Here is a 55,671-nt window from a genome sequence, read left to right on the forward strand (position 1 = left end):
CGACGTGCGCTCTTCCGATCACCCCTGCGTGATCGGCTACACCTTCGGCGGCGTGCACACCATGATCGGCTGCGTGCTGTTCTCCGGCCTGTTGCGTGCGTATCTGTTGATCCTCGTCAGCCAGCTCACCGGCTCGGTCTGCCACGCCTACGGCTATCGCCGCTTCGAGGTCGAGGACGCCTCGACCAACGAGTTCGTGACCACGATCCTCACCTTCGGCGAGGGTCTGCACAACAACCATCACCGCTTCCCGCGGGACGCCTATATCTCGCACGCCTGGTGGGAGATCGATCTCAACGGCCTGATTATTTTGGGCATGGAGAAGATCGGCCTCGTCCACGACGTCTTCCACGCCTCGCACCGTCAGCTGGAGCTGGCGTCCGAAGCGGAAGCGCAGGCGGCCACGACGGCGCGCTGAACCGGCAGGCGGCGGGCCTCCTCCGGCCGCCTTGCCTCCGCACCGCTGCCCTATCGCGGCCCCATTGCGGGATCAGCTTTTGTAGGTCCGTGCCGCGTGCCGGACCTCATTTGCGGACTTGCGATCGGGGGACCGAATGGCAGTCGACAAGATCACGCTTGATAAGATCACGGTAGACAAGATCACCTGGGACAGGGTCGGCCGGGTCACCGAGCCCGGGCGCTACATGTACACCTTCGGCTGGCTCACCATCACCGCCGGCGATCTTGATATCTGGAAGCAGTATCCGCAGGCGGCGTTCACCTTGCTCGCCGAGCACCCGCCGCGGGATCGAGAAACTGGAGAGGAATACCATCTCGGCGCATTCGACGTTGCGCCCGAGCCGCGCCCCCCGTTCACGACCCACTGAGGGCCGTGCCCCCGATTCGAGCGGCCACTACAGTCACTCCGCGTAAGGAGCGATTGCGCAAATCGCAGGGCCGCCACAGACGCATGGCATGGGCGTTGCTTGATGATCGCCATGACCCAACTCGCCCCCCTGGACCAAGCCCTTTTGCTGCTGCTGATAGCCGCCTGTCTCGGCTCGTGCCTGATCCGCGCCTTCTGGGAGCTGGAGCAGGCCCGCGCCCGGCGTGTCTTGACGCGGCGCAGGCGCACAACGAAGCGTGACTAGGCAGCCACCGGCCGCGGCGCCAAGGTGGCAAATGCCGCCTCTGGACTCGCTGCCGGGACACGTGCATCGTGAATCGAAGAAACCTTCGCATTCCCTTGATCCAGCTAACCAATCGCGGCCTTGTGTTGGCAGCGAGATCGTTGCCATTGACGGCGAGCACATCCCATCATGCAGTTGATTGCACTCATGTTCTCCGCCGCAATCACCGCGCAGATGAACCGAAGCTGTCGCAGCTGTTAAGCGAGGCGACAGCAAGCGCATGACACATGGTCGCATCGGTAAAAGTAGATAAGCCGGGCCAGGGAACCTATTTTCGACGCCGATGTACCTGATCGAAGCGCTACCCACCGTCATCGGAACTGCAGCCATCGCCCCGGCGCTGCTGATGCTGTGGCTCGTCATTGCCGCCGAGGAGCGCCCGGGGCCGCCGGCCCAGGTCTGGACGGCGTTCCTGCTCGGTGCGGCCAGCATCTCGCTGCTGGGCCTCGCCCGCGCGCCCTTCGCCAAGATGGTCGCGGCACCCGACAACCCCTGGGCAGCGCTGGCCATGCATTCGGTCTTCGGCGTCGCCCTGCCCGAGGAGGCCGTGAAGGTGATCGCCATCGTGGCGATCTCCTCGACCAAGCGGCGGACTTTTGCCAATCCGATGGACACCGTGGTCTATGGCGCCGCGGTCGGCCTCGGCTTCGCCGCCTACGAGAACCTCGCTTATCTCGTCCAGCATGCCGAGATGTGGCGTTCGCTGGCGGCGCTGCGCAGCGTGCTGACGGTGCCGTTCCACGGCGCGCTCGGCATCATCGCGGGCGCCTACCTCACGATTGCCCGTGCCGGCACGGCGCTGGGCGCGAACCGCCATCATCGCGACTGGGCCCGCTTGTCGAGCCGCCTGCTGATCTTCGCCGGTCCGCTGGCGCTGCATTCGGCCTTCGACTTCCCGCTGCTGACCTTGCAAAGGATGCCGGACCTGGATCCGACGCTGCGGATGTGGCTGGGCGGCGCGAGCCTGCTGATCGGCTTCAGCTCGATCGCCTTCGCCATCCGCCTCGTCCGCCGCGTCGCGCGCCATCATGCGCCGCGGACCGACGTCGCGCGGGAGCGGCTCAGCCAGCTGCGCCGGATGTGGGCGCTGCTGCTCGCAGGTGGCGGCGTCGGCTTTCTCGGGCTCGCCTTCGTGCTCACCTCGATCCATCACTGGCTGATCAACCCCGCGCGCAACCTGACGCTGGCGCTGATCCCGATCGGCTTCGTCTCGATCCTGCTCGGGCTTGCGCTCCTGATCGTCACGGTCGCGATCTACATTCTCGGCCGCAACCGCGTTCGCACCAGCGGCGAAGGTTTTTCGTCTGCGCACGGCGGCAGCTAGGCCGCGGGATGGAAAGTGTGCTGTGCGCGCACTAGATTAAGCACACGCCATTCGAGCCGGAGCTTAGCGATGACATCGCCCGAGGATCTTTCACGGCTGCAATCCGCCATGAGCCAAACGGTGAAAGCGCATTGGAAGGCCTTTTTGTTCGAAGGCATCCTGCTTGCCGTGCTGGGCATCGCGGCGCTGATCGTGCCGCCGCTCGCCAGTCTTGCGATCGCGATTGTCCTAGGCTGGATGTTTTTGATCAGCGGCGTCGGCGGCCTGATCGTGACCTATTGGGCGCGCAGCACGCCGGGCTTCTGGTGGTCGCTGATCTCGGCGGCGCTCGCCGTGCTCGCCGGCATGCTGCTGCTGGCCCGGCCGATGCAGGCCGTGCTGACGCTCACCATTGTGCTCGGCGCCTACTTTCTTGCCGAGGGCGTCGCCACCATCATGTACGCGCTGGAGCATCGCCGCGAGCTGAGCGGCCGCTGGTCATGGCTGCTGATCTCGGGCCTCGTCGACATCGCGATCTCCTTCATGGTGATCACGGGACTGCCGAGCTCGGCGGATTGGGCGATCGGAATCCTCGTCGGCATCAACCTGTTGTTCGGCGGTGCCACCCTGATCGGCACGGCGCTGGCAGCACGCAATAGCAACAGTTGAGGCGCCTCGTCGCCTCTTACGCCGTTTTGGGGGGTGACAACCCGGCGATGGCACGCTATATGAGCGGCCATGATCACCGTCGCCACCAGCTTTTATTGGTACTTTAGCTACGACAGCTCGCTGGCGGTGGGAGGATCGTGCTCAATCTGACACATTGAAGCAAACGCCCGAACAGCCGCCAGACCTGGCGGCTTTTTTATTGGCCGGCAGGTTCTGAAGCAAACAGGAGCCCGCCGTGCTGAGCACGACCGACGATCTTCGTATCCGCGAACTGAAAGAGCTAAGCACGCCCGATGAGGTAATGCGGGAGGTCCCGCGCACGCTCACCGCAACGCGCGTGGTGATGGCGGCGCGCAACGCTATCCACGCCATTCTCAACGGCCAGGACGACCGCCTGCTGGTCGTGGTCGGCCCCTGCTCGGTCCATGATCCCAAGGCCGCGCTCGACTATGCCGAGCGGCTTGCAGCCTTGCGCGAGGACCTCGCCGACCAGCTCGAGATCGTGATGCGGGTCTATTTCGAGAAGCCGCGCACCACCGTCGGCTGGAAGGGCCTGATCAACGATCCTGACCTGGACGGCAGCTTCGACATCAACAAAGGCCTGCGGCTGGCGCGCAACGTGCTGTCGGCGGTCAACAATCTCGGCCTGCCCGCCGGTGCCGAGTTCCTGGACATGACGACGCCGCAATACATCGCCGACCTCGTGTCCTGGGCCGCGATCGGCGCGCGCACCACCGAGAGCCAGATCCATCGCGAGCTGGCCTCGGGGCTGTCCTGCCCGGTCGGCTTCAAGAACGGCACCGATGGCAATGTTCGCATTGCCGCCGACGCGGTGAAATCAGCCTCGCATCCGCATCACTTCATGGCCGTCACAAAACTCGGCCGATCGGCGATCGCCTCGACCGCGGGCAACGAGGACTGCCACATCATCCTGCGTGGCGGCAGCAAGCCGAACTACGATGCGGCAAGCGTCGCGGCGGCCTGCAACGATCTGGCGAAGGCGAGCGTCGCGCCGCTGGTGATGGTGGATGCGAGCCACGCCAATTCGAGCAAGAAGCCGGAGAACCAGCCGCTGGTCATGGCCGACATCGCCGGGCAGATCTCGGGCGGCGAAAACCGCATCATGGGCGTGATGATCGAGAGCAATCTCGTCGCCGGCCGCCAGGACGTGGTTCCGGGCAAGCCACTCGTCTACGGTCAGAGCATTACTGACGGCTGCATCGACTGGGCGACGACCGAAACCACGCTCAAGCAGCTCGCTGATGCGGTCGAGATCCGGCGCAATATCCAGCGCGCCGGGCTCCACGAGCGTTCCGCGTAAGGCGGGGTAAACGCGGGCGGGGCGATGCTGTTCGCGCCCTGCCCGCTGCTTCCCCGTGGCGGCCTAGCAGCCGCGGCAGATGCTCTTGATCTTCTTGTCGAGCGCCGCGTCTTCCTTGTTCACGGGATTGTTCGGGTCGCTCAGATTCTTCTCGCTCGGCACGTCGCCGGCGCGCGGCTGGCGATGCCCGACGGGGGCCTGCGGCACCGACCCCGACGTTGCGCCGCCCGACGTCGATCCCTTGGTGCCGGTCTGCGCGAGCGCCGCGCCGCCGAGCAAGACCACGAGAGATGCTGCCACCATGATCTTCTTCACGTCCGTGCCTCCATTCTCAAGCCGGCGTTCTCTGACCGCTCAGGTCTCGGGCGGGTAGAGATGAACGTCGCCGCAGTAATCCACGATACGATAGCGCGTTTCCGTCTCCGCTTCACGCGCGTCAGCTGCGGTATTTTGCTCCGCCAACACATAATTCGGTCCCACCGGCGATTTGCCGGCGCCGCCGGGAATGTCGATGACATAGTCAGGCTGGCACAGTCCTGATACCCGTCCGCGCAGCTTCCGCATTAAATCCTGGCCCTTCGCCAGCGTCGTTCGCAAATGCACGGTGCCCGGCGCGAGATCACCGTGATGCAGATAGTAGGGCTTGATCCGGCATTCGACGAAAGCTCGCATCAAATCCGACAGAGCGGTGACGTTGTCATTGACGCCGCGCAAAAGCACGGACTGGCTCACCAGGGGAATCCCGGCATCGACGAGCCGCGCACAGGCGGCGCGGGCGCCTTCCGTGAGCTCGCGCGCATGGTTGGCATGCACGGCGACCCAGGTGGTCGCGTCTGCGACCTTCAACGCTGCGACCATTTCTTCGCTGATGCGCGCGGGGTCAGCGACGGGCACGCGGGTGTGAAGGCGGATGATCTTGACGTGATCAATGCCGGCGAGATCGGCCATGATCTCGCTCATCCGCCGCGGCGACAGCATCAGGGGATCGCCGCCGGTCAGGATCACCTCCCAGATCTCGCTGTGCGCACGGATGTAATCGATCGCCGCGCGATAGGCGGCCTCCGACAGCGCGTTCTCCTTGCCGGGCCCCACCATCTCGCGGCGGAAGCAGAAGCGGCAATAGACCGCGCAGACGTGAACGAGTTTGAACAGCACGCGATCGGGATAGCGATGCACGATGCCTGTGACAGGCGAATGCGGGTGATCGCCGATCGGATCGGCGTTTTCGCCCGGCTGCATCTCCAGCTCTGCCTCCGTCGGAACGAATTGCCGCGCGATGGGATCGTCGGGATCGGACTTGTCGATCAATTCGACCAGCGCCGGTGTGATCGCGACCGCGTAGCGCGCGGCGACGCGCTCCAGAGCGGGCAGAGCCGTGGCAGGCACGAGGTCCGCGGCCACAAGCTCGGCCGGCTCGCGCAAGGTGCGTGCAAGGTTGGTCTTCGTCATGTCTCACTTAACGTTTCATTTGCAGGCGGCGTCCACACCACCTGATCAATTCGTGCTGCGCCGCTGGCCAGCATCACCAGTCGGTCGAAACCGAGCGCGACACCGCTCGCCTCCGGCATTGCGGCCACCGCGGCCAGAAAATCCTCGTCCAGCGGGTAGGCCTCGCCGTAGCGGCGCTGCTTCTCCGCCATCGATTCCGTGAAGCGCTTGCGCTGCTCTTCGGCGTCGGTCAGTTCGCCAAAACCGTTGGCGAGCTCGACGCCGCAGGCATAGACCTCGAACCGTTCCGCGACCCTGGGATCGCCAGCCGTCACCCGCGCCAGCGCCGCCTCCGGAGATGGGTATTCGAACAGAATGGTCAAACGCCCCTGCCCCAGATGCGGCTCGACATGTTCGACCAGGACCTTGCTGAAGATGTCCGACCAGGTGTCGTCCTCGGCCACACGGACCTTGCCGGCGGCCGCCTGGGCCAGCGCGGCACGGTTACCCCTGTTGCCGGAGATTGTCGACAACAGGTCGATGCCGGCGAACCGCTCGAACGCGCCGGCGACGGTCAGGAGCTCCGGCTCGGCAAAGGGGTCGGCGATCCGGCCGCGGAAGGCGAACGTCCCGATCCCGGTCGTCTGCGCCGCGCGGGCAATCACGACAACGGTGTCGGCCATGATGGCGTCGTAGGGCGCGCCGGCCCGGTACCATTCCAGCATGGTGAATTCGGGCAAATGCAGGTCGCCGCGTTCGCGGTCGCGGAACACCCGGGCGAACTCGAAGATTCGGGGCTCCCCGGCCGCCAGCAGCTTCTTGCAGGCGAATTCCGGGGAGGTCCGCAAGTATCGGCGGGCTCGGTTGCCGTCGGGGCGCATGATCTCGGTCCGGGGGGCGTGCAGATGGGTCTCGTTGCCGGGGGAGACCTGGAGGATGGAGGTTTCGACCTCAACGAAGTCCTGTTCGGCGAAAAAGCCCCGTAAAGCTCCGGTCACAGCCCCCCTTGCCTGGAGGAACGGCCGCCGGTCGAGATGCCGCGAGGGCGACCAGAACGGTGAAATCGGCTTGTCCCCAGCCATTAACGGACCGCCCCACAGGCCAGCAAAATGCTGGCATTCAACGACAAAATGCGTATGTTGCGGCCCGAAACGGGCGCCGAGGTCTGATTTGAGGCCCCAAGTCCCCCATCAATTTGACCACGTCCTGGCCGGAGCCGGGCCAAGCAAGCAGGAAATATAGCTTTGAGAGTCATCGCCAGTTCTATTCGCAAGGGCAACGTGATCGAGCAAGACGGCAAGCTTTATGTCGTCGTGAGCGCCGAGAACATCCATCCCGGCAAGGGCACCCCGGTCAGCCAGATCGAAATGCGCCGAATCTCGGACGGGGTAAAGATCTCCGAGCGCTACAAGACCACCGACCAGGTCGAAAAGGCCACGATCGAAGAGCGCAACTTCACCTTCCTGTACGAAGATGGTGACGGCTACCACTTCATGAACCCCGAGACCTACGATCAGGTCCAGGTCTCCAAGGACGTCGTCGGCGACGCCGCCGCCTATCTTCAACCGGAAATGACCGTCAAGCTGTCGACCCACGACGTCAACGTGGTCTCGCTCGCGCTGCCGCAGCGCGTGACGCTGGAAGTGGTCGAGACCGAGCCGGTGACCAAGGGCCAGACCGCCTCGTCGTCGTACAAGCCCGCAGTGCTCTCCAACGGCGTGCGCACCACCGTGCCGCCGCACATCGCGGTCGGCACTCGCATCGTGGTGATGACCGAAGACGGCTCCTACTCCGAGCGTGCCAAGGACTAAGCGAGGGATCGAGGATCGGGACAGGCAGCGCCGGGGGGCGAGACATTGGGTAGGAAGAGTTTCCGCTTCGTCTCGCTTCTGCTGGCGTCGCTGTCGCTCCTTCCTGCCACGCCGCTCGCGGCGGACGAGATCCGCAGCCCATCACTCACGGCCCTGCGCGTCGATTGGCGCGCAGCGCTCGACCAGCTCCGCACCGAGATCAACAGCCGCCCGCAAGTAGCGGGCGACTTCATCTTCGCGCCGCGCCGTTCGGTGCCGCGTTACGATCCGCGCGCGACGCCGGCGCTGGTGCAGCTCAACGCGATCTCGTCGCAATTCTTCACTGGAATCGCCCGCAGCTCCGTGCCCGTGCTGCTGCCGTTCGACGCCGCCGCCTATCTCGAGGCCCAGCGCAGCGGCGCACCGTCGAGCCTGGCGCTGTCGCGCTACCAGGCCGATTTCAATCCCCCCGACATGTTCGACGCCGGTCCTGCCGGCTACAGCGCGGCGTTCTCGTTCGAGCCCGGCGCCGGTGACGGCATGCCGAGCCGCGTCTATGCAAGGCCGGTCGAGGTGCAGATCACGGGCTCTGCGCTGCTCTATGACATCGCCGATCCCGTCGGCGGCAAGGGCGAGCCGGTCAAGCCGCTTGCGACGACCTATCCGGACCTGCGCAGGTTCATCCGGGAAGGCTATGTCCGCTACGCCTTCAACCGCTTCGGCGTTGCCTATGTCGTCTCCATCCAGTGCCTGGACAGTGTCGCAAAACCACGGCGGCTGGCCTGCAAGGAAGCCTATCCGGTTGCCGAACGCTTCCTGAAAGCGCTGCATGTCGCCGGCGGCCAGCGTATGCGGCCGCTCGCGGACATCGCCTCCAACATCATCGATCGTCCTCGCGAGCGTTCGACCGAATTCAGCTATCGGCCGAGCGGCGATATCATCCCGAACACCGGCTATCGCAACAAGAGCGGCCATCCCGACGTGATGGCCTATGCGCAGATCCGCTTTCCGCTGGAGAAGGCGCCCGCTTTCGTGCGCTCGCAATCCTATGGCAAGCGCGACAAGAACGAGAGCCCAACCGCCTATCCCTGGCGCGACAATTTCTGCGAGTCCCGCAGCTTCGAGGTCTGGCAATGCGCCGGCGGCTACGGCCACCAGGGCGAGGATATTCGCGCGGCCGACTGCCCTTCATCAGGCGAGGGCCGCGAACCCTGTGATCCCAAGCAGCGCGCCGTCGTCGCGGTGCGCGACGCCATCGTGATCCGCGGCGCCAAGGACCAGGCCGCGACGCTCGAGATCAACAGCCGCACCGAGCACATCCGCTTCCGCTACATGCACATGAATCCGCAGGTGATGAACGCCGACGGCCTGCTCAACGGCCGCCTCGTCACCGAAGGCGAAAAGATCGGCATGGTCTCGAACTATCTCGACCATCCCGCCGGCACCTCGATGCACCTGCATTTCGACGTCCAGGTGTTCACCCGCGACGGCTGGATCTGGGTCAGCCCCTACGTCACGCTGGTCTCCGCCTATGAGCGCCTGATCCACGCCCGCGGCCGCGAGATCGGCCCGGAGATCGCGGTCACCGCGCAGCCTGTGGCCCACGCGATGCCCGAGGATGTGATCAAGCCTGACCTGCGCGAGGGATCGAGCAGCGAGGAGAATTGAGGCGGTTTACGCCTCGCTCCGCGGCGCACCTCGATGACAATCCGATGACGACCCCTTCTTTGGCGCGCGGGGGCCAACCGGCCAGCTCCAGATCGATCGAATGATCCGGCCTTCTCTGGCCCCAGAATTGCTTTGCCTCCGGCAGGCACACTGGAGGAAGGGAAGTACATGCGTAGTCTCACCACGGCGGCTGTTCTGGCCATCGCGTTCGCCATGCCGGCTCATGCGCAGGAGCTGACCGGCACGTTGAAGAAGATCAAGGAAACCGGCGCGATCACGCTCGGCGTGCGCGACAGTGCGGTGCCGTTCAGCTACATCGACGAGAAGCAGAAGACGGTCGGCTACGCCATCGACATCTGCATGAAGATCGTCGAGGAGATCAAGGCCGAGCTCAAGCTGGACAAGCTCGCGGTCAATGAGAACCTGGTCACCTCGTCCAACCGCATTCCGCTGATGGCGAACGGCACCGTCGATCTCGAATGCGGCTCGACCACCAACAACGCCGATCGCCAGAAGCAGGTGTGGTTCACCAACACCCATTTCCTCACGGCGAGCCGCTTCGTATCCAAGAAGGCCTCGAAGCTCGATCAGGTCGACGATCTCAAGGGCAAGGCCGTCGTTTCGGTCTCGGGCACGACCAACATCACCCAGCTCAACAAGGCCAACGCGGCCCGCTCGCTCGGCATCAACGTCATGAACGCGAAGGACGTCCCCGAAGCATTCTTGATGGTCGAGACCGATCGCGCCGAGGCGTTCGTCATGGACGACATCCAGCTTGCAGCCATGATCGCCTCCTCGAAGGATCCGTCGCTCTACGCGATCAGCACCGGAGCTTTTTCCGATCCCGAGCCCTACGGCATCATGCTGCGCAAGGACGACGCGCCGTTCAAGGCGGTGGTCGATCGGGCGACCGCAAAACTCTACAAGAGCCCGGAGATCGAGAAAATCTACAACAAATGGTTCATGGAGCCGGTGCCGCCGCGCGGCCTGAATTTCCACGTCCCGATGCCGGCGTCGATGAAGAAATCGTTCGAGCACCCCTCGGACAATCCTGATCCGGCGTCATACGGCGGCTGATGGCAATTTGAAGCGTAGTGAGCGAAGCGACGTCCGGGACTTTCACAATGACCGTCCCCGGGTGTCGCTTCGTTCACCCGGGCTCGGCTTACTCCAACAACGTCGTAAGCTGTGCGCCCTCGTCCGCCACGAACACGGCGATCAATTCCGCCGGCTCCGTGGCGCTGGCATTGGCCGAGACCAGATGCGTCGAGCCCGGTGGCTCGAAGAAGGACTGGCCGACGCCGAACGTCTCGACCGGGCCGCCGCCGAGCTGGGAACGGATCTCGCCCTTGGTGATGTAGGCCGTCACCGAGCCTGCGTGGCGATGCGGTCGCGAAAATCCGCCGGGACCGTAGAACACCCGCACGATGGTCACGCGCTTGCCCGGCACGTTCGGCAATGCGTAGGAGCCGATCGGCTCGACCTTGTCGAGCGGCGAACTCTCCGCAGCATTCGCGCAGAGCGGCGCGAGCGCGCCTGATACGGTGTCCATCGTCACCGGCAGTGCGTTGCCGATCGCGAGCGCACAGGCGAGCCCGCCGACAACGGCCAGTGCCATCGCGCGCGACGGCACCAGGTGCTCGGTGGTGCCCAAACTCATTGCTGTCATGACCACCTCCCCTTGTTGCAATCAGGACGTCGCGGCATGCGCGGCAACCGGCCGCTTCGCCGGCGTCCAGCGAAAGGCTGCGCCAAACCGGTTCCAGACGTTGATCGAAGCAATTGCCGATGTCAGGTACATCAGCTCGGTCTCGGAGAATTCGCGCTGCACCTCGGCATAGACCTCGTCGCCGAAGCCGTCGGGTAGCAGGGTCAACGCCTCCGCCCAACCCAGTGCAGCGCGCTCGCGCGCGGAAAAGATCGGCGCCTCACGCCAAACGGCGACCAGATGGAGCTTGTCCACGGGCACGCCAATGCGCTCCGAGAGCAGGATGTGATGCTGCACGCAGAAGGCACAGCCATTGATTTGCGACGCCCGCAGCTTGACCAGCTCCAACAGCTGCTTGTCGAGGCCCGCCTTGGCAGCCACCTGGCCCAGCGCCAGCACCAGATCGTACGCATCGGGCGCGATCCGCTTGAAATCCTCGTATTCGCTGCGGGCGTGTGACATTGCCGTTCACCTCGTGCTATTGTAAGAGTGCTTATACATTATAAGAGCTCTTATATGGCGCGCAAGCCGGCTGATATCACAAGATCGAAAATCTCGCGCAAGCCGCCTGTCGACAACGGCGCCGTTCGCGTGCCCGCCCCCGGCGAAGGCAAGCGCGGCGAAGAAGGCTATCTCGGTTACCTCTTGCGCCAGGCCCATGCCGCAGTCCGCCTGACGATGGAACGGACCCTGGCCGATCTCGGCGTGACGTCGCCGCAATTCGCGGTGCTGACGATGCTCAACGCTTATCCGGGCCTGTCAGGCGCCGACGTCGCCCGGCTCACCTTCCTGACCCCGCAGACGGTGGGCGTCATCATTCGCAATCTCGAGCGCGACGGTGCGATTCTGATGACGCCCCATCCCGTCCATGGCCGCATCCAGCAATGGACGCTGACGCCGCGCGGGGCGACGCTGCTGAAGGCATGCAGGGAGCGCGTCATCGCGCTGGAGAAGCGGCTTGCGGGTGGCCTCGATGCCAAGGCCGAGGCGAGTATTCGCCGGTGGCTCGCTAACGTCGCAACCGAATTGCAGGACGACCAGGCCTAGTCGCCGCCGCCGCCGTCACATCCGCCGGCATCCGAGAAGTCGCCACCAGAGTCGCCATCGCCCTGGATACCCCGGCCGAAGTTCTCGGCAATGATCATCAGGATCACGACGAACAGCCCTGCACCGAAAGGCCAGGGGTTGGCACGGATGATGTCGAACAGCTCCCGCATGCGCGCATTTTGCGCGACAAGAACGAACCGACCGTAAAACGGCAGGCCTAAAATCGGGGATATCCAGTCGAACGTCAGAACGTCCTACCCGCCCTTCAACGCTTTCTTAACCTCGCCGTCGGGCCAGGTTTCGCCCGCCACGATCACCCGCACCCGGCTCTGGTCGGTGCCATTCACCAGCACATGCGAACTCACCCGGTCGCGGCTCGGCTCCAGGTGCAAATCGGTTTCGGGCTTCCAGCTCAGCGTCGTCGCGAGATCGCCAGGAAATATCTGCCATTGCGATCCGTCGTCGAGCTCGACGACATGGCTTTCCGCATGCGCGCGTATCTTCATTCCACCCCGAATGCTCGATGAACAGAAGTGGGCCCCGACGATCGCCGGGGCCCTGCTCCGTCAGTCGTTGTCGTGATGAATCACGGTCTTGCTGCGATTGCCGAATTCATCTTCCTTCTTGATGACCGTGGTGCGGTCGGCAGGCTCGCGCTCCTTGATGATGGTGGTGCGGTCGCGATCGCGGTCCCGCTCGCGATACTCGTGGGACTGCCCGACCGTCACACCGGCACCGACCGGTCCGACGTGAACGCCGACTTCATCAGCGAATGCTGGAGCCGCAATGGCGGTGACCATGGCAGCGGCAAACAGATATTTTTTCATTGTCTCATCCTTCAATGTGTGCGGAGGGAATGCGGGACTGCGACAGTTTGTTCCGGAGAACGCCAAGTTCCCAGCGTTCCCGGAACCTGCTCACAAGCACCGTGTTTCCCGCTAGAATGAGTCCATGAAACAAGCTGATTCCTCGGACCATCACACCCGACGCGCCCTGCTGGAATCCGCGCTCGGCGCGACCGCCTTGCTTGCGTTGCCAGCACGCGTCCTCGCAGCCCCTCCGGGCTTTGACGAATGGCGCGAGGGTTTTCGTGCTCGCGCCATGGCAAAAGGCATTTCGGCCGCGACCTGGCAGCGCGCGATGGCGCGGGTTGAGCCTGACATGAGCGTGTTCAAGCAGATGCGCAACCAGCCCGAATTCCACGAGCAGGTCTGGCAATACATCAACCGCCGCGTCTCCGACTGGCGCATCATCAACGGCAAGATCGCGCTCAAGAACAACGAGGCGCTGCTTGCACGGATCGAGCGCGATTTCGGTGTCGAGCGCGGCACGCTGCTGGCGCTATGGGGCGTCGAGTCCGCCTATGGCGATCCCTTGGTGCAGCAGAACCACATGACGCCGGTGTTTCCCTCGCTGGCCGCGCTCGCCTGGAACGAGCCGCGCCGCAAAGCCTATTGGGAGACCGAGCTGATCAACGCGCTGCGCATCGTCGACAAGGGCTGGAGCACGCCGGAGCAGATGCAAGGATCCTGGGCCGGCGCAATGGGCCATTCGCAATGGATGCCGGAGGTCTGGCTCAATGTCGGCATCGACTATGACGGCGACGGAAAAGTATCGCCATTCGGCAAGCCCGACGATGCGCTGGGATCGACCGCCAAATATCTCGTCAACCGCGGCAAGTGGCACCGCGGCGAACATTGGGGCTACGAGGTGCGCGCATCCGGAGAGGCCAGCGGCACCCGTACCTATGCTGCGTGGACTTCAGCGGGTGTCACCCGCGCCGACGGCCAGCCGTTCCCGCAGCCGAATGCCTCCGCGCAGATGTGGACACCTGTTGCGGGCGGACCGACTTTCCTGCTGGGACCGAATTTCAACGCGGTGAAGAGCTACAATCCCTCGATGAACTATGCGTTGGCGATCTGCCATCTCGGCGATCGCTGCCTGGGCGCGCCGCCCTTCATCCAGCCCTTCCCCGGCTCCGAACGCGCGCTGACGCTCGCCGAGGTGCAGGAGATGCAAACGCGGCTGACCAAGGCCGGTTTCGATACCGGCGGCACCGACGGCCGGGTCGGCAACGACACCATGAAGGCGATCAAGGATTTTCAGCAGCGCGCGGGGATCACGCCGGCGGATGGCTATGGCGGGCTGAAGGTCTTGGCGAAGCTGAGGCAGGGGTCGTAAGTCGCCTCAGTGCCGGTACTGCGGCTCTTCCGCATCGAGCTGACGCCGAACCGCAGCCAGATGCAGCCGTGCGGATTCGGAATCGCCGTCGCGCATCTGCCTGTAGGTCTCGGCCGCAATCGCGGGATCGACCGGCAGTACTTTGCGGCCCGTCGACATCGCGAGCACCTGCACTTCGGCGGCGCGTTCGAGATAATAGAGATCGTCCCAAGCCTCCGCGATGGTCGGCGCCAGCACCATCACGCCGTGATGCTTCATGAAGACGATGTCGGCATTGCCGACGGCGGACGCGATGCGCGCGCCTTCGCGGTTGTCGAGGGCGAGACCGTTGTAGTCGCGGTCGACTGCCGTGCGCCCGTAGAATTTCAGCGCGGTCTGGCCGGCCCAGATCAGCGGATCGCCCTCGGTCATCGACAGCGCAGTCGCATAGGGCATGTGGGTGTGGAAAGCGACCTTGGCGCGCGGCAGGCGCTTGTGCATCTCGGCGTGGATGTAAAAGGCGGTCGCCTCGGGCACGCCCTCGCCGTCGAGCACATTGCCGTGGAAGTCGCAGATCAGCAGCTTCGAGGCCGTCAGTTCGCGAAAGGCATAACCGTAGGGGTTGACCAGGAAGAGGTCATCATGGCCCGGCACCACGGCCGAGAAATGGTTGCAGATGCCCTCTTCAAAGCCGTTGCGCGCGGCCATCCGGAAGCAGGCGGCGAGATCTTCGCGCGCAGTGCGAATGGCGTCGGTGGCGAGATCCGGCCGATTCGACCCCACTGAGGCGGTTGCGGACGCGGATGAAGCGGCGTGGGACAGGCTGTGCGCCATGGCAGAGAAACCTCGTTTGATCGGCTCCCGGCGTTGTACAGGGGCAACGCACAAGCGTCAGCCCCTCGTCGCGCCGCCCTGCCCTGCGTCGGCTACGCCCGCCGTGGCACGCCGCCGGCGTTCATGCCGCCGTCGATGACGAGCTCGCTGCCGGTGACGTAGCGCGAGGCATCTGACGCCAGATACAGCACGCCGGAGGCGATCTCCGCGGCCTGGCCAGAGCGGCCGAGCGGCGTGACGGCGCGCGCACGCTCCTCGGGATCGATCGGCGCGTTCTGGCCGGCGCCGGTCGCACCGGCCGGGATCTTGCCCCAGATCGGCGTGTCGATGATGCCGGGATGCACGGAGTTGACGCGGATGCCGTCGCCCGCCGCCGCACATTCCATCGCGATTGATTTCGCGAACAGCCGCACACCCCCCTTGGTCGCCGAATAGGCCGACAGGCCGGGCGAGCCGCGAAGGCCTGCGAGCGAGGACATCATGACAATCGAGCCGCCGCCGGTCCTGCGCATCAGGGGAAGGCAATGCTTGACCGAGAGAAACACGCCGTCGAGATTGATCGCATTCTGCTTGCGCCAGTCTCCCAGCGTCATGTCGACGATCGAGGGCACGGCAATGCCGATGCCAGCGTTGGAGACCATGATGTCGAGCCGGCCGTAGCGCTTTGCGATCTCGGCGACGATCTCGATCCAGCGCTCTTCGCTCGTGACGTCCTGCTCCAGGAAGATCGCCTTGCCGCCGGCTTTCGTGATGTGCTTGGCGAGCTCGGGGCCGCGCAGCTCGTCGATATCTGTCGCAATGACGGTCGCGCCCTCGCGCGAGAAAAGCTCGACGATGGCCTCGCCAATGCCGGACGCGCCGCCCGTCACCAGCGCGACCTTGCCCTCAACCTGCCCTGCCATGTTCACTCCCTTTTTTGTTGTTTGAGCGAGTTATTTTCTTCGCATGATCTTATCTAATCACGGACGGCCCCTGGTCCGGAAGAGCAACATCGATGACGCGGAATTGCACGCGCTCGGCGCCTTGATAACGGTCGACCGACAGCGATCCCGCGACATGCAGTTGCTGGCCGCGATTGGCCGCAAGCGCATTGCCAAGCTTCTGGCCGACCGAACGGAACGCGATGCCGTTGACAATGGCGCCATCGCCCGACTTGAAGCGCAGCCTCAAGTGAGCCTGTCCGACTTCGTCGGCATAGACGAGCTGGTGCGCCGGCAGCGCCAGCACGGCTTCCGGATTGCCGCTGCCGAACGGACCGGCGCGGTTGAGTGTCGCCGCAAGCTCCGTCGTCACTGCGCGCGCGGAGACCGCGCCGTCGATATAGAGCTCGTTGACGTGGCGCGCCTCGGCGACGTCGCGCGCCAGCGCATTTTCGAGATAAGCGCGGAATTCGGCGAGCTTCTCTTTCCGCAGCGTCACGCCCGCGGCCATCGCGTGGCCCCCGCCCTTGAGCAGAATGCCATCGGTCACCGCCTGCCGAACCGCCTTACCGATGTCGACGCCGGCGATCGAGCGGCCTGATCCAGTGCCGATGCCGCCGGGCTCCAACGCGATCGCAAAGGCCGGCCTCGAAAACTTCTCCTTCAGGCGCGAGGCAACAAGGCCGACCACGCCGGGGTGCCAGCCTTCGGAGGCCGTCACGATCACGCCAATCTTGTCCTCGAGCCCGATCGAGGCGAGCGCTTCGGCTTCGGCTTGCGCTTCGGCGGCCTGCTCGATGACGCGGCGCTCGCTGTTGAGGCGATCGAGCTCAGCGGCGATCCGCGCAGCCTCAACGCTGTCGCCTTCGAGCAGGAGCCGCACGCCGAGATCGGCGCGGCCAATGCGGCCACCGGCATTGACGCGCGGCCCCAGCATGAAGCCGAGATGCCAGGCTTCCGGAGGGCCGTTGAGCCGCGCCACATCCATCAGCGCGGTGTGGCCGACATGGTCGCGCCGCCGCATCGCGATCAGCCCCTTGGCGACGAAAGCGCGGTTGAGACCGATCAGCGGCGCGACATCCGCGACGGTGCCCAGCGCGACGTGATGCAGCATGCCGAGCAGATCCGGCTCGGGCATCTCCGCGTTCCAGAAGCCGCGCTGGCGCAGCTCGCGGTTGACCGCGACCAGCGTGACCAGCACGAGGCCGACAGCGGCGAGGTGGCCAAGGCCGGAGAGATCGTCGAGTCGGTTCGGATTGACCAGCGCATCGACCTCGGGAAGCACGTCACCGGCCTGGTGATGGTCGATCACGACGACCGACATGCCGAGCCGCTTCGCTTCGGCCAGCGGCTCGATACTGGTGGTGCCGCAATCGACGGTGACGAGCAGCGTGGCGCCCTTGGCCGCGAGCCCGCGAACGGCCTCGACGTTGGGGCCGTAGCCCTCAAAAATGCGGTCGGGAATGTGGATCAGCGGATCGAGCCCGCAATGGCGCAAATGCCAGGCCAGCAGCGCCGCCGACGTCGCGCCGTCCACATCGTAGTCGCCGAAGATCGCGACCGTCTCGCTCCTCGCTGCCGCGTCCGCGATGCGCTTCGCCGCCGCCTCCATCTCCGTCACCGTGAACGGGTCCGGCATGAGCTTGCGGATGGTCGGATCGAGGAAGTCGGCGACCGCGTCGCTATCGACCCCGCGGCCCGCCAGCACCCGCGCCAGCAGCTCCGGCAGCTGGTGCCGCTGCACGATGGCGAGCGCCTTGGCCGCCCCACGGGCATCCAGCCGGTCGCGCCAGAGCTTGTCGGTGAGCGAGCGCGCCACCCCCAGGAACGCCTGGGGCGCTTCGACAGGCAGTGCGGATGCGGGAGGCGTCATGAGTCGGGACTGGCTGTTGGGAACTACAGGCCCGGGCGATCGCACGAGCCGTCTGGTCACCGACCGATTGGCCGGGAAACCCCGGAGATTTGCAACGGCCGGGCCACACAAAGCGGTGGATGGCCGTCCAGCGGGCCGGAGTGACTATCATTTGGGCAGCCCGCAAAACAGCAAATTAAGCAGGCGTTAGGTTGAATCCTAGAAAAAGACTCGTATTCGATCTGTACGTGATTGTTCCGGGTTCATTGCAGATCAGGCCTCATTGCCAAGGGAACTTCCCGATGTCTGCTGCGCTGGGTCTCAAAGCCAAGCCGATCGCCACCGAACCCGCTGACGATGATTCCGACATTTCCGCGCTGATCAACCGCCTGACCGCGGAGGTCAACCAGATCGCGGTCGACAAGACCAAGTCGATCCAGCAGATCACCAACCAGATGAAGATGCTGGCGCTGAACGCGCTGATCGAGAGCTCGCGCGCCGGTGCACAGGGCGCGGGCTTCGCGGTGGTGGCGCAGGAAGTGCGCGGCGTCGGCCAGCAGGTCGAGACCATCGCACGTGAGCTTGAATCCCAGCTGACCAAGCGCACCGGCGATCTCGTTTCCTCGATCGACCGCATGAGCCAGCGTTCGCGCGGCGAGCGCATGGTCGACCTCTCGCTGAACGCGGTCGAGCTGATCGACCGCAACCTCTATGAGCGCACCTGCGACGTGCGCTGGTGGGCGACCGACTCAGCCGTGGTCGATTGCGCGGCGTCGCCTGCGCCGGCAGCGGTGACCTACGCTTCGCAACGGCTCGGCGTCATCCTTGGCGCCTACACCGTCTATCTCGATCTCTGGCTTTGCGACCTCGACGGCAACGTCATCGCCAACGGCCGCGCGGATCGTTTTCGTGTGGTCGGCCAGAACGTCGCCCACACAAAGTGGTTTCGCGAGGCGAAGACCTTGCGCTCCGGCGACGACTATGTCGCCGGCGACGTCGAGAACCAGTCCCTGCTCGGCAATGCGCAGGTCGCAACCTATTGCGCCAGCGTCCGCGCCGGCGGCCAGGCCAACGGCGCGCCGATCGGCGTGCTCGCGATCCATTTCGACTGGGAGCCGCAGGCGCGCGCGATCGTGCAAGGCGTCCGCGTCGGTGACGCCGACAAGGCCCGCGTGCTGCTGGTCGACTCGAATTTTCGCGTCATCGCCGCCTCCGACGGCCAAGGCATTTTGAGCGAGCGTGTCTCGCTGTCGCTCAACGGCCAGCGCTCCGGCTTCTATCAGGACCGCTCCGGCACGATGGTCGCCTTCCATGCGACGCCGGGTTACGAGACTTATCGCGGGCTCGGCTGGTACGGCGTGATCGTCTGCGCGGCGTGAGGCTCCAAACAAAAACTTCGAAATCAACCCCATGCACAGTAGAATGGGGCTGATAGCATTGGGCTTTTCGGCCGGTCCCGTCGTTTGACACGTCGGGCAAAACACCGGCAATCGGCAATGATTGCGCAATCCCCGTCTGGCCGTTGGTCTCGCCTGATACAGGTGGGCGCTCAAGACACAAGGGCATGCCCCCTTACCAATTGTCGTCTCCGTCACGTCGACATGTCTTGCGCATTTTTCGATAACGCAGGCCGGTTTCAGGCAAGAGCCCGCCCCATTGCTCCTGTAGAACATCGCACGCATCAGTCGAGCGCGAGCACCAGGCATCCTTGATCACCCCACGCTCGCAAAATTCCAAGGAGACAGGCCATGAAGATCGTCGTGATCGGCGGGACCGGATTGATCGGATCAAAGCTTGTGGCGAAGCTGAAGCAGCAGGGCCACGACGCCGTGCCAGCTTCGCCGAAATCAGGTGTGAACGCCGTGACCGGCGAAGGCCTCGCAGCAGCGCTGGCGGGCGCGGATGTCGTCGTCGACGTTGCCAACGCGCCGTCATGGGAGCCGGCCGCCGTGCTCGAGTTCTTCCAGCGCTCGAGCAAAAATCTCGTCGCGGCGGAGGCTGCGGCGGGGGTGAAGCATCACGTGGCGCTGTCGATCGTGGGGACTGAACGGTCGCCCGACATCCCCTATTTCCGTGCCAAGCTCGCCCAGGAGAACATCATCAAGGCCGCCTCGATCCCCTACTCGATCGTGCGCGCCACCCAGTTCTTCGAATTCCTCGGCGCCATCGGCGAAATGGGGGTGATTGACGGCAAGATCGTCGTTCCCTCAGCCCAGTTTCAGCCGATCGCGGCCGAGGATGTCGCTGATCGCCTCGCGGAAGTCGTAATAGGCAAGCCGCTCAACGGCACGATCGATATCGCAGGGCCCGAAAAAGCCCCCTTCAACGAATTCATCGCACGCCGCCTGAAGGCATCTGGCGACGCCCGACCCGTGATCGGAGATCCGAAGGCGTCCTATTACGGCGCCCCCATCGACGACACGTCGCTGAATCCGCTAGGCGAAGCGCGGCTCGGGAAAATCCCGCTGGCGACGTGGCTCGCGAGCCTCTGAGAAGGATAACCCATGTGCAGATTGCTGATCGCAGCCGCGGTTTATGCCGCAACTGTCCTGACAGCCCACGCGGCCGAGCCCGCGCCAATGGCAAAAGTGTCGGTCGTGTTCGACCAAGCCCTGCCGAACGTTCCGGGCAAGAGCATGAAGGGCGTGCTGGTCGAGTATGGTCCGGGAGGCTCCTCGCCGGCTCACATGCACCCGCGCTCCGCATTCATCTACGCCACCATCCTGGAAGGCGCGATCCGTAGTCAGGTCAACGACGAACCGGCCAAGGTCTATCACAAGGGAGAGAACTTCTTCGAACGCCCTGGTGATCGCCATGCCGTCAGCGCCAATGCCAGTGAGACCGAGCCCGCAAAACTGCTGGCGGTGTTCGTGGTGGATACAGCCGACAAGGAGCTGGTGACGCCGATCACGAAGTAACGGCGAATGAGCTGACACTACCGCGCCGAAGCACTGGCATTGGCCGGCGCGTCCACGAACGCGACCAGCGTGCCTTTCGACACGCTGCCGGCAACACGTTCCGCATCCCAATTGGTGAGACGGACGCAGCCGTGCGACTCTGCCTTTGAGATCTTTCCCGGCGAAGGCGTGCCATGAATGCCATAGCCCTCAGCCGAAAGGTTGATCCACACGGTGCCGACCGGATTGTTCGGACCGGGCTTGATGGTGAAGGGCTTGCGGGAATGAACGCCCTTAAAGTGATAGTCGGGATTGTAGCGATAGTACGGATTTCGGCTGACCTCCGTGACCTTCAGCGTGCCCGAGGGTGACGGCTTGTCTTCGCTGCCGACGGTGGCCGGATAAAATCCGATCAGCGCATTCGATTTGTCGAACAGTTTTACCGTCTGCCTGACCTTGTCGACCTCGACCCTGTCAGCCTTGGCAGGCGTCCCCTCGCCTCCGCTGGTGGTGTCGACCACGACGATGGTCTCGCCGGCACGATCGAAATGGCGACCCGGGTTGAGCGCCGCCAGAAGTTGCTCGCTCATGTGAAACTTCTCGGCCAGGGCCTCACGCGGATTGGCGAAGCCCAGCTTCGGGATGTCCTTCATGTCTTCCAGTTTCGACGGCAGCTTGTTCAGGAAAGGACCCGCCACGTCCTGCCCGGTGATGGTGTAGGTCAGCGTCACCGGCCGGTCGTCCGCCCGCAGCGCTGTCCAGACATCATCCGTCATGGTGTCCGAGCCCGGTAATTGCCGGGCCTCCGCATAGGCCCGCAGCGCTTTCTTCGCGTTCTCGCCAAATCTACCGTCGATCTCGCCGGGCGAGAAGTGAGCCCTGTCGAGGAGGACCTGGAGCCGGACTCCCGCCGGTGTTGGCGTCTCCTTCGATAACGTCTTCTTGGACGGCTCGGCGGCGTTGACAGCAGCCGAGTTCATCTCGGCCGCGACGACAGGCGCAGCCGCCAAAGCCAGGACTAGAACGACGTAAGCCGGCCAGGCGCGGCCGATGGACCAGGCCCTATTCACAGTCCTCCGTTGCACGCCACCTTCGTCCATGTGCCAGCTCCGAAGTGGAGACGATCATGGCAATGGCAACGCCGCTCTGCCGCGGAAGTTTCCGGTTTTTCCCGCAAACCGGCCAAACTGCGTGATTCGTCGGCAATCATGCAGCCCGGCGAGCAGCCATCTCCGCCGCAAGCAGCAGGGCGGCTCGGCTGGCGCCGATCGAGGCGATGCCCTGGCCCGCGATGTCGTAGGCAGTGCCGTGCGCGGGCGTGCAGATCGGGAATGGGAAACCGCCGAGCAGGGTCACACCGCGGTCAAAGCCCATCAGCTTCATCGCGATCTGGCCCTGGTCATGATACATCGTCAGCACTGCATCGAAGGCACCGTTCTTGGCGCGCAGGAACACCGTGTCGGCGGGAAACGGCCCCTCGGCGGCAATACCCTCGCGCTGGCCGGCCTCGACCACGGGTGCGATCACATCGATCTCTTCGCGACCGAAATTGCCGCCATCGCCGGCGTGCGGATTGAGGCCTGCAACCGCAATGCGCGGCCGCGCAAAGCCGGCGTTGCGCATGCAGGCATCGGTCAGCCTGAGCGCGCGGTGGATGCGTTCGCCAGACAGCTTTGCAGCGACATCCCTCAGCGGGATATGCGAGGTGACCCGTCCGTTCCAGAGCCGATCGAGCACGTTGAATTCGCTCGCCGGTGTCTTGAGACCGACCACCTCCGCGGAAAACGCGATCTCGTCGTCATATTCGGCGCGGGCCAGCCGCATCGCCTGCTTGTTGAAGGGAGTGAAGCAGACGGCGTCCACGCTGCCATCGCGCCCGAGTTCTAGCGCGCGCCGGTAATTGGCCAGCGCGAATTGTCCGCCGGCAAGGGTCGCAGCTTTCGGTTCGACCTCTTTGGGATCGAGATGACCGAGATCGACAAACAGCGCATCGCCCTTCGCCGCCCGAAGGTCGGCCCCCTGCTGCACCACGCTCATATCAGGCTTGACGCCCGCGACCCGCGCGCCCTCGTCGAAGATGCGGCGGTCGCCGATCACGACGAGCCGGCAGCTCGCGCGGATATCGTCCTGCACCACAAGCTTCGCCGTCAGCTCCGGGCTGATGCCGGCGGGGTCTCCCATGGCCAGTGCGATGAGCGGCTTTGCGGTCATATGATCACCTTCTCCTGAGCAGTCGTCTCATTGGTGGGTGGCGCAGGCTTGTGAAGCAGGCGTGCGAGCTGCAGCACGAGCGGAAGCAGCAGCAGCGCAACGCCGCCCACGATCAGGCACGTCACCAGCTTGTTTGCGAAGAAGATCCCGAGCGATCCCTTTGACATCAGCATCGACTGCCGGAACGCATCCTCGGCCTTGTCGCCGATGACGATCGCGAGTACGAGCGGCGCCAGCGGATAGAACAGCTTCTTGAAGAGATAGCCGACGATGCCGAAGCCGAGCATCGTGACCACGTCGAGATAGGAGTTCGACACGGAATAAGCGCCGACGACGCAGATGATCACGATCAGCGGCGCGATGATCACGAACGGAATCCGCATCAGGGCGGCAAAGACCGGGACGGTGAGCAGCACCAGCGCGACGGCGACGATGTTGCCGACATACATCGAGGCGATCAGACCCCAGACGAAGTCTTTCTGGTCAACGAACAACATCGGCCCGGGATTGAGACCCCAGATCATCAGCCCGCCCATCATGACGGCCGCGGTTGCCGAGCCGGGAATGCCGAGCGAGAGCATCGGCAGCAGCGCGCTGGTGCCGGCGGCATGGTCGGCCGTCTCCGGCGAGATGATGCCTTCGACCTCGCCGGTGCCAAAATATCGGCCCCGACGCGAGAAGCGGCGGGCGATGCCATAGCTCATGAAGGAGGCCGCGGTCGGGCCACCCGGGGTGATCCCCATCCAGCAGCCGATCGCAGCGCTGCGCAGCAGTGCAACGCTGTGCCTGGGCAGGCGGCCGACCGCGCGAAACACCTCGCGCCAATCGATCTTCGAGGAGACCGCGCGGGCGTGAAACTCTTCTTCGACGGCCACCAACAACTCGCCGATGCCGAACAGGCCCATCACCGCGACGACGAAGTTCACGCCCTTGACCAGCTCGTCCACACCCATGGTGAGACGGACGCTGCCGGACACGGTGTCGATGCCGATGGCGGCGATGGCAAAGCCGATCGCCAGCGCCACGACGGTCTTGATCGGCGCCGCGCCGCCCATGCCGACGAAGCTCGCGAAGGCCAGGAAATAGACCGCGAAATATTCAGCCGGCCCGAACGCGAGCGCGACCTGCGCCACCCAGGAGGCGAGGAAGGTGATCAGGATGACGCCGATCAACGCGCCGAACGCCGCCGAGCCGAAGGCGGTGGCGAGCGCCGTCGTCGGCCGTCCGTCGCGCGCCATCGGGTAACCGTCGAAGGTGGTTGCGACGGAGGACGGCTCGCCGGGAATGTTAAACAGGATCGAGGTGACCGAGCCGCCGAACAGTGCGCCCCAATACATGCTGGAGAGCAGGATGATCGCCGAGACCGGCTGCATGCCGAAGGTCAGCGGCAGCAGCAGCGACACGCCGTTCGGCGCGCCCAGCCCCGGCAGCACGCCGACGAGGATGCCGAGCAGCACGCCGACCACCATCAGGGCCAGATGCGGCACGGTGACCGCGATGGTGAAGCCGTGGAGGAGCTCTGAGAGATTATCCATCGGCCTCGTCCTCAGAGGCCGAACGCGGCGGCGAGCGCGCCATGCGGCAGGCTGACCTGGAACATGCGCTCGAACACGACGTAAAGCCCGATTGCCGTCGCAAGCGCCATGGCAAGCGCACGCGGAACGGATTGATGTTTTGGGATTGCCAGCACTGCGAAGACGTAACCGGCCGAGGCGAGGTACATCCCGATCAGGGGGATCGCTGCAACGAAGGCCGTGGCCGGCACGAACAGGCTGGCAATCCGGCGCAGCTCGATCGGCGTGATCGCGATGGGGACATTTGCCAGTGAGGCAACTGGCATCACGCCCCGCACCAGATTGTAGAGGCTCCCGAGCACGATGATGACGCCAGTCAGGAACGGGAACGTGCCGGACTCCACGCCCGCACTCGACCAGCCGATGCCGTTGTCGAGACTCTGGACCACCACCGCGATACCAAAACTGCCGGTGAGGACAGCGGTCGCAAGTTCAAGCGCGCGGCGCGAGATCATCGAGGGCTCCGCTCTGGTGTGGGACAAGGTCCGGTCATGGCGCACGCGTCCCTAGCATTCGCTGTCGTCCCTGCGAACGCAGGGACCCATAACCACAGGGAGACGTTTGACGAAGACTGGAAGTTAGATTTTCGTCGGTACAACGACCGATACGGATCGAGAGATCACGCGGTATGGGTCCCCGCGTTCGCGGGGACGACAGCGGAGTTGGTGGAGAAACCCTGCTCCCATCAAAGGTAATGCAAGCACCCCGCCTCACTTGACGAGCCAGCCCTGCTCGCCCGCGACCTGCTTGACGTGTTCGAGGTCCTCCTTGATGAACTTGTCGAACTCGGCGCCGGTCAGGAACGTGTCGACCTGGGAGGTTTTTTCGATGTAGTCCTTCCATTCCGGCGTCGCCTGCACCTTCTTCATGAGGTCGACATAGAACGCGGCCTGGTCCGGCGTGACCTTGCCGGGGAGCCACACCGTGCGCGGCTGCTCATATTGCTTGATGTCGAGCCCCTGCTCGGCGCAGGTCGGAACGTCGCCCCAGCCTTCGGTCGCGGTGACCTTGGCGCCCTGCGGCAGCCGCTTCGGGCTGAACACGCAGAGCGGCCGCTGCGTGCCGCCGCGCCATTGCCCGAGGCTCTCGCTGGGATTGTTGACGTGGGAATCGAGGTGGCCGCCGGCGAGCTGCACGGCGGTCTCGGCGCCGCTCTTGAAGGGGATATAGGTCAGCTTGACCTTGCCGGTCTTCTCGATCATGCGCGTCAGCACCTCGTCGGTGTCCTTGGACTGCGCACCGCCCATCTTGAAGTCGCCCGATGCGGCCGCCTTCAAATAATCGCCCGCCGTCTTGAAAGGCGAGTCCTGCTTGACCCAGAGCAAGAACTCGTCCTGCGCCATCGCTGCGATCGGGGTGAGATCGGTGTAGTTGAAGGCGACCTTGGAGACGAGCGGCTGCTGCCAGGCGTTCGACGTGCCGAAGATCACCTTGTAGGGATCGCCGGCGGAGGCCTTGCCATAGACATAGCCTTCGGCGCCGCTACCGCCACCCTTGTTGACGACGACGATCGGCTGGTCCGTCAGCTTGTACTTGGTGATGATGTTCTGCACCGCGCGGGCGATATTGTCGGTGCCGCCGCCCGGCCCGGCCGTGGCAATGAACTCGATCGGCTTTTGCGGTTGCCAGGCCGAGAGCGCCGGCATCGTGCCGGCGAGCACGGAAGCAGCCGCACACAGCAGAAGCTTTGACGTCCCACCCATGATTTCCTCCAGCTTTTTGTGTTTTGTTTTTGTGTTCTATCGGCAGTCCGGTCAGGCGACGCGTTCCTCGCGCCTCCCTGATGCCAGGACGATCGCGCCTTCTTTTTCGAGCGCTTCGATCTGCTTCTGGTCGAACCCGTATTCGGCCAGCACCTCGCTCGTATGCTCACCGTAGACCGGCGCGCCCGTGCGCACTTTGCCTGGGGTCTCCGAAAACTTGACGGGAAGACCGATCGTCTTGACGGGACCGAGCGTGGAGTGCTCGACCTCGACGACCATCTCGCGCGCTAGCGTCTGCGGATCGCTCAGCGCCTCCAGCATGTCGTGCACGGGTCCGCATGGCACGCCCTTCTCGTCCAGCGCCGCCAGCCAATGCGCCCGCGACTTCGTGCGGAAGCGCTCGCTCAGGACGGCTTCGAGCTCCTTCAGATTGGCCATGCGGTCGGCCCCGTTGACGAAGCGCGGATCGCCGGCGAGTTCGCTGGCGCCGAGCGCCTCCAGCATCAACAGCCAGTGCTTCTTGTTGGCGCCGCCGACCACGAGCCAGCCGTCAGAGGCCTCGAAGGCCTGATATGGCGCGTTGAGCGGATGGGCCGAGCCCATTGCGCGTGGCGCGGTGCCCGCGGCCAGTGCGATGGTGGACTGCCAGTAGGTCTGCACCAGGGCGGCCTCATAGAGCGAGGTCTCGACCCACTGCCCTTCGCCGGTCTTGAGGCGGTGCGTGTAGGCGGCGAGGATGCCCATGCTCGCGAGCAGGCCGGCGGTGATGTCGGACAGCGGTGGGCCACATTTGACGGGCGGGCCGTCGGGGCGTTCGCCGGTAAAGCTCATGATGCCGCTCATGGCCTGCGCGACGAGGTCAAATCCCCTGCGGTCCTTGTAGGGACCGGTGCGGCCGAAGCCGGACAGCGAGCAATAGATCAGCGCCGGATGCTGCTTGTGCAGCGCTTCATAGCCGAAGCCGAGCCGCTCCATGGCGCCCGGCGCAAAATTCTCGACCAGCACGTCGGCGGTCGCGATCAGCCGCCGCAACACCTGCTTGCCGCCGTCGGTCTTGAGGTCCAGCACGATGCCACGCTTGTTGCGGTTCATCATCAGGAAAGAGGCCGCCTCGTCACCGATCTTCGGCGGCACGGAATGGCGGGTGTCGTCGCCGTTCGGCGATTTCTCGATCTTGATGACGTCGGCGCCCATGTCGGCGAGCATCAGGGTGCAGGTCGGTCCCGCCATGACATGGGTGAGATCGACGACCTTGAGGCCGGCGAGCGGGCCTGCGCGGCGGGAGGTGGGTTGCGATCGATCGCTTTGCATCGGGGCGTCCTATTGGCCGCGCCATTGCGGGGCGCGCTTGTTGAGGAAAGCATCGAGCCCTTCGCGAAAATCCTGGCTCGTGTAGCACAGCAGGATGAGGTCTTCGCCCTCCTCCCGCGTCAGCCGCCTTTGCAGGCGGGCCACCGCCTGCTTGGTGGCGGTCAGTGTCAGCGGGGCGTGGCTGGCCAAGAGCCGGGCGACCTCGTCGGCGCGCTTGTCCAGCGCTGCAAGATCATCGACGACCTCGCCGAGCAGCCCGACACTGGCGGCCTCTGCGGCCTCGACGAGACGCGCAGTGAAAATCAGATCCTTGACGCGCGCCGCACCAATGAGCGCGGTGAGACGGCTGACATTGGACATCGACAGGCAATTGCCGAGGGTGCGTGCGATCGGAAAGCCAATCTTCGTGCTTGCCGTGCCGATACGCAGGTCGCAGGCGGCGGCAATCCCCGCCCCGCCCCCGGTGCAGAACCCGTTGATCGCCGCGATGGTCGGCACCCGACACTGCTCGAGTGTGGTGAGCACCCGGTCGATCCGGTTCTCGTAGTCGATCGCATCTTGCGGCGTCTTGAACTCGCGGAACTGATTGATGTCGGTGCCCGAGGCGAAGGCTTTGTCGCCGGCCCCGCGCAGCACAAGGACCTTGAGCGAACGATCGTCGTTGGCCTCTTCGCAAATGGCTGCGAGCCGCTCGTACATGGCGAAAGTGAAAGCGTTGCGGGCCTGCGGGCGGTTGAAGGTGATCCAACCGATGCCGTTCCTGCATTCAAAAACGAGGTCTTCCGCCTCTGCAGCCTGGTCCATTTCCTATATTCCCTGTGTTTTTTACATTTTTGAATGCAAAAATTTGGATTTTCAAGCTACAATCTTTGTTCCTTCGCTGATTAATTCGCTTTTGAATGCAAAATAGAGATTGACCCATGCTTCATGAGGAGGTCGTCGGCCGCATCCGCGCCATTCTGCTCGACGGCGAAATTCCGCCGGGCGCGCGCATTCCCGAGCGCGAGCTGTGCGAGCGGCTCGAGATCTCGCGCACGCCGCTGCGCGAGGCGCTCAAGGTACTCGCCGCCGAGGGCCTCGTGCAGCTCCTGCCCCACCGCGGCTCGCGCGCGGCAAAGCTGACCGACAAGGACATGCGCGACCTCTTTGAGGTCTGCCAGGGTCTGGAGGCGCTGGCCGGCGAACTCGCCTGCGAGCGCATCACCGACGTCGAGATCGGCGCCATCGCCGCCGCGCATGAGGAGATGGTGCGGCACTATCGCGACGGCGATCTGATCCAGTACTACCGCGGCAACCGCGCCATTCACGAAGGCATCGTCGCAGCCGCCGGCAATCCCGCGCTGACTGGGCTCTACGCCTCCGTGACCGCGCGCATCCGCCGCGCGCGCTACGTGACGCCGATGACGCCGCAGCGCTGGGCGTTCGCCGTCAGCGAGCACGAAGCGATCCTCAACGCGCTGCAGCGGCGCGACGGCGCCGGCCTGTCGCACATCCTGCGTGCGCATCTGCGCCACAAGCGCGAAGAGGTTTTGCAGGCAGGCTTTGCGGAGGCGGAAGCAAACGACCTCGCACTGCGGATCGCGTGAGATTGCGGACGACCGCTGTCAGCGCAGCTCGAAGTTCGTGCAGTGGAATACGCGCGTCGTGACGTAAGCGCGACTGCACATCATGGTGTCAGCGAACACAATCGTGACACAATCATCGATTGTTTTCGACGTAACCTGCAAGTCGAAAACCAATTCCACTTGCGAGCTTGTCTGAACCGGCGCAGCATCGCTGCGCAGGCCTCAGGGCCGAATATCACGCGCGAAAAATCGTGCGGATCAAAACAGAAAATGGAGGAAACGCATGACGCTCAATGTCTCACGTCGATCCCTGCTCTCGCTTGGCGCAGGATTCGGCGCCAGCGCAATGCTCGGCAGCAGTGCGCTCGCACGCGCGCCCAAGCTCGGCACCCAGACGCCCTACTGGCACCGCTTCGTTCTCGGCGATGCCGAAGTCACCATCGTGTCCGACGGCCCGCTTCCGCTTGGCGATCCCTCCGGCACCTTCACCGGCGTTCCCAAGGAAGAAGTGAAGAAGATGCTCGCCGACAATTTCCTGTCGCCGGACAATGTCGTGCTCGAGCAGAACTCGCCGATCGTGAACACCGGCGACAAGCTGATCCTGTTCGACACCGGCATGGGCACCTCCAAGATGTTCGGCCCGACCACCGGCCGGCAGCAGAAGAGCATGACCGAAGCCGGCATCAAGCGGGAGGACATCGACGCCGTGGTCTGCTCGCATGCCCATATCGACCACATCGGGGGCATCGTGGACGACGGCGGCAAGCCGCTGTTCCCGAACGCGCAGATCTACATCTCCCAGACCGATTTCGACTTCTGGACCGACGAAGGCAAGCTGGGCAGCCCGGCCAAGGATTTTGTGGTTCACGCCCGCAAGAACCTGCTGCCGGTCCGCGACCGCATCAAGTTCTTCAAGGATGGAGAGGAATTCCTGCCCGGCGTGCAGGCAATCGCGGCGCCCGGTCACACCGTCGGCCACACCATCTTCATGGTCTCGTCAGCCGGCAAGTCGTTCGCCTTCCTCGGCGATCTCTCGCACCATGCCGTGCTGCTGCTGGAGCGCCCCCGGATGGAATTCTCCTACGACACAGACCCGAAGCAGGCGGCGGAGTCGCGTGTCAAACTGCTGACCATGCTTGCGGCCAACAAGATTCCGGTGATGTCCTATCACTTTGCCTGGCCGGGCTACGGCCATGTCGCCAAGGCCGGCGACGGGTTTCACTACTATCCCGAACCGATGCAGATGACGTTGTAGGCCTCAGGATCAGTCCGGGCGGCCACATGTGCTGCCCGGACTGCCGGCTCAGCCTGAGCGGCGATCAGCACCCGAGCTTGTCGGCGACCCCGCCAAAATCCTTGGCGACGATGTCCCAATCGCCGGTCGCTTCGAAATCGATCTTCTGCAGCGGACCGTACTCGGTCGGCCGCGCCACGAAGGCGGTCTTCAGGCCATAGCTCTGCGCGGCCTTCAGGTCGTAATTGTGCGCGGCGACCATCATCACCTGTTCGGGCTTCAGGCTGAGCAGCCGCGCGGCGCCGAGATAGGTTTCGGGATCGGGCTTGTAGTGCTCGAACAGCTCGGCCGACATGATGAGGTCCCAGGGGAGGCCTGCAAACTTCGCCATGTTGGTGAGCAGCGCGACGTTGCCGTTCGACAGCGGCGAGATCACGAATTTTGTCTTCAGCCGCGTGAGCCCCGCGACGCTGTCGGGCCAGGGATTGAGGCGGTGCCAGCCCTTGGTGAGGTGGTCGAGATCGGCTTCGGTGAGACCCTTGATCGCGAACTGCGCGACCAGCTTTTCCAGCGAGCGGCGATGTAGATCGTCGAGCATGACGTAGCCGTTCTGCGGGTTCTTGCGCACCTCGTCCATCGAGGCCGAATAGACCGCGCGCCAGCCGTCGACCAAGGCGGTCCAGTCGGCGCTGATGCCCCGGCCCTTCCCCCACCACATGAAGTCGGTGATCAGGCTGGTGCGCCAGTCCACGACCGTGCCGAACACGTCGAAGACGAGGGCTTTGACGGCGGAGAGATCGGACATGGGCGCTTCCCCGAATGTTGTTGTTCTTGCTCATTCCGGGATGCGTCGCGAGACGCAGGCCCGGAATGAGGTCGCGTGTCGTGACCTAATCCAGATGGAATTTCGCGAGCTCGCGGTGCTCGGCCTTGATGTAGCGCACGGTACCGGTCACGGAGCGCATCACCACCGTCTCGGTCTCGATCACGCCGTCCTTGCGGAACTTGACGCCGGAGAGCAGCGAGCCCGTGGTAACACCGGTGGCGGCGAACAGGCAGTCGCCGCGCGCCATGTCCTCGATCCCGTAGATCATCTTGGGATCGTTGACGCCCATCTTGGCGGCGCGCTCGCGCTTCTCGTCGGAGTCGAGGATCAGGCGGCACTGCATCTGGCCGCCGATGCAGCGCAGCGCCACGGCGGCGAGCACGCCTTCCGGCGCACCGCCGGTGCCGAGATACATGTCGACGCCGGTATTGTCGGGGTCGGCGCAGTGGATCACGCCGGCAACGTCGCCGTCGGTGATCAGGCGCACGGCCGCGCCCGTCGAGCGCACGCTCTCGATGATGCTGGCATGGCGCGGACGGTCGAGCACGAGAACGGTGATCCCTTCGGCCTTGACGCCCTTGGCCTTGGCGAGGCGGCGGACGTTGTCGGCAGGGCTCGCATCGAGATCGACGACGCCCTTGTCATAGCCCGGCCCGATCGCGAGCTTCTGCATATAGACGTCGGGGGCGTGCAGCAACGTGCCGCCGTCGGCCATCGCCATGGTGGCAATCGAGCCCGGCATGTTCTTGGCGCACAGCGTGGTGCCTTCGAGCGGGTCGACCGCGATGTCGACCTCAGGGCCGGCGTTCATGCCAACCTTCTCGCCGATGAAGAGCATCGGCGCCTCGTCGCGCTCGCCCTCGCCGATCACGATGGTGCCCTGGATCGGCAGCTTGTTGAGCTCGCGCCGCATGGCGTCCACCGCGGCCTGGTCGGCCGCCTTCTCCTGCCCGTGCCCGCGCAACCGCGCCGAGGACACCGCCGCCCGCTCCGTCACCCGCACGATCTCCAGCGTGAGGATGCGCTCGAGCAACGCTTGCGGCGGGACTGAAATATGGGTCGACATCGGCTAACTCCTTCGAAACAGTTTGGGACGGACATCTCCGTCCGCATCAACTCGTAACACCCACAGTTCGTTCGAACCGTGTCATTGCATGCTCAGTTCTTCTCGATCCTGATGACCTGCGGCCGTCCGCTGATCACTTTGTCCTTCTGCACGGCGGCGAGCGCGCGGCGCACCGCGTCCTCGTGCGTGGCATAGGTGATCAGGATCACGGGCACGGGCACCGCCTTGCCATCTGCGGGCGCAGCGCCGCCATTGGGATGACGCTGCACGATCGACTCGATCGAAATCTTCTGCTCGGCGAGCCGGGTCGCGATCCGAGCCGCGGTGCCCGGGAAATCGCGCGCCAGGAGGCGGATGTAGTAGCCGCCTTCATGCCGCTCCATCGGCGCCTTCTTGGTGTCGCGCAGATGCGAGATCGGCCGACCGAACGGATTGGCGCGGATGCCGCGCGCAACATCCGCAATGTCGGCGACGACGGCGGATGCGGTTGCAGCACCGCCGGCGCCGGGACCGACCAGCGTGATCGGCGGGATGCCCTCGCCATCGATCGTGACCGCATTGGTGACACCCATCACCTGCGCGATCGAGGAGGATTTTGGAACCATGGTCGGATGCACGCGCTGCTCGATGCCCTTGGCGGTGCGCACGGCAACGCCGAGCAGCTTGAGCCGGTAACCGAGATCGTCAGCGGCGCGCAGATCTTCCGGCGCGATGGAGGAGATACCTTCGACATACACCGCGCTTTGAGCAACTTTCGTGCCGAAAGCGAGGCTGGCGAGAATGGCCAGCTTTTGCGCCGTGTCGTGGCCGTCGACGTCGAAGGACGGGTTGGCCTCGGCATAGCCGAGCCGCTGCGCATCCTTGAGGCATTCGGCGAAGGACAGGCCCTCCTGCTCCATCCGGGTCAGGATGTAATTGCAGGTGCCGTTGAGGATGCCGTAGACGCGGTTGATGCCGGTTCCGGCAAGGCCTTCGCGTAACGTCTTGATGACAGGGATCGCCGCACCGACCGCTGCCTCGAAATTCAGCGCGCCGCCGTGCTTTTCGGCGGCCTTTGCAAGCTTCAAACCGTGCTTGGCCAGCAGCGCCTTATTGGCGGTGACGACCGATTTGCCGCCGTTGAGCGCGGCTTCGACCGCCGACAACGCGGGATCGCCGGCGCCGCCCATCAGCTCGACGAAGCAGTCGACCTCGGGATGCGTGGCCAGCACCATCGGGTCCTTCACCCATTCGACGCCGCGCAGATCGATGCTGCGCTTCTTGGCCTTCGAGCGCGCGGTGACGGCGACGACGCGAATGCCGCGACCGCTGCGGCCAGCGAGCACGCGGGCCTGCGTTTCAATCAAACGGACGACTTCGGCACCCACGGTGCCGAGCCCCGCTATGCCCACTTTCAGGGGTGCAACCATGATGCTTTAGTGAACCTGCAGAAGAGAATTAGCGCCGGTTGGCGAGCGGAACGACGTTGTGCAACGTTTCGATGCCGCTTTCAAGGAAGCGGCGCACGCCGCGCGCGGCTTGCCTGATCCGTTGCTCGTTTTCCACCATGGCGATGCGGACATATCCTTCGCCATGCTCGCCGAAGCCGACGCCAGGCGACACCGCGACACCGGATTTTTCCACCATCAGGGTCGCGAACTGCATGCTGCCGACGCTGCGAAAGGCCTCCGGCAGCGGCACCCAGGCGAACATCGAGGCTTCCGGCGGCGGGATCTCCCAGCCGGCCCGGCCGAACGATTCCACCAGCGCGTCGCGGCGCTTGCGATAGGTGTCGCGCATCTCCTTGATGCAATCGTCGGGCCCGTTCAGCGCCGCGGTCGCGGCGACCTGAACCGGCGTGAAGGCGCCGTAGTCGAGATAGGATTTGACGCGGGCGAGTGCCGCGATCACGCGGTCGTTGCCGACGGCAAAGCCCATGCGCCAGCCGGCCATCGAATAGGTCTTCGACATCGAGGTGAACTCGACGGTGACATCGATCGCGCCGGGCACCTGGAGCACCGAGGGCGGCGGGTTGTTCTCGTCGAAATAGACCTCGGCATAAGCGAGATCGGACAGGATCAGGATCTCGTGCTTCTTCGCAAACGCGACGAGGTCCTTGTAGAAGTCGAGGCTCGCGACATAGGCGGTCGGGTTCGAGGGGTAGCAGACGACCAGCGCGAGCGGCTTCGGGATCGAATGCACGATCGCCCGCTCCGCCGCCTCGAAGAACTCCGGCGTCGGCTCCGAGGGGACCGAGCGGATCACACCGCCTGCCATCAAAAAGCCGAAGGCGTGAATCGGGTAGCTCGGGTTCGGACAGAGGATGACGTCGCCCGGCGCGGTGATCGCCTGGGCCACGTTGGCAAAGCCCTCCTTGGAGCCGAGCGTCGCCACAACTTGGGTGTCGGGGTTGAGCTTCACCCCGAAGCGGCGCTCGTAATAGGCGGCCTGGGCCCGGCGTAGGCCAGGGATACCGCGGGAGGCCGAGTAGCGATCTGTTCGCGGCTTGCCGAGGGTCTCCTTCAGCTTCTCCAGCACATGCGCCGGCGCCGGCAGGTCCGGATTGCCCATGCCGAGGTCGATGATGTCGGCGCCGGCATTCCGCGCGGCTGCCTTGGCCCGATTGACCTGCTCGAACACGTAAGGCGGAAGGCGGCGGATGCGGTAAAAATCGTCCATGGCTCTCTGGGCTCCGGGCAACCGGTCAGGACAGAATCGACAGGCTACGACGCCCGTCTGAAAGGCAACCGCCCCTTGCGCAAAAACCGCTCAAAATCAATTACTTGGAGCGCATTTCGGCGACAAGGGCTGAGCACCTTCGCCCTGACTCTCGGCTGAACTGAGGCCTTTTTAGCACGGAGTGGCGAGGGCGCCAGCGATTACCTTGCACCGCGCTACTTCGCATCCTTGGCGGCGACGGACTGGCGGTCGCGCGCGGCGGCAAGCTCGGCTTCGATCTTGGCGCGCTGGTCCGGCGGGATGATCGCCTGATCACGATCGGGCGGCAAATCGTGCACCGGAAGGTAGGTGCCGGGCTCCCTGGGATGGGCTTGCGCGTCGGTGGGTGTGTAATCCGCCAGCTGACTCGAGCAGCCGCCCAGGGCGAGCGCCATCGTCAGCAGCGCGCCGCAGATCGGCAGCGACTTTTGCAGGTCCCTCAACGCCAACACTTGGGAAATCCCCTACTCGTCCCAACGCAAGGCTGGAGGGAGCTTATCCCACCAACCTGCCCAAGCTCAAACCATTGCTGCCCACAAATGGTACGAGCGAGAAAACATCCAAGGCCCCAATGGTCCAAGAGTTGCACCCTGATTGTGACCAAACCAAGAAGCCTTGTCGCAGTGCAGCACATCTTGGTGCGTGTTTAGCGCCAAAGATGCGAGCTTCGCGGTGACGAATACGGAATGAATCGTTACTGTTCTGCTCATGAGTACCGCCACGACCGATACGCCCAAATCCGAGACAAAGTTCGATGCGAACGCCTTCGCGATGAATGTCGCGCAGGCGTTGGAGAGCGGCGGCAAGGCGCTCGCCGCGTATCTGAAGCCGCGCGAGAGCGGCGAGGTGCAGGATCGTCCGCCGGCCGAGCTCACCGAGGTCGTGAAGACCTTCACCTCGGTCGCCGAATACTGGCTGTCGGACCAAACGCGTTCGTCGGATCTCCAGACCAAGCTCGCCAAGGACTATCTCGACCTCTGGGGCTCGGCGGCGCGCCGCATGGCCGGCCAGGACGCCGCACCCGCGATCGCGCCGTCGCCGCGCGACAAGCGCTTTGCCGATCCGGAATGGAAGTCGAACCAGTTCTTCGATTTCATGATGCAGCTGTATCTGCTCACCACCAAATTTGCGCAGGAGCTGGTGCGCGACGCCGAAGGGCTCGACCCGCAGACCCGCCGCAAGGCCGAGTTCTACGTCCAGCAGGTCACCAACGCGATCTCGCCGTCGAACTTCGTGCTGACCAATCCGGAAGTGCTGCGCGAGACGGTCGCAAGCAGCGGCGAGAACCTCGCGCGCGGTCTGAAGATGCTGGCCGAGGACATCGCGGCCGGCAAAGGCATGCTGAAGATCCGCCAGTCCAACCCGGATAATCTCGTCGTCGGCGTCAACATGGCGACGACGCCGGGCAAGGTGATCTACCAGAACGAGATGATGCAGCTGATCCAGTATTCTCCGACCACGGAGAACGTGCTGCGCACGCCGCTTCTGATCATCCCGCCCTGGATCAACAAGTTCTACATCCTCGATCTCAAGCCGGAGAAATCCTACATCAAGTGGTGCGTTGACCAGGGCATCACCGTGTTCGTGATCTCATGGGTCAATCCCGACAAGAAGCTCGGTGCCAAGAGCTGGGAAGACTACATGAAGGAAGGCCCGCTCACGGCGATGGACGTGATCGAGAAGGTCACCGGCGAGATGAAGGTGCACACCGCCGGCTATTGCGTCGGCGGCACGATGCTCGCGACCACGCTGGCCTGGCTCGCCGAGAAGCGCCGCCAGCGGGTGTCGTCGGCGACGTTCTTTGCCGCGCAAGTCGACTTCACCCATGCCGGCGATCTGCTGGTGTTCGTCGACGAAGAGCAGATCGCAGCGCTCGAGCAGGACATGAAGGCGGCCGGTGTGCTCGAAGGTTCCAAGATGGCGATGGCCTTCAACATGCTGCGCTCCAACGATTTGATCTGGTCCTACGTCGTCAGCAATTATCTAAAGGGCCAGCAGCCGAGCGCGTTCGACCTGCTGCACTGGAATTCGGACGCGACGCGCATGACCGCGTCAAACCATTCCTATTATTTGCGCAACTGCTATCTGGAGAACCGGCTGTCCACGGGCACGATGGTGCTCGACAACACCCTGCTCGATCTCTCCAAGGTCATGGTGCCCGTCTACAACCTCGCCACCCGCGAGGACCACATCGCACCGGCCGAGTCGGTGCTGTACGGCTCGCAATTCTTCGGCGGCCCGGTGAAATACGTCTTGTCAGGCTCGGGCCACATCGCCGGCGTGGTCAATCCGCCCGCCTCGAACAAGTACCAGTACTGGACCAACGACAACATCAAGGGCGTCAACGTCGCCGAGTGGATGAAGGGCGCCGTCGAGCACAAGGGCTCATGGTGGCCGGACTGGCGCGAATGGTTGGGCTCCCTCGATCCCGAGGAAGTCCCGGCGCGCGTGGTCGGGAGCGAAGCTCTGCCCCCGATCGAGGACGCGCCGGGCAGCTATGTCAGGGTTCGCGCATAGCGCAACGGCGCGCGCTTTCGTATAAGCTCGCTTTCAGCACAGTGACGAATGAGGGGACCGGGTTATGACGCGTGAATTGTTCTGGCTGACACTGACGGTGATCCTGACCGGCATCCTCTGGATTCCCTACACCATCAACCGCTGCCAGGTGCGCGGGCTCAGTGGCGCGATGGCCAACCCCTCGCGCGGCGACAAGCCACAGGCCGAATGGGCGAACCGCCTGATGTTCGCCCACGACAACGCGGTCGAGAACCTCGTGCTGTTCGCGCCGCTGGTGCTGATCCTCAACGCGATCGACTATTCCTCGAAATGGACCGTGCTCGCCTGCGCCGTCTATTTCTGGTCGCGCGTCGCGCATCTGATCGTCTATGCGCTGGGGGTCCCGGTGTTCCGCACGTTGGCCTTCACCGTCGGCTTCCTCGCGCAGGCCGTGCTGGCGCTGGCGATCTTCAGGGTGGTTTGAGGGATCAGACGGCGGCCTTGCGAACGACGAGATTCAGCATGTTGGCGGGAGTCTGGTCGAAGCTCTGAATCACTGAGGTCTCCGACGTCAGCGTGAGCCACGATCCTGCGCTGGCGTAGGTCGCTTCGAGCCACTCGGGCGATATGTAGCTGTAGTATCGCCCGAGGCTGTCCCGCCCGTCGTTCTCGCCCATCTTGTAGCTGGCATAGAACACGCCGGACGGCCTCAGCGCGCGATGAATTCGCGCGAGGATGCCGGCAAGCTCGTCGCGCGGGACGTGAAGTAGACAAGCGCTCGCCCAGACGCCGTCATAGGCGTCGCGCGCATCCAGCTGGTCGAACCGCATCGCCTCGACGGGATGACCGAGCCGCTGGGACGCGATCTCTGCCATCTCTGGCGAGCCATCGGTCGCGCGCAGCGAAAAACCTTGCGCCAGCATCACCGCCGCATGATTGCCGGCGCCGCAGCCGAGTTCGAGGATCGAGCCGCCGGATGGCAGCAGCGCGAGAAAGCCCAGCAGCCTCGTCGATGGCGCCTTGGCCCAGTCCGCGTAGGACTGGGCGTTCTGCCGATAGAATTGCAGCGTGGTCTCGTCCATGCGGTCACGTCCCCGGAAGGCGATAGCTCGTGTCCCGGGCGCGCTGCGGCGCGCAAGCGCCGCGGTGCAGAACCGGGACCCAGAAAGCCACACAGCAAGAATGGGCCCCGGCTCTGCAGCGCACCGCCATGTGGCGCTGCGCTGCGTCCGGGGCACGCGCCTGCCCTACTCGTCCGCCATGCCCAGCATCAGCCGCATGTTCTGCACGGCCGCACCCGAGGCGCCCTTGCCGAGATTGTCGAGCCGGGCGACCAGCACCGCCTGGTGATACTTGTCGCTGGCGAAGACGTAGAGCTCGAGCATGTTGGTCTCGTTGAGCGCTTCCGGCTCGAGCTTGCCGACCTTGGTCGCCTCGTTCTGAAGCGGCATCACCGAGACGTATTTCGAGCCGGCGTAGCGCTTGGCCAGCGCAGCCTGGAGATCGGCGCCGCTGGGTTTGCCCGGCAGCGTGTCGAGCTGGAGCGGCACCGAGACCAGCATGCCCTGCCGGTAGTTGCTGACCGACGGGATGAAGATCGGCCGCCGCGTCAGGTTCGAATAGAGCTGCAGTTCCGGCAGATGCTTGTGCTCGAAACCGAGGCCGTAGAGCTCGAAGGACGGCGCGCTGCCGTCTTCAAAACTCGCGATCATTGACTTGCCGCCGCCGGAATAGCCGCTCACCGCGTTGATGGTGACGGGATAGTCAGGAGGCAGAAGACCGGCATCGACGATCGGCCGCAGCAGTGCGATGCCGCCGGTCGGATAACAGCCGGGATTGGAGACCTTTTTCGCGGCCTTGATCTTGCCAGCCTGGTCCGGCGTCATCTCCGCAAAGCCATAGGCCCAGTCCGGCGCGACCCGGTAGGCGGTCGAGGCGTCCAGCACCTTCGGGCCCGCAGCGCCCATGCTGTCGACCAGCGCAACCGTTTCCTTGGCGGCATCGTCGGGCAGGCAGAGGATGACGAGATCGACCTCCTCCATCAACGCCTTCTTCGCCGCAGGATCCTTGCGCTTGTCGTCGGCGATGGTCTTCACGACGACGTCGTTCTGCAGCTTCAGCCGCTCGTTGATGCCGAGCCCGGTGGTGCCGGACCCGCCGTCGACGAAGACGGTGGCGGGCTTCCTGGCCGCGCCGGAGGTCGGGGCTTTGGTGGTGTCCGTGAGGCTCATGGTACGCTCCTTTCGAGCTTGTTGGTTTCGTCCGCGAAGGCCTCCGGCCTCACGTCCTGCATCAGTTGCGCGATCTCTTTGGCGTCGGCGAGAGCTTGCGCGCCGAGCGCATTGGCGATCGCCGTGTAGTCGGCGTCTGACTTGTGCTGGTTGAGCTTGAAGCTGCCTTCGACCTCTTCAACCGTCATGACCAGACCCACGATCCCCTTCTTCATGGCCTCGAGCCGGCCCGCCGTCATCTTGCCGGATGTCCACGGCTTCTTGGGCAGCAGCCAGGTCTCAAACTTGTCGCTGAGCGTATCGATCTGCACCGCCAGCTCATCGTCCGACAACAACCGCACCGGTCCGGTCAGATGCACCGACTGGTAGAGCCAGGTCGGCACCTGATCCGGCGAGACATACCAGTCCGGCGAGACATAGGCATCGGGGCCGTTGACCGCGAGCAGCCAGGAGCTCGTCCCATCCGCAAGCTTTAGCAGCGGATTGTGACGGGCGACATGAAAGGCGGCCTGCGGCGTGCCGTCAGCGGCATAGGTCAAATAGAACGGCAGCGGCGAGGCCACCGGCTTGTGGCCGTCGAAGGCGCACATGGTGCCGAATCCGCGCTCGTCGGCGAATTTCAGGCTCGCGGCGCGGTCCTGCTTGAAAAAGGGTGGCGTGTACATCGTGGTCTCCTGCTGGGCCTCCTAGGGGGCCGCCGGATCAGATCGCGCTGACAGGAGAGAGAATGCCGCGGATCGGGTCCAGCGGCAAAGACGATGATCTCAAACGCGATCGACCGCCCAAACCGCTAAAGAGCGGCGGCGGCGACGGGCGAACAGAATGGTCGCGGCGTTGATCATGGCGCGCGGCTATAAGGCCATATCGGCCGATCGTCAAGGTGTGGAACCATCGGAGTGGCGCCCCCTACCATCGAGCGAGGCCGAGACGACCGAAGAGCGAGCCCCAAAAGGAACCGCCGCCGCGGGTCAGTTCGTAAAGATGAGCCCCTGCCTGCTCGTTTCCCCGATCGTATGCCTTGGTGTACCACTGGATCGCCTGCTGCGCGTCCTTTGGCACACCGGTGCCACTCTCATAGGCCCAGCCTAGATTGTATTGAGCCGAGCTGTCGTTCTGCTCGGCAGCCACGCGCAGCAGGGATATGCCCTTGGCAAGATCCTGCGGCACGCCCTGGCCTTTGATGTGCAAGAGGCCGAGGCTCGTCTGCGCGTAGCTGTTGCCCTGCTCCGCCGCCCGCGAAAACAGATCGAAGGCCGCGGCAAGGTCCTGTGGAACACCACGGCCGTCCCGGTACATGGCGGCAAGGCGCATCTGGCTGTAGGCCTTCCCCTGCTCCGCCGCCTTGGCGTACCAATCGGCCGCCTGCTTCACGTCGCGAACCTGCGCCGGCCCTTCTTCCTGGAGGTAAGCAAGTTGCTCCTGGCTATAGGGATCGCCCTGCTCGGCGGCCAGGCGAAACCATTTGACCGCCTCCCCGGCATCACGCTTGGTTCCGCTTCCGTCCCGATACATCGCCCCCACATGGGCCTGCGCGCGGGCGTTGCCGATTTCGGCGAGCGGTTTCAACCGCTCCATCGCGCGTTCGAAATCGTGAGCGAGATATGCGTTCGCGCCCTCGGTATAGTCGGCGCTGACTTCAACAACCGAGAACGCTCCTTTCGGGGTAAGGCCGATCGGCGCGTATTTGAACTCGTCGAGCTTGTCGAACCCTTTCTCGATGATCGCGGCGAACTCCGCCGGACAGACCGGTGCGTCGAGCGTGAGGCGAAGGACGGCCTTGGAGCGGATAATCTTGCCATCGAGGTCGATGGTGCCGTGAACCTCGATCCGGCCGCGGACTGATCCGTAGCCCGTCCGGCCTTCGAACGTCTGCGAATAGTCGATAGGTGCGGGCTTCTCGTAAAAGAACACGTTATCGGGAATCGTCAGTGACGCGGCCTCGCGGTATTCCATCGGCCGGCAGGCGAAAGGCCGGCCATTGGACTGGCGCACGGCCAGCCGCAGCAGCGATCGCCTCGGATCGGTCAAAGGCAGCATCCTGACGCGGGTCGGCCGGTCGAGACCGACCGGCTTGGTAATCCGAAACGTCGACGTGATCGCGAACTCGTCGGTCAGTTCGCGCGGATTGGGATAGGTGTAGTCGCCGCTGCCGGCCAGGCCGGCCTGCTCAATCAGAGTCCTAGCGGTCATACGCCGGTCCGTGTCGTCCAGTCCTTGCGCGAACACGCGTCCCAGTTGCGCGCCGATACCGGTGCCGGACAGGATCGATTGTGCCTCGCGTTTCCCGTCCCTGTCGAGGACGTAGTTCGTTTCCGCGGCCAGGACGAACCGTGCCGCTTCGATCAGGGGAATCCGTCCCATGGCGCCCTTGTCGACGTTGAGGATCGGCTTGCCCGCGAGCTCGGGCGGCAGGGACCCGAAGGCAAACAGGGAGGCTGTCGGATCGAGATACTGGTCAATCTCCGGGACGTAAGCGATCGCGTGGTCAAAATTCGGCGTCGCCACTTCGGTGAGCGTGTATCTCGCGCCCGCGTTCACCGCGACCAGATTGGCCTCTATACCCTGCGCAGCAAGCAGCGCCTTGAACAGTGTCGCATGCGCCTTGCAATCGCCGTAGCGCGAGGCCAGCACGGCGGAGGCCGGCTGTGAGGTCCAGCCGCCGTCCTCCAGTCCAATTCCGACGTAGCGGATATTGCGAGCCACCCAATTGTAGATGCGTTCGACCTTGGCCCGCGAGCCCGTCGCCTCGCCGACGATCTCCCGCGAAAGTCGTGTGATCTTCTCGTCCGGTCGCGCCATGGGCGCGTTGCGGGCGTTCAGCGCCGTCGCGAAAGCGGCATAATCGGCAAACGTGCTCACCTCGAAACGCGCGGCGTATGAGAGCGTCTCATCGTCGATCTGGCCGGGCCTCGGCGTGTCCTGCCGGAAACGCACGCGATGGACGATGCGATCGTTGCCCCTCTCTTCCGAGTGCTCGACATTGCGCAGTGCGATCCGCAGCGGTCTGGATGCCGGTCCGTCCACGATCACCTCGAGCAATTCGGGCGGTTGGCTCGCCGGCTCGCTCCACACGCGCGCGAACTCGCCCGGAAATCTCGCCTGCTTCGCCTTGTAAACAAGACGACCGCGGATGCTGTCGCCGGGGGCAACATGCGGAAAGGCGATGATCCGGTTGCGGACCTCGTCACAATAGGGCGAAGAGGAATCCGTCGAGGCCGGTTGATCGCGAATGACACGCTCGTCGACCGCGATCACGCTGCCATCGGCCTTGAGGGTGGCAAGCTCCGTTGACGACAATTCGTCAAAATAGCTGTTGTACTGAAAACTCTGTTGCGCGATCGCCTCGGCGCCCTTCTCGTCGAGCGCCTTGATCTCGAACTCGAAGACCTCGTTGCTCAGCCCGGTCTCATCGAATGTAATGGTATGACGGGCGACCGCTCGCCGCCAACCCGGGTCGATCCAGCCGGGCCTCGCATCCAGGCCCGATGATTCCGCGGCTTCCGATTTCGTGCATGGCGACAGCAGCAGCAACGCCGCCAGGAAGGCTGAATAAATTCGTACGATCATCTGTTGAGCGCCCGGCCTGCCAATTCCGCAGCTCAACTAGCAAGCGAAAATTACCACCGACACTCTCGAAAAGAACGACTTTTAGATTTCTCCGGCTCCGACCAGCCATATGGGTCGCGAACCAGGCTCAATCAGATCACCCGCCAGATCCATTCCATGATCTTGGCGATCACGTCGCCGAACAGCAGCAGCGCGGCCGACCAGACCAGCGCCGAGATGAAATTGGCAGCCTGGAAGCTCCAATAGGGCATCTCGAAGATGCCGGCGGCAAGCGGCACCGAGGCGCGCAACGGGCCGAAGAAGCGGCCAATGAAGATGCTGGGCACGCCCCAGCTGCGCACGAAAGCCTCGCCCTTTGGCAGCAGTTCCGGGTAGCGCGAGAGCGGCCACATCTGGGCGACCTGCTCCTTGTAGCGGTAGCCGAACCAGTAGGAGACCCAGTCACCGAGTGCTGCGCCAATGCCGCCGGCGATCCAGACCGGGTAGAAGCTGATGCCGCTCGCCCCGATCAGCGCGCCGATTGCCACCAGCGCGCCCCAGGCCGGGATCAGCAGCGAGATGAAGGCGAGCGATTCCCCGAAGGCCAGCAGGAACACGATCGGAGCGGCCCAAGCCTGGTGAGCGCGCACAAAATCGGCCAGGGCGTGCGCATACTGCTCCATTCAAAAATAGCCTTCCCGCCCCGTCTCAAGGTGCTGCTCGATGAAAATGACTGGTAAGCCAAGGGCTTGTGTGACATCAAGTCACAAATCCCTGGCAAGACCGGGCCCGGACGTCAATTTGCCGGGAATTGCTGGGCCTGCGGCGTAAAATCGCCGGGATTGGCTCCCACCCACACCCACTTGGCCGGCGTGCGGTGACCTTTCCAGTCCAGCCGTGGCATAGTCGCCTTAACCGATTCGCCGCATGCGCGGCCCTCAAAGCACATCAAGATATATGTCCAAGCAGTTGAAAACAAAAGCAGACCTGTTCCCAACCGACGAGCAGAAGCCGCGTGCGCCCGCCAAGGCGGCGTCGCGTGCGAGCGGCGCGGAAGCCGATTACACCGCGGCCGACATCGAGGTGCTCGAAGGCCTGGAACCGGTCCGGCGCCGGCCCGGCATGTATATCGGCGGCACCGACGAGAAGGCGCTGCATCACCTCTTCGCCGAAGTCATCGACAACTCGATGGACGAAGCTCTCGCCGGGCACGCGACCTTCATTGGCGTGGAACTCAGCGCGGACGGTTTTCTCACCGTGACCGACAACGGCCGTGGCATTCCCGTTGATCCGCATCCAAAATTCCCGAAGAAGTCGGCGCTCGAAGTCATCATGTGCACGCTGCATTCGGGCGGCAAGTTCGACAGCAAGGTCTACGAGACCTCCGGCGGTCTGCACGGCGTCGGCATCTCCGTGGTGAACGCCCTCTCCTCGCTGCTCGAGGTTGAGGTCGCGCGCAGCCAGAAGCTCTACCGGATGACGTTTGAGCGCGGGCACCCCAAGGGCAAGCTCGAAGACCTCGGCAAGATCAACAACCGTCGCGGCACGCGCGTGCGCTTCAAGCCCGATACCGACATCTTCGGCGCCAAGGCCGCGTTCAAGCCGCAGCGCCTGTTCAAGATGACGCGCTCGAAGGCCTATCTGTTCGGCGGCGTCGAGATCCGCTGGAACTGCGCGCCCGAGCTGCTCAAGGGCGTCGAGGACGTGCCGGCAGAGGCCACGTTCCACTTCCCCGGCGGCCTCAAGGATTATCTGGCGGCCGCGATCCACGCCGACACGCTGGTGCATCCCGACATCTTCTCCGGCAAGTCGGGCCGCAACGGCGCGCATGGCGCCTGCGAATGGGCCGTGGCCTGGACCGCCGATGCCGACGGCTTCCTGTCGTCCTACACCAACACCGTGCCGACGCCCGATGGCGGTACGCACGAATCCGGCCTGCGCAGCGCGCTGCTGCGCGGCCTGAAGGATCACGCCGAGCGCGTCGGCCAGGGCAAGCGCGCCTCGTCCATCACCTCGGAAGACGTGATGGTGGGCGCAGCCGTGATGCTGTCCGTGTTCGTGCGCGAGCCTGAATTCCAGGGCCAGACCAAGGATCGTCTCGCCACCGCCGAGGCGCAGCGCATCGTCGAACAGGCGATGAAGGACCCGTTCGACCATTGGCTGTCGGGCAATCCGAACATGGCCAACAGGCTGCTCGATTTCGTGATCGACCGCGCCGAGGAACGGCTGCGCCGCCGCCAGGAAAAAGAGACCGCGCGGAAAACCGCCGGCAAGAAGCTGCGCCTGCCCGGCAAGCTCGCCGACTGCACCGATGCCGGCACCGAAGGCTCCGAGCTCTTCATCGTCGAGGGTGACTCGGCCGGCGGCAGCGCCAAGCAGGCGCGCGACCGCAAGACGCAAGCGGTGCTGCCGTTGCGCGGAAAAATCCTCAACGTTGCCTCCGCCGGCAAGGACAAGCTGACGGCGAACGCCCAGCTCTCGGACCTCGTGCAGGCGATCGGCTGCGGCCAGCTCTTGCAGTATCGCGAAGAGGATCTGCGCTACCAGCGCATCATCATCATGACCGACGCCGACGTCGACGGCGCCCACATCGCTTCGCTCCTGATCACGTTTTTCTACCGGCAGATGCCGCGGCTGATCGACGAAGGCCACCTCTTCCTCGCAGTGCCGCCGCTCTACAAGCTGACCCACGGCACGAAGTCGGTCTACGCCCGCGACGACAAGCACAAGGAGGCGCTGATCAAGAGCGAGTTCAACGCCAACGCCAAGGTCGAGGTGAACCGCTTCAAAGGTCTCGGCGAGATGATGCCGGCGCAACTCAAGGAAACCACCATGGATCCACGCAAGCGGACCATGCTCAAGGTGGTGCTGCTTGCCGACGACCGCGACACCACCGCAGATTCGGTCGAGCGGCTGATGGGCACCAAGGCCGAGGCGCGCTTCGCGTTCATCTCGGACAAGGCCGAGTTTGCCAACGACGATCTGCTCGACGTCTGAAGCCGCGCCCTCCGTCAAAAGCCCCGGCCCTGGTCCGGGGCTTTTTTCATTTGTGACGACGATTCGGCGTTTCCGGACGAGTCGGCCAACGACTCACCGGCGCCAAGGCTGAGGCAGGACTGCCTCCATTTCGAACAAACCCGAATTGCTAATGAGAAGTTACCCGAAAAGCAAAACCGAAAGTCCAGTCAATGCATTGAAATTACGTCATTTTCTCTGGATTCGACGATCACTCGCCAAAACCCGACTGGCTGGCGTTTCCCGGCGACTGTGCCTGCCATGCAACAGCTTTTCGGTGGAAAGCGTCTATAGTCCAGGCATCAGATCACACGGACTTCAGTGCGCTCGCGCCTGCTACAGACCAAAGTTGGGGATTTTATCATGAAGAAGATTTTGCTGGCTCTGACCGCGGTTGCGGCAATGACCGGTTCGGCCTCGGCGGCTGACCTGGCTGCCCGTCCCTACGTGAAGGCTCCGGTGGCGGCTCCGGTTGCCAACTGGACCGGCTTCTACATCTTTGGCGGCGGCGGCGGCGGCCTCTCGAACTCGGACCAGCATGTCCAGACCACGGTCGGCGCGATCCCGCTGACCATCGACCAGCGCCAGGGTGGCTCGGGCTGGTTCGGCACCGTCGGCCTCGGCTACGACTGGCAGTTCAACAGCACCTGGGTCGCCGGCGTGTTCGCTGACGGTCAGTTCGGCAGCATCCGCGCCACCGTGCAGGATCCTCTGTTGTTTGGCGGCATCACCGGCAACCAGAAGCTGGAAGACTCCTGGGCCGCTGGTGTGCGCCTCGGCTGGCTGGTCGCTCCGAACGTTCTCTCCTATGTCAACGGCGGTTACTCCGGCGCCCACTTCGGCAGCACCAACTTCCTGACCCTGGCCGGCGTTCCGGCTGGCGTGCACATCAACGGCTACAACCGCAACGGCTGGTTCGTCGGCGGCGGCGTCGAGAACAGCCTGAACTTTTTCGGCATCTCCTCCCCTGGCTGGTTCATGAAGACCGAGTATCGTTCGGCCTTCTACGACCGCAAGACCTCGGACATCCTGACCGATGGCGGCAATCTCCCGATCGGTCAGAGCATCCGCGCCAACAGCTGGAACCAGACGATCTCGACCTCGCTGGTCTACCGCTTCAACTGGACCGGTCCGGTCGTCGCCAAGTACTGAGCTTGAAAGTACTGAGCTGAACGCAAGTTTAGACGTCAAAGCCCCGGCATCGCCGGGGCTTTTTCGTTGTGCGATGCTTTAGCGGCCGACGCTCACTTTCAGCGACCGGTACGCCTCTCCTAGTCGGCTCTCGATCGTCGTCCAGTCCGCCTCGGTGATCGCCTCGCCGCCGGCATCGCGGAGCGCCATGGCTTCCGCCCGCGCGACGCCGAACTGCCTTATGCCGGAATCGTCCCCGTTCTTGCCGTAGGTCAGCGCCGTGACGCGCGCGATGGTGAGGCCATAGTCGCGTGGAGCGACCGCTTCGCGGCGCGCCTGCCACCAGTCGAGCTCGAGACCAGCGGCTTCCTCCGCATCGAACGCCACGGGCGCGGCAGGCGCGAAATCACGGTAGTACGTTACGAGGGCCGGCAGGGCCGCATCGGCCTCCCGGCGCGACGTCGTCGGCTGGAACGTCCTGGCAGCCTCGGCCGCACTGAGCCCGATCTGCAGACTCTGAAGCGGCGAGAAGCCAAACTGCGTCCGCATCGATTGGTAGAGATGGTAGAACAGCGCGGCATAGCGCTTGTCGTAGTAGTCGCGCCACATCGCTGTTTCGAGCCTGGCCATCTCGGCCGGATCGAATGCCCGCAGATCCGCATGACGCGGAATGACGGCATAGGCCGTGACCAGCGCGGCCACAGCCACGCTTCCCAGGATCGCCTTGCGCACGGACATGCGTCCTCCCGCCAGTCCTGCATCCCCGGCCATTGTATCTGAACCGTAGCTACGGCTAGTCTGGCTGGAAGTTTTCGTGTCTGCGGCGATCGTTCAAGCCGTGGGCTGCGACAGAAGCAGACCAATGGGGAGGAATGCATGCGCAGATTTCTGCTTGTCGCAGGCCTGTTTGCTCTCGCCGTCGGGCTGCTCTGGATCGGACAAGGCACGGGCACCGTCCCCTGGCCGCGATCGAGCTTCATGGTCAACCAGCTGCAATGGGCCGGCTATGGCGCAGCCATGGCCGGCTTCGGGCTGGTGCTGATCTGGCAGAGCAACCAATAGAAGAAACCAGGGAATACAAGCATGACATCCAACCGGTTCGATCTCCGCGGCAAGGTCGCGATCGTCACAGGAGGCAATGGCGGCATCGGGCTCGGCCTGGCGCACGGCCTTGCCGATGCCGGCGCTGATATCGCCGTGGTCGGACGCAACGAAGCCAAATCGGCCGCCGCCGTCGCCGATCTCAAAGCGCGCGGCGTGAAGGCGTTTGCCGTCACCACCGACGTGACCGACAAGGCGGCGATCGCTGCGATGGTGGAGCGTGTCGTCAGGGATCTCGGCCGCATCGACATCCTGATCAACAATGCCGGCATGAGCATCCGCAAGCCCCCGCACGAGCTCGAGCTCGACGAGTGGAACACGGTGATCAATACCAACCTCACCAGCGCCTTCCTGTGCTCGAAGCTGGCCTATCCGGCGCTGAAGGCGTCCGGCAACGGCAAGGTGATCAATATCGGCTCGATGATGTCGATCTTCGGCGCGAGCTTCGCCACCGCCTATGCGGCGAGCAAGGGCGGCATCGTGCAGTACACGCGCGCCTGCGCCAATGCCTGGGCGCCCGACAACATCCAGGTCAATGCCATCCTCCCCGGCTGGATCGACACCGACCTCACCCGTGGCGCGCGGCAGCAGGTCTCGGGACTGCACGAACGCGTGCTGGCGCGCACGCCCGCGGGGCGCTGGGGCGACATCGACGACTTCGCGGGCATCGCTGTGTTCCTCGCGTCATCCGCCTCGAACTTCGTCACGGGCACCGCGATCCCCGTCGACGGCGGGTTCTCGGTGATGGCATAAGCCGCAGCTGTGCTCACGAAAGAGGCCCCGGCATCCCCGCCGGGGCCTCTTTGACTCTTGAACTCTTGCCGCGCGCAATCAGTACTTCGCAACCACGGCGCCGCCGAACTTGTAGCTCACACCGACCGTGACCGTCTGATACTGACTGGCGACGCTATAGGGAATATTACCGTTGGGCGTCGCCGGCGCACCGGCGCGGGAGTAGCGTTCGAAATCATAGTAGCGGTATTCGAGCTTGCCGAGCCAGTTGGGGGCGAAGGCGTATTCCACACCCGCGCCTGCGGTCCAGCCATTGGTATTCGTCGAGAACGAGTCGATGCCTACGCCGACGTTGGTGTTCACATGGCGCTGCTGCCCATAGGCCCAACCGGCGGTCCCGAACAGCAGCCACTTGTCGATCGCGATTCCGGCCCTGCCGCGGATCGTGCCCACCCAGCGCAGCGTCGTCTCATCCTTGGTACCACCGACAAAATTGTCGTCGCCCTTGATGTCCGCCCAGGCAAAGTCGCCTTCGACGCCAAGCACGAACTTCTGGATCTGCCAGTTGTAGCCGGCCAGGCCGCCGGCAATGGCGCCTGTCGAGCTGTAGCTGTTGGCAAAGCCGGCGTCATTGAGCCGATCATGATTGCCCCAGCCATATCCGCCAAAGCCGCCGACATAGAAGCCGGTCCAGTTGTAGAGAGCCACCACGGGAGCCGGTGGCAGAGCCTTGACGGCCATGTCGGCCGCGGAGGCGATGCCCGTCGCACCAAGCAAAAGCGACATCCCTGCTACGAATTCCAGCCCCTTTTTCATCGGTATTTCTCCTGGGAAACAGCTGCAAGAAACAGAAAAGAATCTGATGAACCGAATTTATACGGCACGCCGCCCGGGCAGCGATTCCGAATCCACGGTTCCTCCCGGTTCCCACGCATTATTCGAGAAAACGCGGCATTTCAGACACGCAAGGGTCGGCAACACTGACCTATGCGTGTAGCAGGATTAAAGTCCTGTCCGAAGAACATGCACCGCCTTGGGCTGCTGCGGCCTCGCCATCCTGTCGGGACAAGTGAGCATTGTGCGTTCGCAGTGATGATCGACGGTGCATTCCAGACGACGACATCGAGCTCGCTTGCACGCAAAAAAGAAGCCCCGGGCGAAGCCGGGGCTTTTGAATTTTGGCAGTGATGGTCTTTTTGCAGATTGGTCGTTCGTTGCTCAGTAGCGCGCGATGACCGGCGCATCGAACTTGTAGCTCGCGCGCACGACAGCCCACTGGATGTCGCGCGGCTTGGCATCGAACGTGTAGTTGCCCGAGGTGCCGCCGAGCTGATAGGTCTGGCTGCCGAAAGCCGCGTAGTTGTATTCGAGGCCGACGATCCAGTTGCGGGTGATGCCGTATTCCCAGCCGGCGCCGACGGTCCAGCCGTTGACCCAGTGAGTCTGACCACCATTGCCCGTCGCGGGGGCAACGGTGTCGCTGACGTTGAGGCGGTTGTTCACGCCGGCATAGCCGCCCTTGATATAGAACAGATTGTTCTGCACGGCGAAGCCGGCGCGGCCGACGACGGTCGCGAGCACGTTGGCACGCCAGGTGAAGATGTCGTCACCGGCGCCAAACACGGTGTTTGCGACCGTGCCCTTGTTGTCGAGGCCGGAGATGGTGCCTTCCATGCCGAACACGTAGTTGTTGGCCTGCCAGTTGTAGCCGATCTGGGCGCCGCCCATGATGCCTGACTTGCGTTGACGGAAACCTTCGCCCGGAACCAGATCGCCGAACGGCGCGCCAATCCCGTTGTTGATGAATTGCTCGTTGGTCCAGGCGCCACCGATATGGCCGCCGACGTAGAAACCGGTCCAGTTGAACAGCGGCTCTGCATAGGCGGGCGCCTTCGTGTAGCGCGCACCGAGATCGGCGGCGGAAGCAGCGCCCGTCGAAACCAGAGCGGTCGTGCAGGCGAAGGCGGCAATCAATTTGTTACGCATGGTACACCCCGTGTCCTTTGATGGGTGCACGCTCACACGCAGTTCTTACTCAAATTTGAATCAAGAAAGTTAAGACGCCGGATTGGCGGATTGGGCGCCTTGAATCCGTTTGCGCTGTTGCAGGCACGCAACGCGCCGCGTGCGATTTAACGCGGAATTATCCCTACCGGATCGTTGCGGTACGATCCCGGCGCGGCCTTCGACTGCACGTGCTCGGGCCGCACGCCGAGCGCAATGAGGCGCGCCGGAATGCCCTGGAGCCAGGGCAGCGCGGTGATGAGGCGCACGACCAGCGGCACCTTCAGCGGCCGGTCACCGCCCTGCAACGCGCCGCTGATGATGTTGTTCTGCACGATCACCTGCATCGCTTGCGTCATCTTCACCGGGAACTCGCGCCGGCGGCGCACGGCATCGAGCTCGCCCTCGGACGGGCACCCGTACTGGAGCTTGTCGGCGAGCAGGTTGGCGGTCGCGACCGCATCCTGCACGGCGAGATTGACGCCGACGCCGCCGACCGGCGACATCGCATGCGCGGCATCGCCGATGCAAAGCAGGCCCGGCCGCGTCCAGCGCTTGAGGCGATTGATCGCAACAGTGAGCAGCTTGAAATCGTCAAAGCTCTTCACGTCGACAATTCCGCTCTTCAGGATCGGCGCCATGCGCACGATGTCGTCGGTCAGCGCCTGCAATCCCCTCGCCTTCACCGCATCGTATTGTCCCTTGGCGATGACATAGGCGCATTGCCAGTAATCGCCGCGGTCGAAGGTGACCATCATCTTGCCAGGCTCGACGCGCGCGAACAAATTCTCGGTCTCATCAGCTCTGCGGCCGACGCGGAACCAGAGCACGTCCATCGGCGCGCCGATCTCCTCGACCTCAAGACCGGCACGCTCGCGCACGATCGAATGCCGGCCGTCGCAGGCAATGGTGAGATCGGCCTCGATGTCGACGATGCCGTCCGGCGTCTTCGCGCGCACGCCGGCGATGGTCTCGCCGCGGCGGATCAGATCGACGGCTTCCGTGTTCATCATCACCTTGAGCGAGGCAAAGCGTTTGCCGGCCTCGCGCAGGAAATTCAGAAAGTCCCATTGCGGCATGAAGGCGATGAACGGGTATTTCGTATGCAGTCTTCTGAGATCGGCGATCCGCACCGGCGTGCCGCCGAACAGGCCATCAATCTTCTGCATGGGTTGATACGGCAGCGTCAGGAAGCAGGCGATCAGGCCGAGCTCGTCCATGACCTGGAGCGTCGAGGGATGCACGGTGTCGCCGCGAAAGTCGCGGAAGAAATCCGCATGCTTCTCCAGCACCATGACATCGATGCCGGCACGCCCCAGCAGATAGCCGAGCATCATGCCGGCGGGCCCGCCGCCGACGATACAGCATCGGACTTTCACGGCTGCCTGCGGAGATTGCGGCGTATCGGGTTCCACGGCCGGATCCTCATTTACGACTTAAGTTTTCTGTGCGGTGCAACAAACAGTATTCATTTGCTGCAGTTGTGAATGGCCGTTAGCGTCGCTGAAGACTTCGACTGATTTCAGGAAATTGCGGTGCGGACGATCCTCATAGTGCTCGGCGTGTGGATTCTGATCAACGTGCTTTTCGTCGTGATCATGATCCCACCGCGCAAGCCGAATCCGCGGCAGACCGGCACGCTTGCACCGGTGCCGATCGACCAGAACGGCTACCCGTTCGAGGAGCAGGAGAATCTCCTGCTCCGCCACGTCATCATCTCGATCGCGATGGGCGCGTTCTTTTCGCTGGCTCCGCCGTTGATGGAGGCCGTTGAGTCCACCAAGCGCTTCATCCGGAAGCGCCGCGGGTAGCGAAGGCGCGCCAGGCGCCCCCGGGCCGCATCATCAATTGTTGCTGCGGTTCGCCGTCCGAAAGCTCTTGACCTCCGACACGCTGCCGTCGCGATAGGTTAGTTCGACCGACATGAATTGCGTCGCGGGGGGCAGCTTCTCATAGAGGAGCATGCCAGCCGTGATTGCCGAGGGATCGCGGAGATCGCAAGCCGGCAGCTTCAGTACCTTGTCGGGCACCGCGGTGTCGATGCCGATCCGCACCTCGCGGATTGCGCAGCGATACGACACCAGATGGGAATAATAGACCAACAGCCCGTTGAACTGGCGGAACGACAGCCAGCTCGTCGCGGTCATGTCGAGAATCTTGCGCTGGTCTCGGATCAGCGCGGCCTCGGGATCGAACCTGATCGGGAACGGGCCCTGGATGTCGCCGGACTGATCGACGTAGCGAACCTCGATGGTGCCGGCCACGGCGTCCGGCGGCAATTCGATCGAGGGGTTCGGCATCCGCTTGCGCGTGCGCGGATCGAGCGTGTCGATGAAACCGGTTTCGCGGAAATCGCCGTTGCCCGCCATGCGCCAGGAAATGCCGATCGTCGGGTCGGCGAAGGAGAACACCACGCTCCAGCCGCCATTGTGCCGCGAGAAGCTCGCGATCGGCGCATTGGTGGTTTCTTCCTTCGGCACGCGCGGCACCGACACCGGCGGCAGCGCCGCGAGCTTCTGCGGCGGCGGATCGGCCGGACGCGCAGCAGCCGTGGCCGTGTCCTTGGCGAGGCCGCTGAGGAAGACGTCGTCGACCATCTGATCGAAATAGACCGGCACCTGCCTGTGCTTGACGGTGTCTGCCATCTCGCTGACCAGACGGCGGGTGCGCTGCGCCACCTGCACGAGGTTCTCGCCGGGCTGGAGCAGCTCCTTGGCAAAGGTGCGTGTAAACACCGAATTGGGATTGGTGTCGTCGTTGGAGAGGCGATCGAGCGCGGTCTGGCGGGGCCCTGCCGAGAACACCGAGAACACGCCTTCGGGCAGCTGCGTCATCGGCGCGAGGCCGCCGCCGCCGGCGACCGCGCGCGTGCCGGAACGTTCGAACGGATTGTTGCGGCAGGCGTCGAACACCAGGATCGAGGTCCGCGCCTTCTTGTTCTGGAGGCGCTCGACGATGCGGTCGGCGAGGATCGAGGCATCGCGCACCAGCTCTTCCTGCCCTTCGATCGCAGCCGGCACGTCGGTCGGCAGCAGATAGTTCTGGCCCGCGATCTCGAAGCCGTGGCCGGCATAGAAGAAGAACGCGGTGTCGCCGGGCTCGATCGCCCGGTCGAACGCGAGCAGCGTCTCGGAGAATTGCTGCCGGCTCTGGTTCTCGGCCACCATCACCGAGAAGCCGAGCTGCTTCAGCGTATCGCCCATGGTGCGGGCGTCGTTGACGGCCTTGAGCAGTTTTGGGACGTTCCTGTAATCGTTGTTGCCGACCACGAGCGCGACGCGCTTTGCGGCATAAGCGGGAAGCGCGAAGCCGCTCAGGCTCGCCGCCAGGCCGAGTGCCGCCAGAAGTCTGAAAAGCCGACGCGTCATCGCGAAATTCCCGTTGCAGATCGGCCTGGTGCCGGTTCCCTCGAACAGTGGTTCATTGGAACCCTCCGCCGTTGATGATAGTCGATCCAGCCATAATGAGGGTTCAACGCCAGCCGCCTTCGGGGTCCATCATCAGACCTATGGCAGATTCCGTCGGAATCTGCTCTTTCTAGGGCAATTGCGCTACAAGCGGGGGCTGCCGTGTATCGCTGGTGTACTGACGAAGTCGAACCTCATGACCGCTTCGACTATTGGCGCGAGGTCCGATCCAAGGGCCTGTTCGGCGTCACGGCCGAACTCGAGCGCGAGCGGCGCGCAGACTTCTACGGCGAATTTTCGCTGCGCCAGCTCGGCGGCGGCGGCCTCGTCGAGCTGAAGGCCTCGCATTACACAGTCGAGCGCAGCACCTCCGACATCGCCAACGCGCCCGGCGACAGCATCTGCGTCTACCAGCAGCTCGGCAGCGGCGGCTGGTTCGGCGGCATGCGCGGCAGCGACTTCGCGATCGCCAATGGCAGCTTCGCCACGAGCCATACCGACCTGCCCTATCGCACCACGCCGCTCGGCGCCGGCGGCTTCCATTTGCGGATCCTGAAGATCCCCGTCAGCGCCCTCCCCACGCAGGACAAGCGGGTCCGTGAGCTGACGCCGCGGACCTTCGACGATCCCACCCTGGCGCCTCTGCTCGGGGCCTGCTTCGCCGATCTCGGCGAGGGCGCCGCGGGCGGCAATGACGGCGCCGCCGATGCGACCTCCCTCGTCCAGGCTCTGGGCCATCTGGCGCTGATCGAGCGCGGCATCGTACGGCCCGGCAGCCGGCTCGGACAGGCTGCGCTGCGGACCGCTCGCCTGTCGCAGGCGCGACGCCTGATCGCGGGCCACCTCCAAAATCCAGATCTGGCGCCGACGATGGTGGCCGACCTGCTCGCTGTCTCCGTGCGTCACCTGCACATGCTGTTCGAGGCCGCCGAGAAGAGCTTCTCGCAGACCGTGACCGACGAACGCCTGAAACAGAGCCGCCGCCTGATGCGCGAGGCGCCGGAGCGGCTGATCGCCGACATCGCGACCTCCTGCGGGTTCGAGAGCCTGGCGACCTATTACCGGGTCTTCAACGCCGCCTATGGCATGGCCCC

Annotated in this window: 57 protein-coding genes (1 of these 57 only partly in view); 24 read left to right on the forward strand and 33 right to left on the reverse strand. The window is 64.2% G+C overall.

What is annotated here, in order from left to right; all coding sequences use genetic code 11:
- From B5V03_RS23385 to B5V03_RS23405, 6 genes are all read left to right on the forward strand, one after another.
- Window positions 1-418 (forward strand): fatty acid desaturase (locus B5V03_RS23385; protein ID WP_206736180.1); only part of this gene is annotated, 418 nt, incomplete at its 5' end.
- Between the two features lie 136 nt (window positions 419-554).
- On the forward strand, window positions 555-827 hold the full coding sequence (locus B5V03_RS23390; RefSeq protein ID WP_245502313.1) for a hypothetical protein: 273 nt from the start codon (window positions 555-557) through the stop codon (window positions 825-827).
- Between the two features lie 102 nt (window positions 828-929).
- Window positions 930-1,091: a hypothetical protein gene (locus B5V03_RS41595; RefSeq protein ID WP_164988228.1), complete on the forward strand. Its 162-nt coding sequence runs from the start codon at window positions 930-932 to the stop codon at window positions 1,089-1,091.
- Window positions 1,092-1,413: 322 nt separating this feature from the next.
- The gene (locus B5V03_RS23395; protein ID WP_129272749.1) at window positions 1,414-2,454 is read left to right on the forward strand and encodes a PrsW family glutamic-type intramembrane protease; all 1,041 of its coding nucleotides are present in this window, start codon (window positions 1,414-1,416) and stop codon (window positions 2,452-2,454) included.
- A 69-nt stretch (window positions 2,455-2,523) separates the two neighbouring features.
- Window positions 2,524-3,102 carry an HdeD family acid-resistance protein gene (locus B5V03_RS23400; protein ID WP_129272750.1) on the forward strand — a complete coding sequence of 193 codons (579 nt, stop codon included), beginning with the start codon at window positions 2,524-2,526 and terminating at the stop codon, window positions 3,100-3,102.
- Between the two features lie 235 nt (window positions 3,103-3,337).
- Entirely contained in the window at window positions 3,338-4,423 is a 1,086-nt protein-coding gene (locus B5V03_RS23405) for a 3-deoxy-7-phosphoheptulonate synthase (RefSeq protein WP_129272751.1), read from the forward strand.
- Between the two features lie 63 nt (window positions 4,424-4,486).
- Here B5V03_RS23405 and B5V03_RS23410 read toward each other — a convergent pair whose 3' ends face one another.
- From B5V03_RS23410 to epmA, 3 genes are read right to left on the reverse strand one after another with little or no spacing between them, the layout of a single operon-like run.
- Complete coding sequence (locus B5V03_RS23410; RefSeq protein ID WP_129272752.1) at window positions 4,487-4,738, reverse strand: hypothetical protein; 252 nt, start codon at window positions 4,736-4,738, stop codon at window positions 4,487-4,489.
- Between the two features lie 39 nt (window positions 4,739-4,777).
- Window positions 4,778-5,872, reverse strand: coding sequence for a lysine-2,3-aminomutase-like protein (locus B5V03_RS23415; protein WP_129272753.1), 1,095 nt, complete (start codon window positions 5,870-5,872; stop codon window positions 4,778-4,780).
- On the reverse strand, window positions 5,869-6,933 hold the full coding sequence (gene epmA, locus B5V03_RS23420) for an EF-P lysine aminoacylase EpmA (protein WP_129272754.1): 1,065 nt from the start codon (window positions 6,931-6,933) through the stop codon (window positions 5,869-5,871). Before epmA ends, B5V03_RS23415 begins: the two co-directional genes overlap by 4 nt.
- 162 nt (window positions 6,934-7,095) lie before the next feature.
- Between epmA and efp the strand changes: the two genes are divergently transcribed.
- The 3 genes from efp (at window position 7,096) to B5V03_RS23435 (ending at window position 10,386) form a co-directional block, all read left to right on the forward strand.
- Complete coding sequence (efp, locus tag B5V03_RS23425; RefSeq protein ID WP_015686372.1) at window positions 7,096-7,662, forward strand: elongation factor P; 567 nt, start codon at window positions 7,096-7,098, stop codon at window positions 7,660-7,662.
- A 45-nt stretch (window positions 7,663-7,707) separates the two neighbouring features.
- Window positions 7,708-9,309 (forward strand): M23 family peptidase, encoded by a 1,602-nt coding sequence (locus B5V03_RS23430; protein WP_129272755.1) that lies wholly within the window; start codon window positions 7,708-7,710, stop codon window positions 9,307-9,309.
- A 168-nt stretch (window positions 9,310-9,477) separates the two neighbouring features.
- Window positions 9,478-10,386: an amino acid ABC transporter substrate-binding protein gene (locus B5V03_RS23435; protein ID WP_129272756.1), complete on the forward strand. Its 909-nt coding sequence runs from the start codon at window positions 9,478-9,480 to the stop codon at window positions 10,384-10,386.
- Between the two features lie 88 nt (window positions 10,387-10,474).
- Here the strand turns inward: B5V03_RS23435 and B5V03_RS23440 are convergent, their stop codons facing one another.
- On the reverse strand, window positions 10,475-10,978 hold the full coding sequence (locus B5V03_RS23440) for a cupin domain-containing protein (RefSeq protein ID WP_129272757.1): 504 nt from the start codon (window positions 10,976-10,978) through the stop codon (window positions 10,475-10,477).
- A 21-nt stretch (window positions 10,979-10,999) separates the two neighbouring features.
- Window positions 11,000-11,479, reverse strand: coding sequence for a carboxymuconolactone decarboxylase family protein (locus tag B5V03_RS23445; RefSeq protein ID WP_129272758.1), 480 nt, complete (start codon window positions 11,477-11,479; stop codon window positions 11,000-11,002).
- Window positions 11,480-11,533: 54 nt separating this feature from the next.
- On the opposite strand from B5V03_RS23445, the gene B5V03_RS23450 reads away from it, so the two are divergent.
- Window positions 11,534-12,064 (forward strand): MarR family winged helix-turn-helix transcriptional regulator, encoded by a 531-nt coding sequence (locus B5V03_RS23450; RefSeq protein WP_129272759.1) that lies wholly within the window; start codon window positions 11,534-11,536, stop codon window positions 12,062-12,064.
- On the opposite strand, the gene B5V03_RS41600 is transcribed toward B5V03_RS23450, so the two are convergent.
- From B5V03_RS41600 to B5V03_RS23460, 3 genes are all read right to left on the reverse strand, one after another.
- Window positions 12,061-12,234: a hypothetical protein gene (locus B5V03_RS41600; RefSeq protein WP_164988230.1), complete on the reverse strand. Its 174-nt coding sequence runs from the start codon at window positions 12,232-12,234 to the stop codon at window positions 12,061-12,063. The genes B5V03_RS23450 and B5V03_RS41600 overlap by 4 nt on opposite strands.
- A gap of 84 nt (window positions 12,235-12,318) precedes the next feature.
- Entirely contained in the window at window positions 12,319-12,570 is a 252-nt protein-coding gene (locus B5V03_RS23455) for a hypothetical protein (protein ID WP_129272760.1), read from the reverse strand.
- Window positions 12,571-12,630: 60 nt separating this feature from the next.
- Window positions 12,631-12,891, reverse strand: a complete 261-nt coding sequence (locus B5V03_RS23460) for a hypothetical protein (protein WP_129272761.1) — start codon at window positions 12,889-12,891, stop codon at window positions 12,631-12,633.
- 124 nt (window positions 12,892-13,015) lie between these two features.
- Here B5V03_RS23460 and B5V03_RS23465 point away from each other — a divergent pair, with 124 nt between their 5' ends.
- On the forward strand, window positions 13,016-14,245 hold the full coding sequence (locus B5V03_RS23465) for a lytic murein transglycosylase (RefSeq protein WP_129272762.1): 1,230 nt from the start codon (window positions 13,016-13,018) through the stop codon (window positions 14,243-14,245).
- A 6-nt stretch (window positions 14,246-14,251) separates the two neighbouring features.
- Here the strand turns inward: B5V03_RS23465 and B5V03_RS23470 are convergent, their stop codons facing one another.
- The 3 genes from B5V03_RS23470 to recJ all read right to left on the reverse strand — a co-directional run bounded on the left by B5V03_RS23470 (window position 14,252) and on the right by recJ (window position 17,851).
- Window positions 14,252-15,058, reverse strand: a complete 807-nt coding sequence (locus tag B5V03_RS23470) for an aldolase (protein ID WP_129272763.1) — start codon at window positions 15,056-15,058, stop codon at window positions 14,252-14,254.
- A gap of 92 nt (window positions 15,059-15,150) precedes the next feature.
- Window positions 15,151-15,960 (reverse strand): SDR family NAD(P)-dependent oxidoreductase, encoded by an 810-nt coding sequence (locus B5V03_RS23475; protein ID WP_164988231.1) that lies wholly within the window; start codon window positions 15,958-15,960, stop codon window positions 15,151-15,153.
- Window positions 15,961-16,009: 49 nt separating this feature from the next.
- Window positions 16,010-17,851, reverse strand: coding sequence for a single-stranded-DNA-specific exonuclease RecJ (gene recJ, locus B5V03_RS23480; RefSeq protein ID WP_164988232.1), 1,842 nt, complete (start codon window positions 17,849-17,851; stop codon window positions 16,010-16,012).
- Window positions 17,852-18,132: 281 nt separating this feature from the next.
- Here recJ and B5V03_RS23485 point away from each other — a divergent pair, with 281 nt between their 5' ends.
- From B5V03_RS23485 to B5V03_RS23495, 3 genes are all read left to right on the forward strand, one after another.
- Window positions 18,133-19,209 carry a methyl-accepting chemotaxis protein gene (locus B5V03_RS23485; RefSeq protein WP_129272766.1) on the forward strand — a complete coding sequence of 359 codons (1,077 nt, stop codon included), beginning with the start codon at window positions 18,133-18,135 and terminating at the stop codon, window positions 19,207-19,209.
- Window positions 19,210-19,578: 369 nt separating this feature from the next.
- On the forward strand, window positions 19,579-20,322 hold the full coding sequence (locus B5V03_RS23490) for an SDR family oxidoreductase (protein ID WP_129272767.1): 744 nt from the start codon (window positions 19,579-19,581) through the stop codon (window positions 20,320-20,322).
- Between the two features lie 12 nt (window positions 20,323-20,334).
- Entirely contained in the window at window positions 20,335-20,748 is a 414-nt protein-coding gene (locus tag B5V03_RS23495; protein ID WP_129272768.1) for a cupin domain-containing protein, read from the forward strand.
- Window positions 20,749-20,765: 17 nt separating this feature from the next.
- Here B5V03_RS23495 and B5V03_RS23500 read toward each other — a convergent pair whose 3' ends face one another.
- The 7 genes from B5V03_RS23500 to B5V03_RS23530 all read right to left on the reverse strand — a co-directional run bounded on the left by B5V03_RS23500 (window position 20,766) and on the right by B5V03_RS23530 (window position 28,330).
- Window positions 20,766-21,707 (reverse strand): L,D-transpeptidase family protein, encoded by a 942-nt coding sequence (locus tag B5V03_RS23500; protein ID WP_433995346.1) that lies wholly within the window; start codon window positions 21,705-21,707, stop codon window positions 20,766-20,768.
- A gap of 226 nt (window positions 21,708-21,933) precedes the next feature.
- Window positions 21,934-22,938, reverse strand: a complete 1,005-nt coding sequence (locus B5V03_RS23505) for a 4-hydroxythreonine-4-phosphate dehydrogenase PdxA (protein WP_129272770.1) — start codon at window positions 22,936-22,938, stop codon at window positions 21,934-21,936.
- Window positions 22,935-24,473, reverse strand: coding sequence for a tripartite tricarboxylate transporter permease (locus B5V03_RS23510; RefSeq protein ID WP_129272771.1), 1,539 nt, complete (start codon window positions 24,471-24,473; stop codon window positions 22,935-22,937). Before B5V03_RS23510 ends, B5V03_RS23505 begins: the two co-directional genes overlap by 4 nt.
- Before the next feature lie 11 nt (window positions 24,474-24,484).
- Window positions 24,485-24,967 (reverse strand): tripartite tricarboxylate transporter TctB family protein, encoded by a 483-nt coding sequence (locus tag B5V03_RS23515; protein ID WP_129272772.1) that lies wholly within the window; start codon window positions 24,965-24,967, stop codon window positions 24,485-24,487.
- A gap of 255 nt (window positions 24,968-25,222) precedes the next feature.
- The gene (locus B5V03_RS23520; RefSeq protein ID WP_129272773.1) at window positions 25,223-26,215 is read right to left on the reverse strand and encodes a Bug family tripartite tricarboxylate transporter substrate binding protein; all 993 of its coding nucleotides are present in this window, start codon (window positions 26,213-26,215) and stop codon (window positions 25,223-25,225) included.
- 51 nt (window positions 26,216-26,266) lie between these two features.
- Entirely contained in the window at window positions 26,267-27,526 is a 1,260-nt protein-coding gene (locus tag B5V03_RS23525; RefSeq protein WP_129272774.1) for a CaiB/BaiF CoA transferase family protein, read from the reverse strand.
- A gap of 9 nt (window positions 27,527-27,535) precedes the next feature.
- Entirely contained in the window at window positions 27,536-28,330 is a 795-nt protein-coding gene (locus B5V03_RS23530; RefSeq protein WP_129272775.1) for an enoyl-CoA hydratase/isomerase family protein, read from the reverse strand.
- Between the two features lie 116 nt (window positions 28,331-28,446).
- Here B5V03_RS23530 and B5V03_RS23535 point away from each other — a divergent pair, with 116 nt between their 5' ends.
- A complete protein-coding gene (locus B5V03_RS23535) occupies window positions 28,447-29,112 on the forward strand; it encodes a GntR family transcriptional regulator (RefSeq protein WP_129272776.1) in 666 nt (221 codons plus the stop codon).
- A 262-nt stretch (window positions 29,113-29,374) separates the two neighbouring features.
- Window positions 29,375-30,346: an MBL fold metallo-hydrolase gene (locus B5V03_RS23540; protein ID WP_129272777.1), complete on the forward strand. Its 972-nt coding sequence runs from the start codon at window positions 29,375-29,377 to the stop codon at window positions 30,344-30,346.
- A 64-nt stretch (window positions 30,347-30,410) separates the two neighbouring features.
- Here the strand turns inward: B5V03_RS23540 and B5V03_RS23545 are convergent, their stop codons facing one another.
- The 5 genes from B5V03_RS23545 to B5V03_RS23565 form a co-directional block, all read right to left on the reverse strand.
- Window positions 30,411-31,130 (reverse strand): haloacid dehalogenase type II, encoded by a 720-nt coding sequence (locus B5V03_RS23545; RefSeq protein ID WP_129272778.1) that lies wholly within the window; start codon window positions 31,128-31,130, stop codon window positions 30,411-30,413.
- Window positions 31,131-31,215: 85 nt separating this feature from the next.
- Entirely contained in the window at window positions 31,216-32,217 is a 1,002-nt protein-coding gene (gene glpX, locus B5V03_RS23550) for a class II fructose-bisphosphatase (protein WP_129272779.1), read from the reverse strand.
- A 92-nt stretch (window positions 32,218-32,309) separates the two neighbouring features.
- The gene (locus B5V03_RS23555; protein ID WP_129272780.1) at window positions 32,310-33,626 is read right to left on the reverse strand and encodes a homoserine dehydrogenase; all 1,317 of its coding nucleotides are present in this window, start codon (window positions 33,624-33,626) and stop codon (window positions 32,310-32,312) included.
- Window positions 33,627-33,654: 28 nt separating this feature from the next.
- On the reverse strand, window positions 33,655-34,875 hold the full coding sequence (locus B5V03_RS23560; RefSeq protein ID WP_129272781.1) for an LL-diaminopimelate aminotransferase: 1,221 nt from the start codon (window positions 34,873-34,875) through the stop codon (window positions 33,655-33,657).
- Between the two features lie 215 nt (window positions 34,876-35,090).
- The gene (locus B5V03_RS23565) at window positions 35,091-35,366 is read right to left on the reverse strand and encodes a hypothetical protein (RefSeq protein ID WP_129272782.1); all 276 of its coding nucleotides are present in this window, start codon (window positions 35,364-35,366) and stop codon (window positions 35,091-35,093) included.
- Between the two features lie 256 nt (window positions 35,367-35,622).
- Here B5V03_RS23565 and B5V03_RS23570 point away from each other — a divergent pair, with 256 nt between their 5' ends.
- A complete protein-coding gene (locus B5V03_RS23570) occupies window positions 35,623-37,431 on the forward strand; it encodes a PHA/PHB synthase family protein (RefSeq protein WP_129272783.1) in 1,809 nt (602 codons plus the stop codon).
- Between the two features lie 64 nt (window positions 37,432-37,495).
- Window positions 37,496-37,894: an MAPEG family protein gene (locus tag B5V03_RS23575; protein WP_129272784.1), complete on the forward strand. Its 399-nt coding sequence runs from the start codon at window positions 37,496-37,498 to the stop codon at window positions 37,892-37,894.
- Between the two features lie 4 nt (window positions 37,895-37,898).
- On the opposite strand, the gene B5V03_RS23580 is transcribed toward B5V03_RS23575, so the two are convergent.
- The 5 genes from B5V03_RS23580 to B5V03_RS23600 form a co-directional block, all read right to left on the reverse strand.
- Entirely contained in the window at window positions 37,899-38,492 is a 594-nt protein-coding gene (locus B5V03_RS23580) for a class I SAM-dependent methyltransferase (protein WP_129272785.1), read from the reverse strand.
- Between the two features lie 165 nt (window positions 38,493-38,657).
- Window positions 38,658-39,641 carry an N-acetyl-gamma-glutamyl-phosphate reductase gene (argC, locus tag B5V03_RS23585; protein ID WP_129272786.1) on the reverse strand — a complete coding sequence of 328 codons (984 nt, stop codon included), beginning with the start codon at window positions 39,639-39,641 and terminating at the stop codon, window positions 38,658-38,660.
- Window positions 39,638-40,306, reverse strand: a complete 669-nt coding sequence (locus tag B5V03_RS23590) for an FMN-binding negative transcriptional regulator (RefSeq protein WP_129272787.1) — start codon at window positions 40,304-40,306, stop codon at window positions 39,638-39,640. Before B5V03_RS23590 ends, argC begins: the two co-directional genes overlap by 4 nt.
- A 241-nt stretch (window positions 40,307-40,547) precedes the next feature.
- Window positions 40,548-43,208 carry a DUF3857 domain-containing protein gene (locus B5V03_RS23595; RefSeq protein ID WP_129272788.1) on the reverse strand — a complete coding sequence of 887 codons (2,661 nt, stop codon included), beginning with the start codon at window positions 43,206-43,208 and terminating at the stop codon, window positions 40,548-40,550.
- Between the two features lie 131 nt (window positions 43,209-43,339).
- Window positions 43,340-43,870: a DedA family protein gene (locus B5V03_RS23600; RefSeq protein ID WP_129272789.1), complete on the reverse strand. Its 531-nt coding sequence runs from the start codon at window positions 43,868-43,870 to the stop codon at window positions 43,340-43,342.
- A 274-nt stretch (window positions 43,871-44,144) separates the two neighbouring features.
- Here B5V03_RS23600 and parE point away from each other — a divergent pair, with 274 nt between their 5' ends.
- Together parE and B5V03_RS23610 are read left to right on the forward strand one after the other, a co-directional pair.
- Complete coding sequence (gene parE, locus B5V03_RS23605; protein ID WP_129272790.1) at window positions 44,145-46,184, forward strand: DNA topoisomerase IV subunit B; 2,040 nt, start codon at window positions 44,145-44,147, stop codon at window positions 46,182-46,184.
- Window positions 46,185-46,565: 381 nt separating this feature from the next.
- Entirely contained in the window at window positions 46,566-47,354 is a 789-nt protein-coding gene (locus B5V03_RS23610; RefSeq protein WP_164988233.1) for an outer membrane protein, read from the forward strand.
- Window positions 47,355-47,432: 78 nt separating this feature from the next.
- On the opposite strand, the gene B5V03_RS23615 is transcribed toward B5V03_RS23610, so the two are convergent.
- On the reverse strand, window positions 47,433-48,071 hold the full coding sequence (locus B5V03_RS23615) for a hypothetical protein (protein ID WP_129272792.1): 639 nt from the start codon (window positions 48,069-48,071) through the stop codon (window positions 47,433-47,435).
- A 138-nt stretch (window positions 48,072-48,209) separates the two neighbouring features.
- Here B5V03_RS23615 and B5V03_RS23620 point away from each other — a divergent pair, with 138 nt between their 5' ends.
- The gene (locus B5V03_RS23620) at window positions 48,210-48,395 is read left to right on the forward strand and encodes a hypothetical protein (protein WP_027557870.1); all 186 of its coding nucleotides are present in this window, start codon (window positions 48,210-48,212) and stop codon (window positions 48,393-48,395) included.
- Between the two features lie 21 nt (window positions 48,396-48,416).
- Complete coding sequence (locus B5V03_RS23625; RefSeq protein ID WP_129272793.1) at window positions 48,417-49,187, forward strand: SDR family NAD(P)-dependent oxidoreductase; 771 nt, start codon at window positions 48,417-48,419, stop codon at window positions 49,185-49,187.
- 78 nt (window positions 49,188-49,265) lie between these two features.
- Here the strand turns inward: B5V03_RS23625 and B5V03_RS23630 are convergent, their stop codons facing one another.
- The 3 genes from B5V03_RS23630 to B5V03_RS23640 all read right to left on the reverse strand — a co-directional run bounded on the left by B5V03_RS23630 (window position 49,266) and on the right by B5V03_RS23640 (window position 52,585).
- Window positions 49,266-49,982 carry an outer membrane protein gene (locus B5V03_RS23630; protein WP_129272794.1) on the reverse strand — a complete coding sequence of 239 codons (717 nt, stop codon included), beginning with the start codon at window positions 49,980-49,982 and terminating at the stop codon, window positions 49,266-49,268.
- A gap of 402 nt (window positions 49,983-50,384) precedes the next feature.
- Complete coding sequence (locus B5V03_RS23635) at window positions 50,385-51,152, reverse strand: outer membrane protein (RefSeq protein ID WP_129272795.1); 768 nt, start codon at window positions 51,150-51,152, stop codon at window positions 50,385-50,387.
- 146 nt (window positions 51,153-51,298) lie between these two features.
- Window positions 51,299-52,585 (reverse strand): FAD-dependent oxidoreductase, encoded by a 1,287-nt coding sequence (locus tag B5V03_RS23640; protein WP_206736181.1) that lies wholly within the window; start codon window positions 52,583-52,585, stop codon window positions 51,299-51,301.
- Window positions 52,586-52,705: 120 nt separating this feature from the next.
- On the opposite strand from B5V03_RS23640, the gene B5V03_RS23645 reads away from it, so the two are divergent.
- Complete coding sequence (locus tag B5V03_RS23645; RefSeq protein WP_129272796.1) at window positions 52,706-52,981, forward strand: hypothetical protein; 276 nt, start codon at window positions 52,706-52,708, stop codon at window positions 52,979-52,981.
- A 33-nt stretch (window positions 52,982-53,014) separates the two neighbouring features.
- Here B5V03_RS23645 and B5V03_RS23650 read toward each other — a convergent pair whose 3' ends face one another.
- Entirely contained in the window at window positions 53,015-54,538 is a 1,524-nt protein-coding gene (locus B5V03_RS23650) for a caspase family protein (RefSeq protein ID WP_129272797.1), read from the reverse strand.
- A gap of 201 nt (window positions 54,539-54,739) precedes the next feature.
- On the opposite strand from B5V03_RS23650, the gene B5V03_RS23655 reads away from it, so the two are divergent.
- On the forward strand, window positions 54,740-55,671 hold the 5' portion of the coding sequence (locus B5V03_RS23655; protein WP_129272798.1) for a helix-turn-helix transcriptional regulator. The gene runs 49 nt beyond the window's last position; 932 of the gene's 981 nt are visible here — the first part of the coding sequence; it begins with the start codon at window positions 54,740-54,742; the stop codon falls past the right edge of the window.

The organism is Bradyrhizobium betae, assembly GCF_004123905.1.
Taxonomy (GTDB): Bacteria; Pseudomonadota; Alphaproteobacteria; order Rhizobiales; family Xanthobacteraceae; genus Bradyrhizobium; species Bradyrhizobium betae_A.

Coding starts and splice junctions, on each gene's coding strand:
- B5V03_RS23465 (WP_129272762.1), top strand. CDS start 13,016: ATGAAACAAGCTGATTCCTCGGACCATCACACCCGACGCGCCCTGCTG.
- B5V03_RS23395 (WP_129272749.1), top strand. CDS start 1,414: ATGTACCTGATCGAAGCGCTACCCACCGTCATCGGAACTGCAGCCATC.
- B5V03_RS23490 (WP_129272767.1), top strand. CDS start 19,579: ATGAAGATCGTCGTGATCGGCGGGACCGGATTGATCGGATCAAAGCTT.
- B5V03_RS23440 (WP_129272757.1), bottom strand. CDS start 10,978: ATGACAGCAATGAGTTTGGGCACCACCGAGCACCTGGTGCCGTCGCGC.
- B5V03_RS23500 (WP_433995346.1), bottom strand. CDS start 21,707: ATGAACTCGGCTGCTGTCAACGCCGCCGAGCCGTCCAAGAAGACGTTA.
- B5V03_RS23575 (WP_129272784.1), top strand. CDS start 37,496: ATGACGCGTGAATTGTTCTGGCTGACACTGACGGTGATCCTGACCGGC.
- B5V03_RS23450 (WP_129272759.1), top strand. CDS start 11,534: ATGGCGCGCAAGCCGGCTGATATCACAAGATCGAAAATCTCGCGCAAG.
- B5V03_RS23435 (WP_129272756.1), top strand. CDS start 9,478: ATGCGTAGTCTCACCACGGCGGCTGTTCTGGCCATCGCGTTCGCCATG.
- B5V03_RS23455 (WP_129272760.1), bottom strand. CDS start 12,570: ATGAAGATACGCGCGCATGCGGAAAGCCATGTCGTCGAGCTCGACGAC.
- B5V03_RS23510 (WP_129272771.1), bottom strand. CDS start 24,473: ATGGATAATCTCTCAGAGCTCCTCCACGGCTTCACCATCGCGGTCACC.
- B5V03_RS23460 (WP_129272761.1), bottom strand. CDS start 12,891: ATGAAAAAATATCTGTTTGCCGCTGCCATGGTCACCGCCATTGCGGCT.
- parE (WP_129272790.1), top strand. CDS start 44,145: ATGTCCAAGCAGTTGAAAACAAAAGCAGACCTGTTCCCAACCGACGAG.
- B5V03_RS23555 (WP_129272780.1), bottom strand. CDS start 33,626: ATGGTTGCACCCCTGAAAGTGGGCATAGCGGGGCTCGGCACCGTGGGT.
- B5V03_RS23630 (WP_129272794.1), bottom strand. CDS start 49,982: ATGAAAAAGGGGCTGGAATTCGTAGCAGGGATGTCGCTTTTGCTTGGT.
- glpX (WP_129272779.1), bottom strand. CDS start 32,217: ATGTCGACCCATATTTCAGTCCCGCCGCAAGCGTTGCTCGAGCGCATC.
- B5V03_RS23535 (WP_129272776.1), top strand. CDS start 28,447: ATGCTTCATGAGGAGGTCGTCGGCCGCATCCGCGCCATTCTGCTCGAC.
- B5V03_RS23525 (WP_129272774.1), bottom strand. CDS start 27,526: ATGCAAAGCGATCGATCGCAACCCACCTCCCGCCGCGCAGGCCCGCTC.
- B5V03_RS23580 (WP_129272785.1), bottom strand. CDS start 38,492: ATGGACGAGACCACGCTGCAATTCTATCGGCAGAACGCCCAGTCCTAC.
- B5V03_RS23540 (WP_129272777.1), top strand. CDS start 29,375: ATGACGCTCAATGTCTCACGTCGATCCCTGCTCTCGCTTGGCGCAGGA.
- B5V03_RS23610 (WP_164988233.1), top strand. CDS start 46,566: ATGAAGAAGATTTTGCTGGCTCTGACCGCGGTTGCGGCAATGACCGGT.
- B5V03_RS23475 (WP_164988231.1), bottom strand. CDS start 15,960: ATGGCAGGGCAGGTTGAGGGCAAGGTCGCGCTGGTGACGGGCGGCGCG.
- B5V03_RS23600 (WP_129272789.1), bottom strand. CDS start 43,870: ATGGAGCAGTATGCGCACGCCCTGGCCGATTTTGTGCGCGCTCACCAG.
- B5V03_RS23650 (WP_129272797.1), bottom strand. CDS start 54,538: ATGACGCGTCGGCTTTTCAGACTTCTGGCGGCACTCGGCCTGGCGGCG.
- argC (WP_129272786.1), bottom strand. CDS start 39,641: ATGAGCCTCACGGACACCACCAAAGCCCCGACCTCCGGCGCGGCCAGG.
- B5V03_RS23390 (WP_245502313.1), top strand. CDS start 555: ATGGCAGTCGACAAGATCACGCTTGATAAGATCACGGTAGACAAGATC.
- B5V03_RS23495 (WP_129272768.1), top strand. CDS start 20,335: ATGTGCAGATTGCTGATCGCAGCCGCGGTTTATGCCGCAACTGTCCTG.
- B5V03_RS23635 (WP_129272795.1), bottom strand. CDS start 51,152: ATGCGTAACAAATTGATTGCCGCCTTCGCCTGCACGACCGCTCTGGTT.
- B5V03_RS23570 (WP_129272783.1), top strand. CDS start 35,623: ATGAGTACCGCCACGACCGATACGCCCAAATCCGAGACAAAGTTCGAT.
- B5V03_RS23590 (WP_129272787.1), bottom strand. CDS start 40,306: ATGTACACGCCACCCTTTTTCAAGCAGGACCGCGCCGCGAGCCTGAAA.
- B5V03_RS23560 (WP_129272781.1), bottom strand. CDS start 34,875: ATGGACGATTTTTACCGCATCCGCCGCCTTCCGCCTTACGTGTTCGAG.
- B5V03_RS23520 (WP_129272773.1), bottom strand. CDS start 26,215: ATGGGTGGGACGTCAAAGCTTCTGCTGTGTGCGGCTGCTTCCGTGCTC.
- B5V03_RS23400 (WP_129272750.1), top strand. CDS start 2,524: ATGACATCGCCCGAGGATCTTTCACGGCTGCAATCCGCCATGAGCCAA.
- B5V03_RS23505 (WP_129272770.1), bottom strand. CDS start 22,938: ATGACCGCAAAGCCGCTCATCGCACTGGCCATGGGAGACCCCGCCGGC.
- B5V03_RS23620 (WP_027557870.1), top strand. CDS start 48,210: ATGCGCAGATTTCTGCTTGTCGCAGGCCTGTTTGCTCTCGCCGTCGGG.
- recJ (WP_164988232.1), bottom strand. CDS start 17,851: ATGACGCCTCCCGCATCCGCACTGCCTGTCGAAGCGCCCCAGGCGTTC.
- B5V03_RS23545 (WP_129272778.1), bottom strand. CDS start 31,130: ATGTCCGATCTCTCCGCCGTCAAAGCCCTCGTCTTCGACGTGTTCGGC.
- B5V03_RS41595 (WP_164988228.1), top strand. CDS start 930: ATGATCGCCATGACCCAACTCGCCCCCCTGGACCAAGCCCTTTTGCTG.
- B5V03_RS23595 (WP_129272788.1), bottom strand. CDS start 43,208: ATGATCGTACGAATTTATTCAGCCTTCCTGGCGGCGTTGCTGCTGCTG.
- B5V03_RS23470 (WP_129272763.1), bottom strand. CDS start 15,058: ATGGCGCACAGCCTGTCCCACGCCGCTTCATCCGCGTCCGCAACCGCC.
- B5V03_RS41600 (WP_164988230.1), bottom strand. CDS start 12,234: ATGCGGGAGCTGTTCGACATCATCCGTGCCAACCCCTGGCCTTTCGGT.
- B5V03_RS23445 (WP_129272758.1), bottom strand. CDS start 11,479: ATGTCACACGCCCGCAGCGAATACGAGGATTTCAAGCGGATCGCGCCC.
- B5V03_RS23625 (WP_129272793.1), top strand. CDS start 48,417: ATGACATCCAACCGGTTCGATCTCCGCGGCAAGGTCGCGATCGTCACA.
- B5V03_RS23485 (WP_129272766.1), top strand. CDS start 18,133: ATGTCTGCTGCGCTGGGTCTCAAAGCCAAGCCGATCGCCACCGAACCC.
- B5V03_RS23615 (WP_129272792.1), bottom strand. CDS start 48,071: ATGTCCGTGCGCAAGGCGATCCTGGGAAGCGTGGCTGTGGCCGCGCTG.
- B5V03_RS23515 (WP_129272772.1), bottom strand. CDS start 24,967: ATGATCTCGCGCCGCGCGCTTGAACTTGCGACCGCTGTCCTCACCGGC.
- B5V03_RS23530 (WP_129272775.1), bottom strand. CDS start 28,330: ATGGACCAGGCTGCAGAGGCGGAAGACCTCGTTTTTGAATGCAGGAAC.
- epmA (WP_129272754.1), bottom strand. CDS start 6,933: ATGGCTGGGGACAAGCCGATTTCACCGTTCTGGTCGCCCTCGCGGCAT.
- B5V03_RS23415 (WP_129272753.1), bottom strand. CDS start 5,872: ATGACGAAGACCAACCTTGCACGCACCTTGCGCGAGCCGGCCGAGCTT.